This window comes from Streptomyces sp. NPDC005962 (assembly GCF_040629205.1).
Lineage (GTDB): Bacteria > Actinomycetota > Actinomycetes > Streptomycetales > Streptomycetaceae > Streptomyces.
Genome location: NZ_JBEXVE010000028.1, coordinates 1 through 57067, shown reverse-complemented (window position 1 = coordinate 57067; position 57067 = coordinate 1). Strand labels below are relative to the sequence as shown.

Annotated in this window: 51 protein-coding genes and 1 pseudogene (1 of these 52 cut by a window edge); 27 read left to right on the top strand and 25 right to left on the bottom strand. The window is 70.8% G+C overall.

What is annotated here, in order from left to right; all coding sequences use genetic code 11:
- A protein-coding gene (locus tag ABZ370_RS34265) for an amino acid permease (RefSeq protein WP_358629036.1) crosses the window boundary here: on the top strand, nt 1-369 show its 3' portion. 1122 nt of this gene lie to the left of the window's left edge; 369 of the gene's 1491 nt are visible here — the last part of the coding sequence; its start codon lies off the left edge, out of view; its stop codon occupies nt 367-369.
- 81 nt (nt 370-450) lie between these two features.
- Nucleotides 451-2067, top strand: coding sequence for a GMC oxidoreductase (locus ABZ370_RS34260; protein ID WP_358629033.1), 1617 nt, complete (start codon nt 451-453; stop codon nt 2065-2067).
- 89 nt (nt 2068-2156) lie between these two features.
- Here ABZ370_RS34260 and ABZ370_RS34255 read toward each other — a convergent pair whose 3' ends face one another.
- Together ABZ370_RS34255 and ABZ370_RS34250 are read right to left on the bottom strand one after the other, a co-directional pair.
- The gene (locus ABZ370_RS34255) at nt 2157-2384 is read right to left on the bottom strand and encodes a DUF5133 domain-containing protein (RefSeq protein ID WP_358629030.1); all 228 of its coding nucleotides are present in this window, start codon (nt 2382-2384) and stop codon (nt 2157-2159) included.
- Nucleotides 2385-2437: 53 nt separating this feature from the next.
- The gene (locus ABZ370_RS34250) at nt 2438-3910 is read right to left on the bottom strand and encodes an MFS transporter (protein ID WP_358629027.1); all 1473 of its coding nucleotides are present in this window, start codon (nt 3908-3910) and stop codon (nt 2438-2440) included.
- A 120-nt stretch (nt 3911-4030) separates the two neighbouring features.
- Here ABZ370_RS34250 and ABZ370_RS34245 point away from each other — a divergent pair, with 120 nt between their 5' ends.
- Nucleotides 4031-5224, top strand: coding sequence for a cytochrome P450 (locus ABZ370_RS34245; protein ID WP_358629024.1), 1194 nt, complete (start codon nt 4031-4033; stop codon nt 5222-5224).
- A 28-nt stretch (nt 5225-5252) separates the two neighbouring features.
- On the opposite strand, the gene alc is transcribed toward ABZ370_RS34245, so the two are convergent.
- The 5 genes from alc to ABZ370_RS34220 form a co-directional block, all read right to left on the bottom strand.
- Entirely contained in the window at nt 5253-6455 is a 1203-nt protein-coding gene (alc, locus tag ABZ370_RS34240; RefSeq protein WP_358629021.1) for an allantoicase, read from the bottom strand.
- A 113-nt stretch (nt 6456-6568) separates the two neighbouring features.
- Nucleotides 6569-8347 (bottom strand): glyoxylate carboligase, encoded by a 1779-nt coding sequence (gene gcl, locus ABZ370_RS34235; RefSeq protein ID WP_358629018.1) that lies wholly within the window; start codon nt 8345-8347, stop codon nt 6569-6571.
- 27 nt (nt 8348-8374) lie between these two features.
- Entirely contained in the window at nt 8375-9271 is an 897-nt protein-coding gene (locus tag ABZ370_RS34230) for a 2-hydroxy-3-oxopropionate reductase (RefSeq protein WP_358629015.1), read from the bottom strand.
- A 56-nt stretch (nt 9272-9327) separates the two neighbouring features.
- Complete coding sequence (locus ABZ370_RS34225) at nt 9328-10161, bottom strand: TIM barrel protein (RefSeq protein ID WP_358629012.1); 834 nt, start codon at nt 10159-10161, stop codon at nt 9328-9330.
- 45 nt (nt 10162-10206) lie between these two features.
- Entirely contained in the window at nt 10207-11595 is a 1389-nt protein-coding gene (locus ABZ370_RS34220; RefSeq protein ID WP_358629009.1) for an NAD-dependent malic enzyme, read from the bottom strand.
- A 398-nt stretch (nt 11596-11993) separates the two neighbouring features.
- Between ABZ370_RS34220 and ABZ370_RS34215 the strand changes: the two genes are divergently transcribed.
- The 5 genes from ABZ370_RS34215 to ABZ370_RS34195 all read left to right on the top strand — a co-directional run bounded on the left by ABZ370_RS34215 (nt 11994) and on the right by ABZ370_RS34195 (nt 17403).
- Entirely contained in the window at nt 11994-12194 is a 201-nt protein-coding gene (locus ABZ370_RS34215; RefSeq protein WP_358629006.1) for a DUF3311 domain-containing protein, read from the top strand.
- Nucleotides 12191-13687 (top strand): sodium:solute symporter, encoded by a 1497-nt coding sequence (locus ABZ370_RS34210; RefSeq protein ID WP_358629003.1) that lies wholly within the window; start codon nt 12191-12193, stop codon nt 13685-13687. The genes ABZ370_RS34215 and ABZ370_RS34210 overlap by 4 nt, the downstream gene beginning before the upstream one ends.
- Before the next feature lie 160 nt (nt 13688-13847).
- Complete coding sequence (gene crtI / locus ABZ370_RS34205; RefSeq protein ID WP_358629000.1) at nt 13848-15425, top strand: phytoene desaturase family protein; 1578 nt, start codon at nt 13848-13850, stop codon at nt 15423-15425.
- Nucleotides 15422-16408 (top strand): phytoene/squalene synthase family protein, encoded by a 987-nt coding sequence (locus tag ABZ370_RS34200; protein WP_358628997.1) that lies wholly within the window; start codon nt 15422-15424, stop codon nt 16406-16408. Before crtI ends, ABZ370_RS34200 begins: the two co-directional genes overlap by 4 nt.
- Entirely contained in the window at nt 16405-17403 is a 999-nt protein-coding gene (locus tag ABZ370_RS34195) for a DUF5914 domain-containing protein (RefSeq protein ID WP_358628994.1), read from the top strand. Before ABZ370_RS34200 ends, ABZ370_RS34195 begins: the two co-directional genes overlap by 4 nt.
- On the opposite strand, the gene ABZ370_RS34190 is transcribed toward ABZ370_RS34195, so the two are convergent.
- The 4 genes from ABZ370_RS34190 to ABZ370_RS34175 all read right to left on the bottom strand — a co-directional run bounded on the left by ABZ370_RS34190 (nt 17352) and on the right by ABZ370_RS34175 (nt 21489).
- Nucleotides 17352-18947, bottom strand: coding sequence for an FAD-dependent oxidoreductase (locus ABZ370_RS34190; protein WP_358628991.1), 1596 nt, complete (start codon nt 18945-18947; stop codon nt 17352-17354). The genes ABZ370_RS34195 and ABZ370_RS34190 overlap by 52 nt on opposite strands.
- On the bottom strand, nt 18944-20155 hold the full coding sequence (locus ABZ370_RS34185) for a lycopene cyclase family protein (RefSeq protein WP_358628989.1): 1212 nt from the start codon (nt 20153-20155) through the stop codon (nt 18944-18946). Before ABZ370_RS34185 ends, ABZ370_RS34190 begins: the two co-directional genes overlap by 4 nt.
- 36 nt (nt 20156-20191) lie before the next feature.
- On the bottom strand, nt 20192-20674 hold the full coding sequence (locus ABZ370_RS34180) for a sortase (protein ID WP_358628986.1): 483 nt from the start codon (nt 20672-20674) through the stop codon (nt 20192-20194).
- 245 nt (nt 20675-20919) lie between these two features.
- On the bottom strand, nt 20920-21489 hold the full coding sequence (locus tag ABZ370_RS34175) for a WHG domain-containing protein (protein ID WP_358628983.1): 570 nt from the start codon (nt 21487-21489) through the stop codon (nt 20920-20922).
- A gap of 169 nt (nt 21490-21658) precedes the next feature.
- Here ABZ370_RS34175 and ABZ370_RS34170 point away from each other — a divergent pair, with 169 nt between their 5' ends.
- Nucleotides 21659-23122: a DUF1996 domain-containing protein gene (locus ABZ370_RS34170; protein WP_358628980.1), complete on the top strand. Its 1464-nt coding sequence runs from the start codon at nt 21659-21661 to the stop codon at nt 23120-23122.
- Nucleotides 23123-23254: 132 nt separating this feature from the next.
- A complete protein-coding gene (locus tag ABZ370_RS34165; protein WP_358628977.1) occupies nt 23255-23905 on the top strand; it encodes a TetR family transcriptional regulator in 651 nt (216 codons plus the stop codon).
- A gap of 20 nt (nt 23906-23925) precedes the next feature.
- Here the strand turns inward: ABZ370_RS34165 and ABZ370_RS34160 are convergent, their stop codons facing one another.
- Nucleotides 23926-25194: an ATP-grasp domain-containing protein gene (locus ABZ370_RS34160; RefSeq protein ID WP_358628974.1), complete on the bottom strand. Its 1269-nt coding sequence runs from the start codon at nt 25192-25194 to the stop codon at nt 23926-23928.
- A 230-nt stretch (nt 25195-25424) separates the two neighbouring features.
- Between ABZ370_RS34160 and ABZ370_RS34155 the strand changes: the two genes are divergently transcribed.
- Nucleotides 25425-25982, top strand: coding sequence for a carboxymuconolactone decarboxylase family protein (locus ABZ370_RS34155; protein ID WP_358628971.1), 558 nt, complete (start codon nt 25425-25427; stop codon nt 25980-25982).
- A complete protein-coding gene (locus ABZ370_RS34150; RefSeq protein ID WP_358628968.1) occupies nt 25979-26827 on the top strand; it encodes an RNA polymerase sigma-70 factor in 849 nt (282 codons plus the stop codon). The genes ABZ370_RS34155 and ABZ370_RS34150 overlap by 4 nt, the downstream gene beginning before the upstream one ends.
- 34 nt (nt 26828-26861) lie before the next feature.
- On the opposite strand, the pseudogene ABZ370_RS34145 reads toward ABZ370_RS34150, so the two are convergent.
- Nucleotides 26862-27275 (bottom strand): annotated as a pseudogene (locus tag ABZ370_RS34145) (aminotransferase); the annotation flags it as partial.
- Between the two features lie 25 nt (nt 27276-27300).
- Between ABZ370_RS34145 and ABZ370_RS34140 the strand changes: the two are divergent.
- From ABZ370_RS34140 to ABZ370_RS34125, 4 genes are all read left to right on the top strand, one after another.
- Nucleotides 27301-27462 (top strand): acetate--CoA ligase family protein, encoded by a 162-nt coding sequence (locus tag ABZ370_RS34140; RefSeq protein WP_358628965.1) that lies wholly within the window; start codon nt 27301-27303, stop codon nt 27460-27462.
- Nucleotides 27456-27668 carry an acetate--CoA ligase family protein gene (locus ABZ370_RS34135; RefSeq protein WP_358628963.1) on the top strand — a complete coding sequence of 71 codons (213 nt, stop codon included), beginning with the start codon at nt 27456-27458 and terminating at the stop codon, nt 27666-27668. The genes ABZ370_RS34140 and ABZ370_RS34135 overlap by 7 nt, the downstream gene beginning before the upstream one ends.
- Nucleotides 27661-28446: an enoyl-CoA hydratase-related protein gene (locus ABZ370_RS34130; RefSeq protein WP_358628960.1), complete on the top strand. Its 786-nt coding sequence runs from the start codon at nt 27661-27663 to the stop codon at nt 28444-28446. The genes ABZ370_RS34135 and ABZ370_RS34130 overlap by 8 nt, the downstream gene beginning before the upstream one ends.
- A gap of 85 nt (nt 28447-28531) precedes the next feature.
- Nucleotides 28532-28717, top strand: coding sequence for a hypothetical protein (locus ABZ370_RS34125; protein WP_358628957.1), 186 nt, complete (start codon nt 28532-28534; stop codon nt 28715-28717).
- A 75-nt stretch (nt 28718-28792) separates the two neighbouring features.
- Here ABZ370_RS34125 and asnB read toward each other — a convergent pair whose 3' ends face one another.
- Complete coding sequence (asnB, locus tag ABZ370_RS34120) at nt 28793-30625, bottom strand: asparagine synthase (glutamine-hydrolyzing) (RefSeq protein ID WP_358629207.1); 1833 nt, start codon at nt 30623-30625, stop codon at nt 28793-28795.
- A 312-nt stretch (nt 30626-30937) separates the two neighbouring features.
- Between asnB and ABZ370_RS34115 the strand changes: the two genes are divergently transcribed.
- Entirely contained in the window at nt 30938-33811 is a 2874-nt protein-coding gene (locus ABZ370_RS34115; protein ID WP_358628954.1) for a tetratricopeptide repeat protein, read from the top strand.
- Nucleotides 33812-33827: 16 nt separating this feature from the next.
- On the opposite strand, the gene ABZ370_RS34110 is transcribed toward ABZ370_RS34115, so the two are convergent.
- From ABZ370_RS34110 to ABZ370_RS34100, 3 genes are all read right to left on the bottom strand, one after another.
- Nucleotides 33828-34508, bottom strand: coding sequence for a response regulator transcription factor (locus tag ABZ370_RS34110; protein ID WP_358628952.1), 681 nt, complete (start codon nt 34506-34508; stop codon nt 33828-33830).
- Nucleotides 34505-35803: a sensor histidine kinase gene (locus ABZ370_RS34105; RefSeq protein ID WP_358628949.1), complete on the bottom strand. Its 1299-nt coding sequence runs from the start codon at nt 35801-35803 to the stop codon at nt 34505-34507. The genes ABZ370_RS34110 and ABZ370_RS34105 overlap by 4 nt, the downstream gene beginning before the upstream one ends.
- Nucleotides 35804-35921: 118 nt before the next feature.
- Nucleotides 35922-38174, bottom strand: a complete 2253-nt coding sequence (locus ABZ370_RS34100) for an MMPL family transporter (protein ID WP_358628946.1) — start codon at nt 38172-38174, stop codon at nt 35922-35924.
- Nucleotides 38175-38400: 226 nt separating this feature from the next.
- On the opposite strand from ABZ370_RS34100, the gene ABZ370_RS34095 reads away from it, so the two are divergent.
- Nucleotides 38401-39069 carry a DNA alkylation repair protein gene (locus ABZ370_RS34095; RefSeq protein ID WP_358629205.1) on the top strand — a complete coding sequence of 223 codons (669 nt, stop codon included), beginning with the start codon at nt 38401-38403 and terminating at the stop codon, nt 39067-39069.
- Between the two features lie 13 nt (nt 39070-39082).
- Here the strand turns inward: ABZ370_RS34095 and ABZ370_RS34090 are convergent, their stop codons facing one another.
- Both ABZ370_RS34090 and ABZ370_RS34085 read right to left on the bottom strand, forming a co-directional pair.
- Nucleotides 39083-40339 (bottom strand): HupE/UreJ family protein, encoded by a 1257-nt coding sequence (locus ABZ370_RS34090; protein WP_358628943.1) that lies wholly within the window; start codon nt 40337-40339, stop codon nt 39083-39085.
- A 32-nt stretch (nt 40340-40371) separates the two neighbouring features.
- Nucleotides 40372-41499, bottom strand: a complete 1128-nt coding sequence (locus ABZ370_RS34085; RefSeq protein WP_358628940.1) for a DUF3500 domain-containing protein — start codon at nt 41497-41499, stop codon at nt 40372-40374.
- A gap of 156 nt (nt 41500-41655) precedes the next feature.
- On the opposite strand from ABZ370_RS34085, the gene ABZ370_RS34080 reads away from it, so the two are divergent.
- Nucleotides 41656-42357, top strand: a complete 702-nt coding sequence (locus tag ABZ370_RS34080) for a response regulator transcription factor (RefSeq protein WP_358628937.1) — start codon at nt 41656-41658, stop codon at nt 42355-42357.
- The gene (locus tag ABZ370_RS34075; RefSeq protein ID WP_358628934.1) at nt 42354-43745 is read left to right on the top strand and encodes a HAMP domain-containing sensor histidine kinase; all 1392 of its coding nucleotides are present in this window, start codon (nt 42354-42356) and stop codon (nt 43743-43745) included. The genes ABZ370_RS34080 and ABZ370_RS34075 overlap by 4 nt, the downstream gene beginning before the upstream one ends.
- Before the next feature lie 24 nt (nt 43746-43769).
- Here the strand turns inward: ABZ370_RS34075 and ABZ370_RS34070 are convergent, their stop codons facing one another.
- From ABZ370_RS34070 to ABZ370_RS34055, 4 genes are all read right to left on the bottom strand, one after another.
- The gene (locus ABZ370_RS34070) at nt 43770-44282 is read right to left on the bottom strand and encodes a flavin reductase family protein (protein WP_358628931.1); all 513 of its coding nucleotides are present in this window, start codon (nt 44280-44282) and stop codon (nt 43770-43772) included.
- Between the two features lie 36 nt (nt 44283-44318).
- Nucleotides 44319-45803 (bottom strand): LLM class flavin-dependent oxidoreductase, encoded by a 1485-nt coding sequence (locus tag ABZ370_RS34065; RefSeq protein ID WP_358628928.1) that lies wholly within the window; start codon nt 45801-45803, stop codon nt 44319-44321.
- Nucleotides 45804-46087: 284 nt separating this feature from the next.
- Nucleotides 46088-46888 carry an IclR family transcriptional regulator gene (locus tag ABZ370_RS34060; RefSeq protein ID WP_358628925.1) on the bottom strand — a complete coding sequence of 267 codons (801 nt, stop codon included), beginning with the start codon at nt 46886-46888 and terminating at the stop codon, nt 46088-46090.
- Nucleotides 46889-47012: 124 nt separating this feature from the next.
- Nucleotides 47013-48383, bottom strand: a complete 1371-nt coding sequence (locus ABZ370_RS34055) for an MFS transporter (RefSeq protein WP_358628922.1) — start codon at nt 48381-48383, stop codon at nt 47013-47015.
- Nucleotides 48384-48787: 404 nt separating this feature from the next.
- Here ABZ370_RS34055 and ABZ370_RS34050 point away from each other — a divergent pair, with 404 nt between their 5' ends.
- The 6 genes from ABZ370_RS34050 to ABZ370_RS34025 all read left to right on the top strand — a co-directional run bounded on the left by ABZ370_RS34050 (nt 48788) and on the right by ABZ370_RS34025 (nt 54259).
- Nucleotides 48788-48931, top strand: a complete 144-nt coding sequence (locus tag ABZ370_RS34050) for a hypothetical protein (RefSeq protein ID WP_358628919.1) — start codon at nt 48788-48790, stop codon at nt 48929-48931.
- A gap of 82 nt (nt 48932-49013) precedes the next feature.
- Nucleotides 49014-49802: a 2-keto-4-pentenoate hydratase gene (locus tag ABZ370_RS34045; protein WP_358628916.1), complete on the top strand. Its 789-nt coding sequence runs from the start codon at nt 49014-49016 to the stop codon at nt 49800-49802.
- Nucleotides 49803-49888: 86 nt separating this feature from the next.
- Nucleotides 49889-51208, top strand: a complete 1320-nt coding sequence (locus tag ABZ370_RS34040; RefSeq protein WP_358628913.1) for an NAD(P)/FAD-dependent oxidoreductase — start codon at nt 49889-49891, stop codon at nt 51206-51208.
- Nucleotides 51209-51219: 11 nt separating this feature from the next.
- Complete coding sequence (locus ABZ370_RS34035) at nt 51220-52722, top strand: aldehyde dehydrogenase (NADP(+)) (protein WP_358628910.1); 1503 nt, start codon at nt 51220-51222, stop codon at nt 52720-52722.
- Entirely contained in the window at nt 52719-53486 is a 768-nt protein-coding gene (locus tag ABZ370_RS34030) for an SDR family NAD(P)-dependent oxidoreductase (RefSeq protein ID WP_358628907.1), read from the top strand. Before ABZ370_RS34035 ends, ABZ370_RS34030 begins: the two co-directional genes overlap by 4 nt.
- 11 nt (nt 53487-53497) lie before the next feature.
- Nucleotides 53498-54259: a glucose 1-dehydrogenase gene (locus ABZ370_RS34025; protein ID WP_358628904.1), complete on the top strand. Its 762-nt coding sequence runs from the start codon at nt 53498-53500 to the stop codon at nt 54257-54259.
- Between the two features lie 364 nt (nt 54260-54623).
- Here ABZ370_RS34025 and ABZ370_RS34020 read toward each other — a convergent pair whose 3' ends face one another.
- The gene (locus tag ABZ370_RS34020) at nt 54624-55307 is read right to left on the bottom strand and encodes an MFS transporter (RefSeq protein WP_358629202.1); all 684 of its coding nucleotides are present in this window, start codon (nt 55305-55307) and stop codon (nt 54624-54626) included.
- A gap of 31 nt (nt 55308-55338) precedes the next feature.
- Nucleotides 55339-56100, bottom strand: coding sequence for a pirin family protein (locus ABZ370_RS34015; RefSeq protein ID WP_358629199.1), 762 nt, complete (start codon nt 56098-56100; stop codon nt 55339-55341).
- 246 nt (nt 56101-56346) lie between these two features.
- Here ABZ370_RS34015 and wrbA point away from each other — a divergent pair, with 246 nt between their 5' ends.
- Nucleotides 56347-56967, top strand: a complete 621-nt coding sequence (wrbA, locus tag ABZ370_RS34010) for an NAD(P)H:quinone oxidoreductase (protein ID WP_358628901.1) — start codon at nt 56347-56349, stop codon at nt 56965-56967.
- Nucleotides 56968-57067 lie beyond the last annotated feature (100 nt).

Genomic DNA, 57067 nt, shown 5'->3' with positions numbered 1-57067 from the left:
GCGGTCTTCTTCAACTACGCCTACCCCGACACCGTGTTCCAGTTCCTGCTGAACTCCTCGGGTGCGGTGGCGCTCTTCGTCTGGCTGGTGATCTGTTTCTCCCAGCTGCGGATGCGCAGGACTCTGGAGCGTGAGTCGCCGGAGCGGCTGACGGTGAAGATGTGGGCGTACCCGTATCTGACCTGGATCACCATCGGCATGATCGTCTTCGTGGTGGGTTACATGTTCACCGATCCGGACGGCCGTCAGCAGATGGTTCTGTCGCTGCTCGCCGCGGCGCTGGTGCTCGGTGTCGCCCTGGTGCGCGAGATCCGCCGGAAGCGGTCGCCCCAGGCGGCCGAGTCCTCCCGGACACCCGAAAAGATCTGACGCAAAAAGATCTGACGCAGCGTCAAAAGACCATGTGCGCGCAGGATGGGCGGAGTGGCTGATTCCGCCCATGATGCGCCCATGGAAGGAAAACTGACACGTCGTCACTTTCTGGGGCTGGCGGCCCTGCAGACGGCCGCCACCCTCGGACTCACCCGGATCGGGCTCACCCCGGCGGCCGCCGCCCGGAGCGCCGACTACACCCCCGCCCTCGTCATCGGGTCCGGCTACGGCGCGGCGGTCGCCGCGCTGCGCCTGGGCGAGGCGGGTATCCGCACCCTCGTCATCGAGATGGGCAGGCTGTGGGAGCCGCCGGGCTCGGGCGGGGCGGTGTTCTGCTCGATGACCGCGCCCGACCAGCGTTCCATGTGGTTCAAGCGCAGGACCGAGGCGCCGCTGTCCACGTTCCTGTGGCTGGACGTCATCAACAAGGACATCACCCCCTACCCCGGTGTCCTGGGCCGCGTACGGCACCCGAACATGTCCGTCTACGTCGGGCGCGGGGTCGGCGGCGGATCGCTGGTCAACGGCGGTATCGCGGTCACCCCGTCCCGCGCGTACTTCCAGGAGGTGCTGCCGGGCGTCGACGCGGACGCGATGTACGGCACGTACTTCCCGCGCGCCAACCGCATGCTCGGCACCGCCCCCGTCCCCTCCGACTGGTTCGAGTCCACGGAGTGGTACCAGTACGCCCGGGTCGCCCGCGCCCAGGCGAGCGCGGCGGGGCTGAAGACCGTCTTCGTGCCCAGCGTCTACGACTTCGACTACATGCGGCGCGAGGCCGCCGGGACCGCCACCAAGTCCGCGCTCGCCCAGGAGGTCATCTACGGCAACAACTACGGCAAGCGCAGCCTCGACAAGACCTACCTCGCGGCCGCCCTCGGCACCGGGAACGTCACCCTCCACACGCTCAGCCGCGCCCGCGCGGTGCGCCGGGCCGCCGACGGTACGTACGTCGTCACCGTGGACCGCATCGACACCACCGGCGCGGTCACCGCGACGGACGAGATCGGCTGCGGCTCCCTCTTCCTCGGCGCGGGCAGCCTCGGGACGAGCGAACTGCTGGTGCGCGCCCGCGAGACCGGCACGCTGCCGGGGCTGAACGCGGAGGTCGGCCGGGGCTGGGGCGGCAACGGCAACGTCATGCTGGGCCGTGCCAACCACATCTGGAACCCCACCGGGGCCCATCAGTCCACGATCCCGGTGACGGCCATCGACGACTGGTCCAACGCGGCCAACCCGGTCTTTGCCGAGATCGCCCCGCTGCCGGCCGGTACCGAGACCTGGGCCAGCCTCTACCTGGCGATCACCAAGAACCCCGAGCGCGGCACCTTCACCTACGACGCCGCCAAGGACGCCGCCGTACTGAACTGGACCGCCACCCAGAGCGCCCCGGGCATCGCCGCCGCGAAATCCCTCTTCGACCGGGTCAACGCGGCCAACGCCACCATCTACCGCTACGACCTCTTCGGCGACACCCGCGCCTTCGCCGGGGACTTCTGCTACCACCCGCTGGGCGGCGCCGTACTGGGCCGCGCCACGGACATCTACGGCCGGGTGGCCGGTTACCAGCGGCTCTATGTGACCGACGGAGCGCTCATCCCGGGCTCCATCGGCGTCAATCCCTTCGTGACGATCACGGCCCTGGCGGAACGCACCATGGCCCGCGTCCTCGCCGAGGACGATGTGGGCCGGTAGGACACACGGCCCCGGGGCGCACCGCATCGCGCCCCGGGGGCATCACGTCATGCGCCGAGCGTCATGCGCCGAGCGTCACGTGCTCGGCGTCACGTGCTCAGCACGGAGTCGTCCTGGACGCGGGCGCCGGGGAGCTGGTGGCGGGCGGCGATCAGGGCGGTGTCCACGTCCCGGGTCCCGGTGGACACGCAGAGGGTGTACGCGACATCGTCCATGCGCTGGCGCACCTCCGGGCCACCCGCATCGGCGTGCAGGGCGTGCAGCGTCTCGTACTGCTCGACGAGATTGCGCAACACGGCGGGGTGGGCCATCAGCATGGGGGCTCTCCTCGGGTGGTGGACTGCCGGACATCGGGACGGTCGGCCTCCGGCTACCCGGTATGCGCGGCTCCATGCGTGGCCGGGGAGTTCGCGGCCGCCGCGGGGGCCGCCGGACGCTGCCGGGGGAGGAAGGACGCGAGGACGAAGGCCAGGAGGGCCGCCCCGGCGCCGACGGCCATGACCACCCGGAAGCCGCTCTGGGCGGGGAGGGTGGTGGAGCCGAGCGTGATGGTCATCTCGGCGAGGACGACGCCCGCCACCGCGCTGGAGATCGAGGTGCCGATGGACCGCATCAGGGTGTTGAGGCTGTTGGCCGCGGCCGTCTCCGACACCGGCACGGCCGCCATGACGAGCGCGGGCATGGCGCCGTAGGCCAGCCCGATTCCGGCCCCGATGACGCAGGACACCAGGACGAGGTGCCAGATGGCGGACATCAGCGCGATGTTGAGGCCGTAACCCGAGGCGACCACGAGGGCGCCGATCATCAGCGTCACCTTGGGGCCCTGGTTCTTGGAGATGCGTGCGGACAGCGGCGCCATGGCCATCATCACCAGCCCCGACGGCGCCATGACCAGGCCGACGGTCAGCATCGTCTCGCCGAGGCCGTAACCGGTGGCCTTCGGCAGCTGGATGACCTGCGGCATCAGCAGGGACATCGCGAACATGGCGAAGCCGAACACCGCGGAGGCGAGGTTGGTGAGCAGCACCTGACGCCGTGCGGTGGTGCGCAGGTCCACCAGCGGCCGCGCGGAACGCAGTTCCCACCGGCCCCACAGCGCCAGGGTGAGGGCCGAGACGAGGAACAGCCCGAGGGTGAGCCCGCTGGTCCAGCCCCAGGCGGCCCCCTTGGAGATCGCCAGCAGCAGGCACACCAGCGCGATCGAGAGACCGGCCGCCCCCGCCACGTCGAACCGTCCGCCGCTGCGCACCGCGGACTCCGGTACGAGCCTGGCCACGAGCGCGGTGGCGAGGACGCCGAACCCGGCGGCGGTCCAGAACAGCATGTGCCAGTCGGCGCGTTCGGCCAGCAGCGCGGCGGCGGGCAGGCCGAGGGCGCCGCCGACCCCGAGCGAGGCGCTCATCAGGGCGGTCGCCGCGCCGAGCCGCTCCGCGGGCAGTTCGTCGCGCATGATGCTGATGCCGAGCGGTATGACCCCGGCCGCCAGGCCCTGCAGCGTCCGTCCGACGACCATGGGGGTCAGGGTGTCGCTGAGGGCGCCGACGACCGACCCGGTCACCAGCAGGGCGAGGCTGATCAGGAGCATGCGCCGCTTGCCGTACATGTCTCCCAGCCGCCCGATCACCGGTGTCGCGACGGCGGCCGCGAGCAGGGTGGCGGTGATGGCCCAGGTGGTGTCCGACGCCGAGGCGTCCAGGAGGCTCGGCAGCCTGGGGATCAGCGGGATCACCAGGGTCTGCATCAGCGAGACCACGATCCCGGCGAAGGCCAGGACCGCCACGACGGTGTTCGCGCGCGGCGGGCCGGAGGCTCCGGTGGCGGGTCTGGGCAGGGTTTCGGACATGGCGGAGCCTCCGTACGGGGCGAGCGGGCATGCGTCACGGCTAATTTAAATCAGTTGCTTGACTTAATGTAGCGGATCGGGTTGCCTGATCACCGGAGGACGCCTGAATCGGAGGAGAGCATGACGCTTGCGGAGTTTCCGATGGCCAGGGCGGCGGGCTGCCCGTTCGACCCGCCGCCCGCCCTGCGGGAGACGACGGAGGAGGGCCCGCTCGCGAGGGTCCGTCTGTGGGACGGCAGTACACCGTGGCTGGTGACCCGGCACGCCGAACAGCGGGCCCTGCTGGGCGACCCGAGAGTGAGCGCCGATATGACCCGGCCCGGATATCCGAGCCAGGCGCCGCTGCCCAAGGGCACCACCGCCATCAGCTTCATCCTGATGGACGACCCCGAACACGCCCGGCTCCGGCGGATGGTCACCGCCCCGTTCGCCATCAAGCGGGTGGCGGCGATGCGTCCGGCCGTGCAGAAGATCGTGGACGGGCTGATCGACGAGATGCTCGCCGGACCCGCGCCGGTCGACCTGGTGCGGGCGTTCGCCCTGCCGGTCCCGTCGCTGGTGATCTGCGAGCTGCTCGGAGTGCCCTACGCCGACCACGACTTCTTCCAGGAGAACAGCGGCGTCCTCATCAACCGTGAGGTGGCGCCCGAACAGCGGTCGGCCGCCCACGCGGCGCTGCTCGGCTACCTGGACGGCCTGATGGGGGAGAAGATCTCCCACCCCGTGGACGATCTGCTGTCCGGGCTGGCCGGACGGGTCGGGGCGGGCGAGCTGACCCGCGAGGAGGCGGCCCAGATGGGCGTGCTGCTCCTGCTCGCGGGCCACGAGACCACCGCGAACATGATCGCGCTGGGCACCCTCGCCCTGCTGGAGAACCCCGGCCAGCTCGCCCTGCTGCGCGAGAGCGACGATCCGAAGCTGGTCGCCTCGGCGGTGGAGGAGCTGCTGCGCTACCTCAACATCACGCACAGCGGGCGGCGCCGGGTGGCGCTGGAGGACATCGAGGTCGCGGGCCGGACCATCCGGGCCGGGGAGGGGATCATCCTGGCCAACGACATCGCCAACCGGGACCCCGAGGTCTTCCCCGACCCCGACCGGCTGGACCTCCGGCGCGACGCCCGCCGCCATGTGGCGTTCGGCTTCGGGGTGCACCAGTGCCTGGGCCAGCCGCTGGCCCGGATGGAGCTGCAGGTCGTCTACAGCACGCTCTACCGCCGTATCCCCACCCTGCGGCTGGCCACCGGACTGGAGAAGATCCCGTTCAAACACGACGGATCGGTCTACGGCGTCTACGAACTGCCCGTGACCTGGTGAATCGGTGACCTGGTGAACCTGCCCTGGTTCAGGACGGGTTCACGCCCAGGAGGCTGCGTACCCGGGCGGCGATGAGCGAGTCGGCCCCCTCCAGCGCCTTGTGCAGCCCGGCCTCGTCGGAGAAGGGCCGGGCGGCAGCGAGCTCACGGGCCCGGTCCGCCGGGGCGCCGCATTCGGCGGTGAGGATGGCCGACGCCTGGTCCGCGGGCAGCAGATCGAACCAGCGCAGTCCGAGGGCCGCGAGGCCGTCCGGGGTGGGGGAGCCGAAGAGCCGCAGGCGTGCCAGGCCGCCGTCGGGGTGGATGTCCAGCCGGATGTGGGTGACCGGCTGGGTGGTGGTGACACGGAAGCGGTGCGGGGTGTCGCGCTGCAGCCGGGTGCGCGGCAGCAGGTCGAACCACGCGTCGGGGGCGTCCAGGTCCCCGGCGCCGGCGTCGATGCCCTGCAGCCGGGCCGACCCGGGGGAGTTGCCGATGAAGTACGAGGTGTCGATCGTCGCGTGGGTGATCCGGCCGCGGGTGGCGAGCTGCGCGACGATCCAGTCGTTGCCGTCGTCGCGGCGCCTGCTGGTCTCCCAGCCGTCGCCCATGACCCGGGGCAGCCCGGGGGCGAGCACGTTGTTGGGCGGCGAGTAGAAGCGGTTGCTGGCGTCGACGACCTGGCCGCCGTTCTCCACCGCGGCCAGGTCGAAGGCCGTGGCGGTGAGGAAGCGCGGATCGGGCACCACAGTTCCGTGGACACGCAGCCGCGCCACCCCTCCGTCGGGGTGGATGTTCAGCCGGACATGGGTGAAGCGCTGCTCCACGTCCACGGCGAAGTGGTGCTCGCTGTCGCCGCGCAGGGCGCTCTTGGGGACGAGGGACACCCACTCGGCGCCCGCGATCTCCTCGGGCGTGGGGTGGCCTTCGACCGCACACGCCTCGACGGAGCAGTGTTCGGGGTAGTTGCCGGTGAAGTGGGCCGTGTCGACGACGACACCGCGGACCACCCCGGGGGTGCCGAGGCGGACGATCGCCCAGTCGTGGTCGCCGTCCTCGAACTCGGGGCGGCGGCGCCGCGTTTCCCAGCCGTCCATGATCTGGCCCTTGTGGCCGAAGGTGTGGGGCTGGAAGACCGCTGCCGCGGGGCGCAGCAGGTTCTCCTTCTCGGCGAAGAACTCGTCGTTGGCCGCGATCACGCCGCCGCCGAGCGCGCGGGCGGCGAGGTCGGGCAGAAGGGTGAAGTCCGTCATGTCTCTCCTCGGCTGGGGAGCAGTTGGCTGGGCCTCCCGGCGGCGCGGCTTCGACCGCGTGGATCACGCCGCCGGGAGGAGCTGTGGGGTGCCGGGCGGTGCCGCCCGGGGGGTCATCCGAGGGCGGTGCGCAGCGCCGTGGGGGCGTGTTCGGGGCTGGTGGCCAGCTCCTCGAACTCGTTGATGTTGTCGATCTCGGTGCCCATGGCGACGTTGGTGACGCGCTCCAGGATGACCTCGACGATGACCGGGACCCGGAACTCGGCCATGAGCTTCTTGGCCTCTTCCAGGGCGGGTGCGATGCGGTCCGGTTCGAAGACCCGGATGGCCTTGCAGCCGAGCCCTTCGGCGACCTTGACGTGGTCGACCCCGTAGCCGCCGACCTCGGGGGCGTTGACGTTGTCGAAGGAGAGCTGGACGCAGAAGTCCATGTCGAAACCGCGCTGGGCCTGGCGGATCAGCCCCAGATAGGCGTTGTTGACGACGACATGGAGGTAGGGGATCTGGAACTGGGCGCCGACGGCGAGTTCTTCGATCATGAACTGGAAGTCGTAGTCGCCGGAGAGGGCGACGACGGGGGCGTCCGGGTCGGCGGTCGCCACGCCCAGCGCGGCCGGGACGGTCCAGCCCAGCGGCCCGGCCTGACCGGCGTTGATCCAGTGCCGGGGGCGGTAGACGTGCAGCATCTGGGCGGCCTGGATCTGGGAGAGGCCGATCGTGGACACATAGCGGGTCTCCGGCCCGAACGCCCGGTTCATCTCCTCGTAGACCCGCTGCGGTTTGACCGGCACCTGGTCGAAGTGGGTCTTGCGCAGCATCGAGCCCTTGCGGCGGCGGCAGCTGTCGGCCCAGTCGGCGCGGTCCGTGAGTTCACCGGCCGCCTTGAGTTCCCGGGCGGCCTCCACGAACAGCTCCAGCGCGGCCCGGGCGTCGGAGACGATGCCGTAGTCGGGGGCGAAGACGCGGCCGATCTGGGTGGGTTCGATGTCGACGTGGACGAAGGTGCGGTCCTTCGTATAGGTGTCGACGCCGCCGGTGTGGCGGTTGGCCCAGCGGTTGCCGATGCCGAGGACGAAGTCCGACTCCAGCAGGGTGGCGTTGCCGTAGCGGTGGGCGGTCTGGAGGCCGACCATGCCCGCCGTCAGCGGGTGGTCGTCGGGGATGGTGCCCCAGCCCATCAGGGTGGGCACGACCGGCACCCCGGTCAGCTCGGCGAACTCCACCAGCAGATCGGCCGCGTCGGCGTTGATGATGCCGCCACCGGCGACCAGCAGCGGCCGCTGGGCGGCCTGGAGCAGGCCGATCGCCTTGTTGATCTGCGCCCGGGTCGCGACGGGCTTGTGGACCGGCAGCGGCTCATAGGTGTCCGGGTCGAACTCGATCTCGGCCATCTGGACGTCGATGGGCAGGTCGATCAGAACCGGTCCGGGGCGGCCGGACCGCATCAGGTGGAACGCCTGCTGGAAGGCGCCCGGCACCTGGGCGGGCTCCAGCACGGTCATGGCCATCTTGGTCAGCGGCGCCGCGATCGAGGCGATGTCGACCGCCTGGAAGTCCTCCTTGTGCAGCTTGGCCACCGCCGCCTGGCCGGTGATGCACAGGATCGGAATGGAATCGGCGCTCGCCGAGTACAGACCGGTGATCATGTCGGTGCCCGCGGGGCCGCTGGTGCCCACACAGACTCCGATGTTCCCGGCCTTGGCCCGGGTGTAGCCCTCGGCCATGTGCGAGGCGCCCTCGACATGCCGGGCCAGGACGTGGGTGAGGCCGCCGTTGCTGCGCATCGCGGCGTAGAAGGGGTTGATCGCCGCGCCGGGGAGACCGAAGACGTGGGTGGTGCCCTCACGCTTGAGGATCTCCACCGCCGCCTGGGCCGCTGTCATACGCGCCATGGGGTTACTCCTGTGGTTCCGGGGGGTTCAGTGGATGTCGCGGCCGGCGAGGCGCTCGACGCCGCGCAGCAGCGCGGAGTGGTCGAGGTCGCCGTCGCCGCAGGCACGGGCGGAGGCGACCAGCTGGGCGACGACGGAGCCGACGGGCAGCGGTGCGCCGACCGCCCGGGCGGCGTCGGTGACGATGCCCATGTCCTTGTGGTGCAGATCGATGCGGAAGCCGGGCTTGAACTCACGGCTGAGGACCGCGTTCCGCTTACGGGCCAGCACGGTGGAACCGGCCAGACCGCCGCCCAGCACCTCCAGTGCGGCCCCCAGGTCCACCCCGGCGTTCTCCAGGAACACCACGGCCTCGGCCAGGGCCTGCAGGTGGACGGCGACCATCAGCTGGTTCGCGGCCTTGACCGTCTGTCCGGCGCCGTGCGGGCCGACGTGCACGAGGGTGGTGCCCAGCGCCTCGAACACCGGCCCCGCCTCGGCGAAGTCGTCCGCCTCGCCGCCGACCATGATGGACAGGACGCCCTCGATCGCACCGGCCTCACCGCCGGAGACCGGGGCGTCCAGCGTGCGGACGCCCTTCTCCTTGGCGGCGGCCTCGACCTCCAGGGAGGTCTGCGGGGTGATGCTGCTCATGTCGATCAGCAGGGTGCCCGGCGCGGCGTGTTCCAGGACGCCGCCCTCGCCGAGGACGACCTCCTTCACCTGCGGGTCGGCCGGGACCATGGTGATGACGACCTCGGCGTCCCGCACCGCCTGCGCGATGCTGTCCGCGCCGTGGCCACCGGCAGCGGCGAGCTTGTCGACGGCGGCGCGGCTGCGGTTGTAGCCGGTGACGGTGTGCCCGGCCTTGACCAGGTTGGCGGCCATCGGGCCGCCCATGATGCCCAGGCCGATGAAGGCGATCTTGCGTGGAGTGGCGGTCATCGTGGCGCTCCTTCGTGTTTTTGAGGGCCGTGTTTTTGAGGGCTTCGCAAGTCAGATCAGGCGTGGGCGGTGCCGCCGCGCCGCTCGCGCGGGAGCCAGTCGAAGCTGTCGGCGCTCGGGCCCTGGGCCTTGTACTCCAGGCCCACCCAGCCGTCGTAGCCCGCCGCCTCGATCGCGGTGAGCCACCCGTCGAGGTCCAGCCCGCCGGTGCCCGGCGCGCCCCTGCCGGGGGCGTCCGCGATCTGGACGTGGCCGACGCGCTCGGCGTGGGCGGCGATCACCTTCGCCACGTCGTCGCCGTTCACGGCCAGGTGGTAGAAGTCGGCGAGGAAGCGGAGGTTGCGGGCGCCGGACGCGCGCTCCACCCGGTCGATGACGCCGAGCGCGTCCGCCGCGGTGAGCAGCGGATACGCGGCGGCGCCGCTGACCGGCTCCACCAGGACCGTGCCACCGACGCGCTGCGCCGCCTCGGCCGCCAGCGCCAGGTTCTCGGCGCCGAGGGCGTCCTGCTCCGCCGGGTCGGCCCCCTCGACGCGGTTGCCGTACAGGGCGTTGAACGCGCGGCAGCCCAGCTGCTCGCCGATCGCCACGGTCACGTCGATGTTGTCGCGGAACTCGGCGCTGCGGGCGGGCCAGGACACCAGGCCGCGGTCGCCGCCCGGCATGTCCCCGGCGAAGAAGTTCAGCCCGGTCAGCTGGACCCCGGCGTCCCGCACGGCGCGGACGAAGGCGTCGACGTCCTTGTCATCCGGCACCGCCACGGTGTGGGGCCACCAGAACTCGACGGCGTCGAACCCGGCGGCCTTCGCCGCGGCCGGGCGCTCCAGCAGCGGCAGCTCGGTGAAGAGGATCGACAGGTTGACGGTGTACGGCAGACGGTGGGCGCTCATTTCTCACATCCCAGGAAGTAGGTGCTTGTGCGGAGGTGCTTGTGTTCAGGCTCGGGCGTGGCTCGCGTCCCGGACGGCCGCGGCGACCGCGGGCGCCACATCCGGGTCGAAGACGCTGGGGACGATGTGTCCGGCGTGCAGATCCCCGGCCGCGACCGTGTCGGCGATGGCGCGGGCCGCCACGATGAGCATCGCGTCGGAGATCTCCCGGGCGCCCGCGTCGAGGAGGCCGCGGAAGATTCCGGGGAAGGCCAGGACGTTGTTGATCTGGTTGGGGTAGTCGCTGCGGCCGGTCGCGACGACGGTGGCGTGGCGCCGCGCCTGGACCGGATCGATCTCGGGGTCGGGGTTGGCCAGGGCGAAGACGATCGCGTCGTCCGCCATCGCCGCCACGTCATCGCCGCCCAGGATGTCGGGCGCGGACACGCCGATGAAGACGTCCGCGCCACGCAGGCCCTCCGCCACGCTGCCGGAGCGGTTCCCGGCGTTGGTGCGCTCCGCGAGCTCGCGGCGGGCGGCGTCCAGGCCGGGCCGGTCGCGGTGGATGACCCCGGACCGGTCGCAGGCCACGATGTCCCCGGCGCCCTCGGCGGTCAGCAGCCGGATGATGGCGGTTCCCGCGGCGCCCACGCCGCTCACCACGATCGTCGTATCGGCCAGTTTCTTGCCGACCACGCGCAGGGCGTTGGTGAGGGCGGCGAGGACGACGACCGCCGTACCGTGCTGGTCGTCGTGGAAGACCGGGATGTCCAGCTTCTCGCGCAGCCGCCGTTCGATCTCGAAGCAGCGCGGTGCGGAGATGTCCTCCAGGTTGACGCCCCCGTACACCGGGGCGATCAGCTCGACGGCCCGGACGATCTCGTCGGTGTCCTGGGTGTCCAGGCACACCGGCCACGCGTCCACGTCGGCGAACCGCTTGAACAGGGCGGCCTTGCCCTCCATGACGGGCAGGGCCGCCTCGGGGCCCAGATTGCCCAGGCCGAGCACGGCCGAGCCGTCGGTCACGACCGCGACCGTGTTGCCCTTCACGGTGAGGCGCCGGGCCTCGTCCGGGTCGGCGGCGATGGCCCGGCAGACGCGCGCCACCCCGGGTGTGTAGGCCCGGGAGAGGTCGTCGCGGTCGCGCAGCTCGGCCCGGGAGCCGACCTCCAGCTTGCCCCCGATGTGCATGAGGAACGTGAGGTCGTCGACGGTGCGCACGCTCACCCCGTCGAGCGCGGCGACCGCGTCGGTGATCGCCTGGATGTGGTGGCTGTCGACGGCGTCGCAGGTGAGGTCGACCACGAGGTGGCCGGCGCCGCTCTCGACGACGTCGAGCGCGGTGAGCACGCCCCCGGCGTCGCCCACCGCCGCGGCGAGCCGCCGGGTGGAGGTGGCGTCGGCGGGGGCCTCCGCACGCAGGGTGAGGGCGAATCCGGGACTCGGTGTGGACATGGGCTGACCTCGCACACTCGGGGCGCCTTGGGAACGCCGTGACTTCCACGATGCGGATAGTGGTTTTTGCTTAGTGGAATAACAACGCGTGGGACGCGTCGGCGTCAAGCCCCTGGCGGCGGTTCGTGGCGATGGGTCCGCTTCAACGAAATGTTTGATCTATCCAGTGCGTGCGAAGCGTTGACATGGGCTCTTGGGCGGACCTATACATCTCCCAAGTTGAAAAAAGTTTTCCGCGAAGTGGAATGGCCTGGATCGGGGAGAGGCGACCGCCCCCTCCCATGGGCCGAGCCGTCCCCCGGTGGCAGCACCCCGGCGGGACCGTCCCACGCTCGTGTCATCCCCAGAGGAGCCCCGCCCCATCTGTGGAGTGCGGCCCGCCCCAGGAGGTTCTAGACGTGAAACCCATCCATCTGCTCGGAGCGATCCCGTTCATCGGGATCATCGGGGGGATCTTCTTCGTGAACCGGGTGACGCCCTACGTCCTCGGCATGCCGTTCATCCTCTTCTGGCTGGTCATGTGGGTCGTCCTGATCTCGGCGACCATGGCCGTCATCTACCGGCTCGACCCCGCCAACCGTAAGGAAGGCACCTCGTGATCGCCCTCGCCGTCATCTTCATCTTCCTCGTCGCCGCGCTGCTGCTGGGGCTGCGCGCCCGCCGCGGCAGGGACATGGACCTCGAACAGTGGTCGGTCGGCGGCCGAGGCTTCGGCACGATCTTCGTCTTCCTGCTGCTGGCGGGCGAGATCTACACGACCTTCACCTTCCTCGGCGCCTCCGGCTGGGCCTATGGCAAGGGCGCCCCGGCGTACTACATCCTCTGTTACGCCTCACTCGCCTACGTGCTGTCCTACTGGCTGCTCCCGGCCGTCTGGCGCTACGCCAAACAGCACCGGCTCATCTCGCAGTCCGACTTCTTCGTCGCCAAGTTCGAGAGCCCGCTGCTCGGCGCGCTCGTGGCGCTCGTCGGTGTCATCGCGATGGTGCCGTACCTGGTCCTGCAGCTGAAGGGGCTCGGGATCATCGTGTCCGTCTCCTCCGACGGCCGCATCCCCTCCCACTGGGCCATCGTGATCGGCACCGTCGCCCTGACCGTGTACGTCACCATCTCGGGCATCCACGGCTCCGCGTGGACCGCCGTCATGAAGGACGTCACCATCCTCGCGGTCGTCCTGATCCTTGGCATCTACCTGCCGATCCACTACTTCGGCGGCTTCCAGAACATGTTCGAGGCGGTCGACAAGAGCCAGGCGCACTTCCTCACGCTGCCCTCCAGCGGCATGAGCACCTCGTGGTTCGCCTCCACCGTGCTGCTCTCGGCACTCGGCTTCTACATGTGGCCGCACACCTTCAGCGCCGCCTACAGCGCGCAGAACGAACGTGTCTTCCGCCGCAACGCCATCTTCATGCCGCTCTACCAGCTCATCCTGCTCTTCGTCTTCTTCGCCGGGTTCGCCGCCATCCTCGTCGTGCCCGGCCTCAAGGGCGCCGACGCGGACCTCTCGCTGCTGCGCATCACCACCGCCACGTTCCCCCCGTGGTTCGTGGGCATCGTCGGCGGCGCGGGACTGCTCACCGCGCTGGTCCCCGGATCGCTGCTCCTGATGACGTCCGCGACCTGCCTGGCGAAGAACGTCTACCGGCTCGCCCGCCCGCAGAGCAGCGACCGCGAGGTGACCCGCCTGGCACAGTGGCTGGTCCCCGCGCTCGCGCTGGTGTCCCTCTACTTCACCTTCAACGGCGGCGACTCGATCGTGTCCCTGCTGCTGATGGGCTACGCCCTGGTGACCCAGCTCTTCCCCGCCCTGGTCGCGAGTCTGGCCAAGCGGAATCCGGTCACCAAGCAGGGGGCGGCCGCGGGCATCGTCGTCGGAGTCGTCGCGGTCGCCGTCGTCACCCTCTCCGGTGTCACGGTCGGCAGTCTGCTGCCAGGACTTCCGCAGGCGATCAAGGATCTGAACGTGGGTGTCATCGCGCTGTTCCTCAACATCGTGGTGATGGCGGCCGTCTCCGCCGCCACGCGCCCGGCGGGGCGGCCCAGCGCCGCGCCGCCGCAGGTCCAGCCCGAAGCCGCGGCCGGCACCGGCTGACCCACCCGGCACACCCGCGCCGCCACCCCCGGAATGGCCGGGGGCGGCGGCGCGGGTGTGCCCCCCGAATGCCGCAGGGCGGCTCACTCACGGTCGAATTCGTTCGGCCGGACGGCCCCTCGCGCGGGTGCGCGGCCCGGATGTCAGAAGACTGAAGACCATGAGGACCGTCGCCGGGCCCACGGGCCATGTCGTGGTGGTCGGAGCGGGCCTGTCCGGGCTCGCCGCCACGCTGCACCTGCTCGGCGCCGGACGCCGGGTGACCCTCGTCGAACGCGCCCTCCGGCCCGGCGGCCGGGCCGGGCGGCTGGAGCGCGGCGGCTACCACTTCGACACCGGCCCCACCGTGCTCACCATGCCGGACCTGCTGGCCGAGGCCCTGGCCGCCGTGGGGGAGGAGGTGTCCGACCGGCTCGACCTGGTCGCCCTGCACCCCGCCTACCGGGCCAGGTTCGCCGACGGCAGCAGCCTCGACGTCCACACCGGCGCGGACGCCATGGAGGAGTCCGTACGCGCCTTCGCCGGGCCGCGCGAAGCGGCCGGATACCGGCGGCTGCGCGCCTGGCTGGAGGCGCTCCACCGGGCCCAGATGCCCCGCTTCATCGACGCCAACTTCGACTCGCCGCTCCAGCTGGTCCACCCCGACCTGGCCCGGCTGGCCGCGCTCGGCGGCTTCGGACGGCTCGGCCCCGGCATCGGCCGCTTCCTCCACGACGAGCGGCTGCGCCGGATCTTCTCCTTCCAGGCCCTCTACGCGGGTGTGCCACCGGCCCGCGCCCTGGCCGCGTACGCCGTCATCGCCTACATGGACACCGTCGCGGGCGTGTACTTCCCCCGCGGCGGCATGCACGCCGTGCCCCGCGCGCTGGCCGCCGCGGCCGCCGACGCCGGTGCCGACCTGCGCTACGGCCAGGAGGTCACCGGGCTGGAGCGGCGGGCCGGACGGGTCACCGCCGTCATCACCACCAGCGGCCGCGTGCCCTGCGACGCCGTCGTCCTCAGCTGCGAACTGACCGAGGCCTACCGGCTGCTGGGCCGCGCCCCGCGCCGCCCGCTGCGGACACGGCGCTCACCCTCGGCCGTCGTCCTGCACACCGGCACCGACCGCACCTGGCCCGAACTGGCCCACCACACCCTCTCCTTCGGCGCCGCCTGGCGCACCACCTTCGAGGAACTCACCGTCTCCGGGCGGCTGATGAGCGACCCCTCGCTCCTCATCACCCGGCCCACCACCCACGACCCCGCCCTCGCGCCGCCCGGCCGCCACGTCCACTACGTCCTCGCGCCCTGCCCCAACACCGACATCGGACCCGGCGCCACCGCGTGGGGCACCCTGGGCCCGCGCTACCGGGACCGTGTTCTCGCCGAGCTGGAGCGCCGGGGCCTGACCGGACTCGGCGCGGCCATCGAAGAGGAATGCCTGGTCACCCCGGCCGACTGGACCGCCCAGGGACACGCCGCGGGCACTCCGTTCTCGCTCGCCCACACCTTCGGCCAGACCGGGCCCTTCCGCCCGGCCAATCTCGTCCGCGGAACGGAGAACGTGGTGCTGGCGGGCTGCGGCACCACCCCCGGCGTGGGCGTCCCGACCGTCCTCATCTCCGGCAAGCTGGCCGCCGCCCGCATCACCGGCCACCCCCGCCCGGGTCCCCGCCACTTCCACCCCGGTCCCCGCCACTTCCGCTCCGGGTCCCGCCCCACCCGGCCGCGGGCTCTCCACCGGCAAGGACCCCCATGACCCGACACGAACTCGACGCGGCGGGCATCCACGACCCGGCGCTGCGCGCCGACTATCTGCGCTGCCGCCAGCTCAACGCCCGCCACGGCAGGACGTACTTCCTGGCCACCCGGCTCCTGCCCGCGGCCCGGCGCCCCGCCGTGCACGCCCTCTACGGCTTCGCCCGCTGGGCCGACGACATCGTGGACGACCTCCAGGACACCCCCGGCACCGCCCCGCGCGAAGCCTGCCTGGACCGGCTGGAGGACGAGCTGTCCCGGGCCCTGCGCACCGGCCGCGGCGACGAGGCCGTCGTACGGGCACTGGCGCACACCGCCGCCACCTACCGCATCGACCACCGGCACTTCACCGACTTCATGGCCTCGATGCGCGCCGACCTGACCGTCACCGACTACCCCACCTTCGCCCATCTGCGCCACTACATGCACGGTTCGGCGGCGGTGATCGGCCTTCAGATGCTGCCCGTACTCGGCCATGTCGCGCCCCGCGAGGACGCCGAGCCGCACGCGGCGGCGCTCGGCGTCGCCTTCCAGCTCACCAACTTCCTGCGGGACGTGGGCGAGGACCTGGACCGCGGCCGGATCTACCTGCCCGCCGACCTGCTGGCGGCACACGGAGTGGACCCCGAACACCTGCGGTGGAGCCGCCGCACCGGACGGCCGGACCCGCGGATCACCGCCGCACTGCGCGACTTCGCCGCGCTCACCCGCGGCTACTACCGCCGCGCGCTGCCCGGCATCCCGATGCTCGACCCGGTGGCCCGCCCCTGCATCCGTACCGCGTACGTGCTCTACGGAGGCATCGTCACCGCCGTCGAGCGCGACGGCTACACGGTGCTGCACCGGCGGTCGGCGGTGCGGCGGCGGGTACGGGCCGCCCTCGCGCTCGACGGACTGCTCCGGGTCGGCGCCGCCCGGCTGCTGGCCGCCCGTACCGCACCCGCCACCCCGCCCGGCCCGCTCCCCGCCGAGGAGGCCGCATGACGCCACCCGTACCCCGCAGCCTTCCGCTGTCCCTGCGGCGCCGCGCCCTCCCCTGGGACCGGCAGCGGCCCACCTGGCGGGAGGCCAGGCCCGCCCAGATCGCCGCGGCCCTGAAACGGGCCCGGGACCGCCCGTCGGGCAACTGGTACGTGCTCGGCGCGTCCGCCGCCGTCACCCCGGGCCGCCCCTTCGGCCGGACGATCGCCCACACCGAGGTGGTGGCCTGGCGGGACGCCATCGGCCGCCTCCTCGCCGGGCCCGGCGCGTGCCCGCACCTCGGGGCGCCGCTGAAGGACGCGACGGTCAGCCGCGGCCGCCTCGTCTGCCACTGGCACGGCCTCGCCCCGCACGAGGACACCGCCACGGGCTGGTCCCCGCTGCCCGCCCACGACGACGGCGTCCTCGCCTGGGTACGGCTCGACGCGGCCGGTGGCGAGGAGCCGCTGGAACGCCCCGTGCTGCCGCCCCGCCCGGCGGCCGGGGCCACCGTCGCCGCCGTCCACGACACCACCGGCACCTGCGAACCGGCCGACGTCGTCGCCAACCGCCTCGACCCGTGGCACGGCGCGTGGCTGCATCCGTACTCCTTCGTCGATCTCACCGTCGAGGAAACCGCCGTGCCCGGTGGCGAGGACGGCCTCGCCGTCCGGGTGTCCTTCAAGCTCGCGGGCCGCGTCGTCGTCCCCGTCCGCGCCGTCTTCTCCGCACCCGGACCCCGCACCGTCGTCATGCGCATCACCGACGGCGAGGGCCGCGGCTCCGTCGTCGAGACCCACGCCACCCCGCTGGCCCCCGACCACCGCGGCCGCCCCCGTACCGCCGTCGTCGAGGCGGTCCTCGCCACGTCCGACCGCCCCGGCTTCGCCGTCGCCCGCGCCGCCGCACCCCTGCTGCGGCCGCTGATGCGCGCCGCCTCCGGCCGCCTGTGGCGCGACGACCTCGCCTACGCCGAACGCCGCTGGGCCCTGCGGGAGTCGGGGCGCTTCCCGGGCTGACGAGTGGTCAGATCCGTCAGCCGGTGCACACCGCGCAGCACGGCCGTGCGGCCGTGGCGGGGGACCGTCCACAGCCGCTGGCCGCGCACGCCCCAGCGGGCGAGCAGGGCGTTGGCGGCCAGGAATCCGCTGGTGGCCGCGCGTTCCATCAGGGCCACCGGCAGATCGGTGCGGACCAGGTCCCCGGCCAGCATCACCGCCGGATCGGGGGTGCGCACCGTGGGCCGGTCGCGGTGGCGGCCCACGGGGAAGGCCGGGCAGTCGGCGCGCCATACGTGGCGTACGTCGACCACCTCGGCATCCCGGGTCTCGGGGTAGACCCGGGACAGCTCCTCCCGCAACCGCCGCTCCACGGCGGCCCGTTCGGCCGCCGGGTCGACGGCGTACGCGTGCAACTCCAGCACCGACCCGCCGGTGGCCGCCGCCCACCGGGCCGCTTCGCCCTCCCACCGGGACACCACACTGACGTTGTCGAGCGGGCCGTAGCCGCTCGTGCCGAGGAAGCCGGGGCGGCCGGGGTCCGTGGGGGCACCGAGCCACAGACGGGAGACCAGGAACGGCGGCGCGGTCCGCAGGGCCGCGATCCGCTCCCGCCACCCCGGGTCGCCCAGGCCGGGGGAGTGCGCGACCACCGTGCGCAGCCCCGCGGTGTCCAGGGCGAGCACCACCCCGTCGTACGCCTCCCCGTCCACCGCCACCCGCCCGCCGCCCAGCGGCCGCACCGACTCCACGGCGGCGCCCAGCCGCACCCGCGTGCCATGACCCTCCAGATAGCGCCGCAGCGGTTCCCACAGCGCGTACGGGAACGGCTCGCGCACCACGTCGAACAGCAGCCCCTCGCTCGACCCGAGGAAGTAGATGTGGAACATCACCGCCAGCTCGGCCGCGGACAACTCGCCCGGATCGACGAAGAAGCTGCGGGAGAACACCTCGAACGCCAGGTGCCGGGCCGCCGCCGGGAAGCCGACCGCGTCCAGGAACTCCGCCGCGCTCAGCGTGTCCAGCCGCTGGTGGATACGCGGCAGCCGGACGTCGAACAGCGGCAGCGCGGCCACCGGGTCCATACCCGCCAGATCCCGCCAGCCGAACGACGGACTGCGCGCGACGAAGCCGAGCGCGGACCACGGCGGGGTGCGCGGGACGCCCGCGAAACCGTCCCGCAGGCCCGAGCTGTGCCACAGCGGATAGTCCGGCAGCCCGGTGAGCACGCTCAAGGCCGGGTCGATCCGCCGCAGCAGTCCGCGCAGGTTGTAGTACTGCCGGAAGAAGGCGTGGAACCCACGGCACATCGTCGCCGCCGACCCGTCCGCGAGCGTCGTCGGCCACCCGGCCAGCCGCCCGCCGAGCATCGCCCGGCGCTCGTACAGCACCACCGCGACCCCGCGCTCGGCCAGTCCGGTCGCCGCCGCGAGTCCCGCGATCCCGCCGCCCACCACGGCGACCCGTGGCGCCCGCCCGGCCGGGACCCGGGCCCGCCCCGCCGCCACCGGCAGCACCTCGGCCCGCCGGTCCCGCCCCCGCCGGGCCGCCGCCGGGGGCGTCACCGAACCGCCTCGGTGGCGCCCGGCCGGTGGCGGTGGGCACGACGCCGGAGCCAGGGCAGTTCGGCCACCGTCCGCAGCATGGGTGCCACCGGTGTCCGCACACCGACCATGACGTCCTCCGCCAGACCGGTGCGGCCGTCGAGGAAACGCAGCAGACGGGCGGCGGGGACGTGGCGGAAGAGCCCGGTGAAGACCTCGGCACCGGCCACCCGGCCGGTGGCCAGGGCGCGCAGCATCGCCGCGTCCATCGCCAGCGCGCGGGCCGGATACGGCGCCGGCGGCACCGGGCGGCGGCCCGCGGCGAGGGCCGCCGCCACCGCGTGGGACTGCCGCCGCACGGCGGCGAACGTGTAACCGGTGGCCGGGCGGGTGGCGCCGCCCGCGGTGCCGATCCGGAAGACGCTGGCGCCCGCGTGGCGGGGGAAGCGGCCGTCCGTCATGGGGATGACGCCCTGCTCGGTGGAGAGCACCCGGAAGGGCGGCAGCCGCAGCACGGCCCCGGTGTAGTGGCGCAGGGCCGCGTCGTACGCGGCGTCGTCCAGCACCGAGGGCGAGAACTCGGTGTATTCCACCAGCGCCTCACGGTCGCTCAGCGGCAGTACGTAGCCGAAGGACAGACCGCGGTCCGGCTGCGGGGTGCGGAAGTCCATCAGCTCGGCCACCGCCGGGTCCAGGGCCGGGGTGTCGCAGCGGATGAACCAGCCCCGGAAGTGCTGGAGCAGCGTGGTGCGGGCCGGAGGCAGGGCGGCCGCCGGGCGGGAGTCGAAGGCCCACCGGGTGCGCCACACCACCGGGCGGCCCCCGGCGCGGGTGCCCCGCACGAGCGCGCCGCCCGTGTCGTCGCGCACCTCGTCCACCACCGCCTCCACCCGCCGCACCGAGGGTGCCGCGTCGAGCCGGGCGGCCACCCAGTGCTCGAAGTCGCGCGAGCGCAGCATCTTGTAGACGAACGGCGCGAGTTCGCGGTCCAGTGGGTGGCCGTCGGCGCCGCGGACCCTGACCCGGCTCCAGCGGGCCGTCAGCGCCACGTCGAGCTCACCGCCCGGCTCCTCCCACCAGCACCACGTCCGCTCCGGTGGCCGCAGCGGCCCGTCCGGCGCCCCGATCAGCAGCACGCGGGGCGCGGAGGGCAGACTGGCGAGCCGGTGGGCCAGTGTCAGACCGGCCGCGCCCGCGCCGACGACGGCCACCTCCGCGTCCCACGCCACCGCCCGTCCCCGGGATGCTCGGGATGCGCCGGGGACCTAGCGCCGGACGCTCCTGTGGCGGCGCATCATGAGCACACTTCCGGCCGTGACGGCCAGGACGGTGCCGCCGAGGAGGGTCGGCTTGTTGCCGCCGAGCGCGGCAGGCCCGAATCCGGCGTGGACCCCGCCACTGGGACGGCTGCGCTTGACCTTGACCGTGTCCGTGATCTTGGTGCTCGGCGGACACTTCACGATGACGTCGTGGCCACCGGACGCGGCTCCCTCGGGAATCCGGAAGTGGCCGGTGAGCACGCCACTGTGGTCGTCGTCGAACAGATGGAACTCGTCTCCGCCCGCGGAGCCCTTGCCGTAGGTCACGTCCGAGCCGCAGGCGGTCGTACTGACGGTGACCGTGGACCCCGGGGCGCCCTTCCTCGGGCTGATGCGGAGCTCCGAGTCATCGGCGGCAGCGGCCGGACCCTGCAGCGTCAGGGCACAGAGAACCAGGCCGATGCCGGCACCGGCGGGTACGTAACGCATGAAAATCCTCCAACGGCAGTGGTCGGCCCGATCACGCGGCACCTGTGAGGTGTTCCGCTCATGAGACAACCGACAGTCCGCCACCGCCGCAACACGAGGCGTGACCCCGCGGCGGCGTGGCCAACGCTCCGCTTGATCGTTTACGCAGGTCACCGGAGGGACGGACGATGCGCAGCGGGCGGGCCCGAAGGGGAGCGAATGGGCTATGCGCCGGTGGTGGCGGCCCGGGTGCTTCCGGGGTGTGATCAGGGCGCGGGCCAGTTGCGCAGCAGGGCGTCGAGCGAGTCCAGGACCCGGGCCCAGGATTCCTCCGCGTCGGGGGCGCTGTGGCTGAACCCGCCCGCCAACTCCAGGCTGACGAAGCCGTGGAAGACGCTGCCGAGCAGCCGGACCGCATGCGTCTGGTCCGGCTCCGTCAGGTCGTAGCCGCGCAGGATCGCCCGCGTCATCTGCGAGTGCCTGCCGCCCGCGCTGGCGGCCGCCGCCTCGGGGTCGAGCCTGAACTGGGCCGCGGTGTAGCGGCCGGGGTGCTCGTGGGCGTAGTCGCGGTAGACGTGTCCGAAGGCGGTCAGGGCGTCCTTCCCGGCCCGCCCGGCCAGCGCGTCGGCGGCCCGGTCGGCGAGTTCCTCCAGGGCGAGCAGGGCGATCCTGGTCTTGAGGTCGCGGGAGTTCTTCAGGTGCGAGTACAGGCTCGCGACCTTGACGTCGAACCGCCTGGCCAGCTCCGATACGGTCACCTGGTCGAAGCCCACCTCGTCGGCCAGCTCCGCCCCGGCCCGGGTCAGACGCTCCGCGGTCAGCCCTGCGTATGCCATGCCCTCCCTCTCCGTCGCCCCGTCGAAAGACGTCATTATTCGTTTGCCTAAGACCCTTAGGCAAACTTTGGTCGCGGATCGCTCGGTGAGGTGATCCACCCCGCCGATCCGGTCCGGTTGTGTGGCTATAGCCTTCCGTCGAACGCGTCCGACATGACAGAGGAGTTCCATGCGACGCAACACGCGTAGACGGTCGAAGACCGCGAGACGGGCGATCGTCGCCACCGCCGCACTGGCCCTGGGGGCGGGCGGACTGGTGACGGTCAACATGTACGCCTCGGCCGACGCGGGCGACTCGCGGCAGAGCGGCACCGGCGACCGGGCGTTATCCGCCCAGGCCTCGACCATCGACTGTCCCGACGTCGGCCAGCGCCTGAGCGCGGTGCCCGAGCGGGCCCGGGCCGAGGTGGACCGGGAGCTCGCCCTGCTGGACAAGCAGGTGGCCGAGGCGTACCAGCGGCTGGCCGGGTCCCAGCGGGCGATCCAGCAGGACGTCAACTTCGCGCAGAACGCGATCGTGGGTCCGCTGAAGGACAAGCGCACGGCGACCATCGACCGGATCTCGATCGCCATCGGCCGGGTGGCCACCAAGCCGCAGGGTCTCGACGGGCTCGCCTCCTGCACGCTGAAGGCCTCCGGCAACCAGGGCGGCGGTGGTGGTCAGCAAGGTGGCAACCAGGGTGGCGGGCAGGGCGGCAACCAGGGTGGAAACCAGGGCGGCAACGGCCCGGTGGCCGCGGACTTCGTGGACATCACCAGTGTCCAGCCCAACGCGCGCACACCGCGCCCCGCGCGCAACGCCTCCAAGGGCCTCTTCGCCACCAAGTGCGGCGTCAACGCCAACAAGCTCTACAACACCGACAACGTCATCGTCGCCCCGGGCGTGTCCAACGGCGCACACCACACCCACGACTACGTCGGCAACCAGGCCAACAACGCGTTCGCCGACAACAACGCCTTCGCCGCCGGGCGCACCAGCTGCCAGAACCAGGGCGACAAGTCCACCTACTACTGGCCGGTGCTGCGGCTGCAGGACGGCAGCCGGGAGTTCGACGCGGACCGGCAGGGCGGTGGCGCGGAGGGCAACACCGGCCGCATCCTGACGGCCAAGAAGGTCACCCTGGAGTACGCGGGCAACCCGCGTGGCAAGGTCGTGGCGATGCCCAGGTTCCTGCGCATCATCACCGGCGACGCGAAGGCCTTCAGCAACGGGACGGCCAACGCCAACGCCTCCTGGAGCTGCACCGGGTTCGAGAACCGGCAGCTGAAGGACAAGTACCCGATCTGCCCGCAGGGCAGCGATGTGGTGCGTACCGCGAAGTTCCAGAGCTGCTGGGACGGCAAGAACGCCGACAGCGCCAACCACCGCTCCCACGTGGCGTTCACGGACACCGAAGGCCGCTGCCCGAAGGGCTTCGTGGCGATTCCGCAGCTGGTGCAGCGCCTGGTGTACGACGTGGACGCGCCCAGCCTGAAGGACAACGGGAAGACCCGGCCGTTCTTCGCCGTGGACGGATTCCCCGAGCAGTTGCACAAGCCGGTCACCGACCACGGGGACTTCATCAACGTCTTCGACGAGCGCGTGATGAACCAGATGGTGCGGTGCATCAACACCGGACGCACCTGCCGCTGAGGTGCTGAGGTAGTGCGGCACGGCATGCCCTGCCGGTGGCGGCAGGAAGCCCACCGGCAGGGCATCTCGCGGCCGCGCGCCGCGACACGGGGTATGCTTTAAAGCATTGGTTTTAATACGGCGGTGATGATGATGGCAGCCAGAACGAAGCAGGACGAGCGGGTCAGCGCGACACGCGAGGCGCTGCTGACGGCGGCGGAGCGGCTGTTCGCCGAGCACGGGGTGCACGCGGTGGCCAACCGCCAGATCAGCGCGGCCGCCGGACAGGGCAACAACGCCGCGGTCAATTACCATTTCGGCACCAAGGCCGACCTGGTCCGGGCGATCGTCCGGCGGCACGCCGAGCAGATGGAGCGGCTCCGCGCGGAGATGCTGGCCGCCATCGGCGACTCCACCGAGCTACGGGACTGGGTGGCCTGCGCGGTCCGCCCGACCACCGAGCACCTGGCCGCCCTGGGCCACCCCAGCTGGTACGCGCGGTTCATCGACCAGGTCACGGCCGACCCCGCGCTCCAGGCCGTCACCACCGCGGAAGCCTTCGCCGCCGCCCCGTCGCTGCACCCGCTGCAGGACGGGATGAATCGCTGCCTGCCCGACCTGCCCGCCGAGGTGCACGCCGAACGGGCCGCCATGACCCGCCACCTCATCAGGCAGATGACCGCCGAACGCGAGCGCGCCCTCGCCGACGCCGCCCCCACCTCCCGCACGACCTGGCACGACACCGCCACCGGCCTCATCGACGCGATCGTCGCCGTGTGGCAGGCCCCGGTCACCCGAACCTAGCGGGCGCGTACCGGCCGGGCCTACGCCTCGGCCACCGCCTCCGGGGCGTACTCGACGCGGATGGCGGTCTCCAGCGCGCGGTGGAACTGCTCGGCCTCGGCGGTGGTGGTGTGCCGGGACAGGATGAACGCCGGATACCCGGTGAAGTGCGGGTAGGGCCGCACCACATCGCCGGGGAAGAGCATCTGCACGACGTGGTCCACCCGGGGGTCGGCGCGCACCTCGTCCAGGCCGTTGATGGCGGTGATCCGCCCCGAACCGCCGCACGGCACGATGTAGTTGGCCGCCGCCCCCGTGGCGGAGGGGGTGCGGCCGGTGCCGAAGTCGCGTGGCGGCAGCCCGGTGGCGATCCGCAGCGCGTCCGCGGCGAAGTCCCGCCCGGTGACGTTCCGGACGATGTACCCCGAGACCCCCGAACCGCCGATGCGCGCCCCCAGCTCCAGCAGATACGGCCGCCCGCCGCGCAGCCGCAGTTCGGTGTGGGTGGGGCCGTCGGCGATGCCGAGGGCGGTGTGCGCGGCGGTGACCTCGCGCCGGATGGCGTCCCGCACCGCCTCGGGCAGGACGGCCGGGGCGCGGTAGACGCTCTCCTCGAAGTAGGGGCCCTCGGGTTCGCCCTTGTAGCCGATGGCGCACACCGTCACCTGCCCACGGTGGGCGAGGGATTCCACGGCGAACTCGGGCCCGTCGAGATACTCCTCCACGATCACACCGTCGACCCGGCCCAGCGTGCCACGGCAGATCTGCCACACCTCCTCGACCACGGCCTTCAGCTCGTCCGGGCGTTCCGCCTTGGTGACACCGAGGCTGGAGAAGCCCTGCGCGGGCTTGACCACCACGGGAAAGTCCAGGTGGGCGGCCTCCTCCCAGGCGGAAGGGGACTTCAGGGCGACGAAGCGGGGCACGTTGAGCCCCGCCGCGGCCAGCCGCTCCCGCATCACCCGCTTGTCCTGCGCGCCGAGCGCCGCGTCCCGCCCGATACCGGGCAGCCCGAGGAGCCCGGCGGCCTCCGCCACGAACGGCACGGCCGGGTCGTACAGGGTGCAGATGCCCTGGAACGGAGTGGTCTCGTGCCGTCGCCGCAGCGTGGCCAGGGCCCCCGCACGGTCCCCGTCGATGTCCAGGCGTAACAAGTCGGCCACGGCCGGGGGCAGCCGATCCGGGGTCACGGTCTCATCGGGGCGGGGGACCAGGACGATACGGATGCCCGCGCGCTCGGCGCTCTCGAAGACCCAGGGCAGCGTCGTCCGTTGGTACACCAGGACGAGACAGGGCTGCTGTGTGCTCACGATGTTCCCCGTTCCAGTGGGACTCCGGCCGCGCGGCCGGAGTCGTCGGTCATGCCGGACCCGGTGGCCGGGGGCGCACCCGGCCGGAGCCCACCGTCAGCCATACCCCGGCCGAGCAGGCGACGATGCCGTCGAGGTGTCTGCGGAGCAGGCGCGGCGCCACCGGATGTCACACTTCGGCGATCTCCCTTGTCACACCTCCGGAGGCCCTCGACAAAGGAGAACCCGCCATGGCCCGTATCTCGCTCACCCCGCCCCGCACCCTGCTCAACCGCATCGGCGCCTGGTACTCCCGGCGCACCTACGGCAAGGTGCTCGACCCCGGACTGGCCGTCGGCCACAACGCGCGGGTGCTGCTCACCTACGTCCGGCAGGAGCGCGGTGCCGCCAAGTGGAACCGTTGCGACCAGAGCCTCAAGCACCTCGCCGTCATGGCCGCGGCGGCCAAGATCAACTGCTCGTGGTGCATGGACTTCGGCCACTGGGAGGCCCACACCCTCGGGCTGTCCATGGACAAGATCAGCAAGGTCCCGCAGTGGCGCGATCACCAGGAGGTCTTCACCGAGCTGGAGCTGCTCGTCCTGGACTACGCCGAGGCCATGACCGAGACCGAACCCCGGGTCACCGACGAGCTGGCCGCCGCCCTCATCGAACGGCTCGGTGAGGCCGCCTTCGTCGAACTCACCGCCATGGTCGCCCTGGAGAACTACCGCTCGCGCGTCAACAGCGCCTTCGGCCTGGTCGGCCAGGGTTTCGCGGACGACTGCGCGGTACCGTCGCGGGTGTGATCGACGCAACCACCTTTGAACACCACCGACGCATGCTGTTCGGCATCGCCTACCGCATGCTCGGCAGCGTCGCGGACGCCGAGGACATCGTGCAGGACACCTGGCTGCGCTGCAGTCAGGTGTCCACCGCCGTGGACAACCCGGCGGGCTATCTGACCCGTACGGTCACCAACCTCGCCCTCAACCGGCTCACCTCGGCGGCCGTCACCCGCGAGCAGTACGTCGGGCCCTGGCTGCCCGAGCCGCTGGTCACCCGGCCCGACGCCGCCGAGGAGGTGGAGCTGGCCGAGTCGGTGTCCCTCGCCCTGCTCGTCGTCCTCGACAACCTCTCGCCGCTGGAGCGGGCGGTCTTCGTGCTCAAGGAGGCCTTCGGCTTCTCGTTCAAGGAGATCGCCGGAGTGCTGGAGCGCAGCGAGGCGTCCGTACGGCAGGTCGGCCACCGGGCCAGGTCACACGTCCGGGACCGGCAGCCGCGCTACGACACACCGGCCGAGGTGCGGCGACAGGTCACCGATGAGTTCCTGGCCGCGTGTCTCGGCGGCGACCTCAACCGGATGATGGAGCTGCTCGCCCCCGATGTGACGGCGTGGAGCGACGGCGGCGGCAAGGTGAAGGCCGCCGTCCGCCCGCAGCGCGGCGCGGAGAAGGTGGCCCGTTTCCTCGTCGCCGTCGTCACCCAGCCGATGGACGACCCCCGCGTACACGCGGTCGACGTCAACGGCCGACCGGGACTGCTCCTCACCGTCGCGGGCCGCCCGGACACCGTCGTCTGCGTGGAGGTCGCCGACGGCCGGATCACGGAGATCCGCATCATCCGCAACCCGGACAAGCTGCGGCACCTCTAACGGGGGTAGAGAGGACGTACGCGGTGTCGCGCCATTACGGTGCGCCGTGCTGCCCGCGAGCCGCGCGGGCCCACTCACCGAGGACGGGGACGCAGGCCTCGGCGAAGTACTCGTAGTCGGCGGCGGTGTTGTGGACGTGCGCGGACACCCGCAGATAGCCGATGCCGCCGAAGCGGTGAAGGCCGGTCAGCTCGGTGAACGCGGCACCGATGACCTGCGCGGCGTAACCGGCCAGATGGTCCATATAGCGACGGGCGTGCTGCCAGCCCCAGGTGTGCTCGATGAAGCCGAGCGCCGTCGGCGCCGCCAGATAGCAGGTGGCATCCACCGTGCCCTGCTGGTCGAAGCGGTCGGGGTACGGGTCCTCGGCGCCCCATGAGTCGATCGGTGGGTAGAGCCGTTCACGCAGCGGACCACGGGCGACGAGCCCGCTCGACGAGTGGCGCGGCAAGCGGGCCCTCGCCGCGTGGGGCGTGCCCGTTCCGGAGGGTGCCGTGGCCACGGCCGGGGCTGCCGCCGAAGTGGCCCGGGACATCGGATTCCCCGTGGTGGTGAAGGCGCTGTCGGAGACGATCGCACACAAGAGCGACGTCGGTGCGCCACCCTGCGACGGCTGCGCGTCTGGCCGTTGCTGACGGGCTTCCGCGGACAGCCACCGGGTGACGTCGACGCGGTCGTCGACGCGGTGGCGGCGGTGGCCGACCACGCGCGCGGCCACGCGCACACACTCCGGGAACTCGACATCAACCCCCTGCTGGTCCTTCCCGGCCGCGGCGGCGTCGTGGCCGCCGATGTGCTGATCAGGCTGGGGTCCGACGAACGAGGAGAAGCGGATGGCTGACCCGGTACGCATGGAGGCCGACGGCGGCGTCCTGGTGGTGACCCTGGACCGTCCCAAGGCGAACGCGATCGACGTGGCCACCAGCCGTGCGCTCCACTCGGCCTTCGACCGGCTGGCCCGGGACAAGACCCTGCGTGTGGCGGTGCTGACCGGCGCCGGACAGCGGTTCTTTTCGGCGGGATGGGATCTCAAGGCCGCGGCGTCGGGGGAGGCCATCGACGCCGATCACGGCCCGGGGGGCTTCGCCGGGCTCACCGAACTCTTCGGCCTCGACAAGCCCGTCATCGCGGCGGTCGGCGGCCTCGCGCTGGGCGGCGGTTTCGAACTCGCCCTGGCCGCCGACCTGATCGTCGCCGCCGACCATGCCGAGTTCGCCCTGCCGGAGGCGCCGCTCGGCATGGTCCCCGACTCCGGGGGCGTGCTGCGGCTTCCCCGGCGCCTCCCGCAGGCGGTCGCGAGGGATCTCCTGCTGACCGGCCGCCGGATGCCCGCGCACGAGGCGGAACGGTGGGGTCTGGTCAACCGCGTCGTCGACGGCCCCGACCTGATGGAGACGGCACTGCGAGTGGCGCGCGACATCCGTGCCGCGGCGCCGCTGGCGGTGGCGGCCATCAAGGAAATCCTGCGCACCACGGCCGCCTCCACGGTCGAGGAGGGCTACGAACACCTCCGCCACGGTGACCTGCCCGCGTACCGGGCCATGCTGGCCTCCGCCGACGCGCAGGAGGGCCCGCGGGCGTTCGCCGAAAAACGCCGCCCTCGGTGGACGGGCCACTGAGCCACCTCCCCGCCGCCGTCCAGCGCTTTGCTATCAATGCTCAAATTCATCCGGAGGACGGTGCGTTGGGGGTAGCGTCCCGGACATGAGCAACCAGATCAGCATTGACCGGGCCCCGGGTTCCGAGGGCGGCATCAGCATCACCGTCAATCTCTCGGCTGCGGCCCTGAGCGCCCTCCAGACCAACGGCCAGTACACCGAGGAGCTTGCCGAGGGACAGGTTTCCGGCGCCGGACCCGTGCTGGAGAAGATTTCCTTCAGCGTGTCGTAGCGGCCAACGTGTCGTAGCGGCAATGTGTCGTAGTGGCAACGTGCCGTAGAGCCGTCCGGGGCGGCGCGGCACGGGTCAGTCCAGCGTGATGGTGGGCTTCCGCAGGTCCAGCCAGGTGGCCAGGTCGAGGGCGCGTTCGATGGCGGCGCGCTGCTGGGTGGTGATGGCCTCGCCCGGTGCGGCGATGGCCTGCTTGAGCGTCTCGACGCGGCACAGGTCGAGGGCCGGGTGGCCCGAGGTGATGAGCTCGTTCGCCTGCCGCTTGATGGCGGTCAGGTAGGCGGGGTCGAAACTGCCGGGGTAGCCGCTCTTCTTGCGGTTCGCGACCGACTCGGGCAGCACATCCCGGGTGGCCTCGCGCAGAATGCTCTTCTCCCGGCCGTCGAACGTCTTCAGCGACCACGGGGTGTTGAAGACGTAACTCACGAGCCGGTGGTCGCAGAACGGCACCCTGACCTCAAGGCCCACCGCCATGCTCATCCGGTCCTTGCGGTCGAGGAGCGTGTTGACCATGCGGGTGAGATGCAGATAGCAGACCTGCCGCATGCGCTTCTCCAGGCCGGACTCGCCCTCCTTGAGGGGGACTTCCTTCAGCGCGGCGACGTAGCGGTCGCCGAGGTAGGTGTCCAGGTCGAGCCGGGCGGCGAGGTCGTCGGAGAGCAGGGTCTTGGTGTCGCCGAGCATCTGCCCACCGGCGAGCCACGGGAAGGTGTCGGCCTCGCGCCGCTCGTCGTGGAACCACGGATAGCCGCCGAAGACCTCGTCGGCCGACTCGCCGGACAGCGCCACCGTCGACTGCTCGCGGACCGCCTTGAACAGCAGGTAGAGCGAGTTGTCCCGGTCGCCGAGCCCGGTGGGCAGGTCCCGGGCGGCGATGGCGGCCCGCCTGACGGCCGGGTCGGACAGGGCGGAGCCGTCGAGCACGATGTCCTGGTGGTCGCACTTCACATACTCGGCCACGGCGTGTACATACGGCGTGTCGACGCTGGGTGCGACGTCGATGGCGCGGAAGTTCTCCGCCTGGTCGGGGAAGTCGACGGCGAAGCTGCGGACGGTCTCGCCGTCCTCGGCGAGCCTGCGGGCGGCGATCGAGGTCATCGCGGAGGAGTCGAGCCCGCCGGAGAGCAGGGTGCAGCGGGGCACGTCCGCCACGAGCTGGCGGGCGATGATGTCGTCCAGCAGCTCCCGCACATGGGCGACGGTCGTCCGCTGGTCATCGGTGTGTTCGGAGACCTCCAGACGCCAGTACGCCCGCTCCCGCAGCCCGTTGCTGTCGACGACGGCCAGATGGCCGGGGCGCAGTTCCTTCATGCCCTTCCATATGGCCTCGCCCGGTGTCTTGGCGAACGAGAAGATCTCGCGCAGCCCGTCGACGCCGATCACGGGGGCGGCGAGCGGGTTGGCGAGGATGGCCTTGGGCTCGGAGCCGAAGAGCACGCCGTCGTCGGTCTCGTAGTAGTAGAACGGCTTGATGCCCATCCGGTCCCGGACCATCACCAGCTTCTCGGTGCGGGAGTCCCAGATGGCGAAGGCGTACATGCCGTTGAGCTTCTCGGTGAGGGCTTCGCCCCACTCCAGATAGCCGCGCAGGACGACCTCGGTGTCGGAGTCGGTGGTGAAGCCGTGGCCCCTGCGGCGCAGTTCTCCGCGCAGCTCGGTGAAGTTGTACGCCTCACCGGAGTACACCATGGTGACGGGGCCGTCGGCCGTCTCGACGGTCATGGGCTGGGCCCCGCCGGGCAGGTCGATGACGGCCAGCCTGCGATGGCCGAGCGCCGCCCGGCCGGTGACCCAGGTGCCCGACGCGTCCGGGCCGCGGCACGCCATCGTCTCCGTCATGGTGTCGAGGAGCTGTCGGTGAGAGGTCAGGTCGCGGCGGTAGGAAACCCAGCCGGTGATGCCACACACAGTGATCAACCCTTTCGATCGAAGTGCCGAAAAACGGTTGCCTGCAATAACCATCTACCTCTCCGGAGGTGGTTCGCTACCTTCCGGCGTCAACGTCGGCGGGTGTCGTTTCTCACGCGTAAATTCCTGTTAAGAACACGTTTCGTCTCGAACGCTGTCCGAAATCCATCGCCCCGGAACGGTGCCCTATGAGGGGCTCACGGCGCATATGGGGGGCGCTCAAGTATTTTTCCAGCATATGTGTACTTGTCCGGTGGTTCACTTGCGTCAGGCGTGCCCACGGGGGGCACAGGTCTGGGGGGAACACCGAATATGGCCACGCCCACGCCCGTCCTCACGGCACTGGCGATCTACGAAGCAGGCAAGAAGGCGTACGAGGCATACCAGGGCATCGTCGCCTTCGTCAGCCTCGGCAGCCACACCCCCACTCCCGAAGAGGAGATCCTGGCCCGACTGGAGGTGCTGCACCAGGATTTCGTCGCCCTCCAGGGGCGGTTCGACGAGGTGCTGGAGGCCGTGAAGCAGGCGGTCAGAGTCGAGCAGCAGGCGTACGTCCTCAATCTGCGGCGCGACCTGGACGGCCTGCGCGGGCGGGCCCGCACCGCGATGGACGAGCTCAACAGCTGGGCTGCCGACGGGCGGAAGGACCCGCTCCTGCGGTCCAACGCGGACAACAACTCACGGCTGGCGGCGAATACGCTGCTGGAGGGCGATTCCTACTTCTACCGCCCCGATCCGAACTCGCCGGAGAGTGTCTTCGACCACCGGCTGGCGTACATCGCCTATGTCTATGTGCTGACCGTCCGGTTCGGCGTGATCGCCGGGCTCAATCCCCAGTACCGCGAGGACCGGCTGGCCCGCGAGGAGCTGGCCCGGCACGCGGCCCGGCTGGACTGGGTGTTCCACCACGCCGACCAGGCCATCGAACCGCATACCGGCGGCGGTCCGGACAACCGCGGAAGCTACTTCCTGGCCCACCAGTGCGTGGACCACATCACCGGCTACGACACGGGGCACACCGAAGTCGGGTGGCGTCCGGGAGGACAGGCCGAATACGACGACGCCCGGGCCTACTATGCCGATGAGCTACGCGCCGATATGCGGGTCAGGACGGGTCTGGCCAAGCTCATGGGGCTCCACGACACCGTGGCCCACTGGGCCAAGGACCCACGCACCCCCGGATGGTCCCCCTGGACGCCGGTGGCGGTGCCGGACAGCATGGCGTCCTTGGCCGCGGCATCGGACCGGCCGGGGCACACCGTGCTGGTATGGCGGGACCCGGACAAGGCACAGCTCCGCACCACGTCCTACGACTCCACCGCGACCGCACCGGTCTGGAAACCGTCGGTGGCCATCAGCGCGGAGAACACGGTGCGGGAGGAACCCACGCCGCGCGCGCTGTCATCGGGACCGGGCCGCATCACCGTGGTGATGCTGGGCAAGGACGGCGGTGTCTACGCCACGCGCACTGATCCCACCCGGCCGACCGGCTGGCTGGACGCCCCGGTCAGGGTGAGCGGCGACACCACCGACATCTCGTACGCCGAGGCCGCCGCGACACCGGGCTTCGTCGTCGTGGTGTGGCGGGACAACGGCACCGGCACGCTGATGGCCGCGTTCCAGAACGCCGGCGGCGCGTGGGGGCCACCCCAGGCGGCGACCCCGGCAGACGCCATTTCGCTGGGCTCGGACCTCACGGTGACCTGTCCGTCGCCCGGGGTGGTGCTGGCGGTGTGGACCATGGACTACCGCACCGTACACAGCGTCACCTACGATTCCCACGCGGCCTCCCCCGCGTGGAGCGCACCCGCGCAGATCGCCGAATTTCCCGGGAACGACTTCCCCTCGACCATCCGCGCCCTGGGCACCGGCGACGGAAAGGCCGACGTGGCCTGGCAGGGCAAGTTCGGGTCCACATGGAACATCCACTACGACGGCGGCTGGAGCGCCCCGGCCGAGATCACCCCGCAGCACCTCACCAAATGGGGAGTGCCCTTCATGACCATCCCGGCGGTGACCGGGGACCGGCGGGCCAACTGGTTCTGGCAGGGCCGGGACAGCCGCGTTCAGACCATCTACCGGGATCCCCAGCAGCCGCAGTGGTCGGCGCCGCTGCGGCTCGGACAGCCCTGGTGGTCGTATACCGAGCCGGCCGTGGTGCCGATGGCGGCAGGGAGCGTATCGCTCTACCGGCTCGACTTCGGCAGCGAGATCGGTGAGGTGCCGCGGCTCCTGACGTGTTTCTACGACACGGCCACGCCGACCGCACCGGCCTGCATCGCGGATGCGCAAGCCCTGGTGGCGCGGTCCCAGGCCTTGTGGAACCTGCCCGGTCCGGTGCGCGACGAGGCCAACGCCCGGGCAGCCGACGCGATCGCGGTCGCCCGCGAGGCCGTGGCCCTCGACCCCGGCTACCGTGCGATGCTCGCGCAGTGGCTGGTCTTCCCGGCGGGCACGTACCTGTTGGCCAGTGGCCGCCATGACGAGGCCATCGCCCACATGCAAGAAGCGCTCATCCTCTACACGACACTGATCCGTGAGCAGCCCGGGTCCGGTGAACTCCCCTGGCGCAAGGCCTGGACGCTGGTCAATCTGGCGCAAGCGCTGTGGGGGAAGCCCGACCACGCCCAAGGTGTACAGCGCGCCATCGAGGCCACCGACCTGCTCCGCCAACTCGCCACCACGAAACCCTCCTACCTGCCCGGGCTCGCGCAGTGGCTGGTGTTCCCGGCGGGCACGTATCTGATGGCCAGTGGCCGCCACGACGAGGCCATCACCCGCATGCGGGAGGCGCTCGCCCTCTACGACACACTGATCCGTGAGCAGCCCGGGTCCGATGATCTCCGCTACCGGAAGGCCTGGACGCTGATCAACCTGGCACAGGCCCTGTGGGGTAAACCCGACCACGCCCAGGGCGCACAGCGCGCCGTCGAGGCCACCGATCTGCTCCGCCAACTCGCCACCCAGAACCCCGGGAGGTTTCGCGGAGGGCTGGGCGACTGGCTGATGTTTCCGACGATCCCCTATCTGCGGCAGTCCGGCGAGCGGGACCGGGCGTTCACGCGGGCGCGGGAAGCCGTGGACATCTTCACCGCGCTCAACGCCACGGACCCCGCGGTCTATGGGCCGAAGCTGGCCGCGGCGAAGAAGCTCGTCGCCGATATCGAGGCGGCCCGGCCGCGCTGACACCGGCGTCGCGCGGTCACGGTGCGGGCGGAGCCGCCTGCACCAGGCCCGTCTGGTAAGCGATGACGACCAGTTGGGCGCGGTCGCGGGCGCCCAGCTTCATCATGGCGCGGTGGATATGGGTGCGCACGGTCAGCGGGCTGAGCGTGAGGACCTCGGCGATCTCGGTGTTGGACTTGCCCTCGGCGGCCAGGCCCATCACCTCGCGTTCGCGGACGGTGAGCTCGGACAGGCGCTGCGGGGGCGCGAGATGGGTGCCGGGGGCGGGCGACATGAGGAAGTTCGTGATGAGGGTGCGGGTCGCGGCGGGGGACAGCAGCGCCTCGCCGGAGGCCACCGTGCGCAGTCCGGCCAGCAGGGTATCGGCGGTGACGTCCTTGCCGAGGAAGCCGCTGGCACCGGCGCGCAGCGCCTGGGCGACGTAGTCCTCCGTCTCGAACGTCGTCAGGATCAGGACGCGGGTGGCGGCCAGTTCGGGGTCGGCGCAGATCGCGGAGGTGGCGGCGAGACCGTCGGTGCCCGGCATCCGGATGTCCATCAGGACGATGTCGGGGTGGTGGGCGCGGGTCAGCTCCAGCGCCTCCGCGCCGTCCGAGGCCTCGCCGACCACCGTCATGTCCTCGCAGGAGTCGATCAGAATGCGGAAGGTGGCCCGCAGCAAGGCCTGGTCGTCGGCGAGCAGCACCCTGATGGTCATGACTCTTCTCCTCCTGCTGGAACATCTGCGGCGGCTGCGGCTGCGGCGGCCGTGGCCGCGTCGGGTGCCGAGGGCTGGAGCGGCAGCGCGGTGGTGACCTCGAAGCCGCCCTCCGGGCGGGGTCCCGCGCGGAGTTCGCCGCCGATGGTGTGGGCGCGTTCACGCATGCCCATGAGGCCGAATCCCCGCCTCGGCTTCGCCTCGGCGGCCTCGGCGGCCTCGGCGGCCTCGGCGGTGTCCGGACCGTCGTTGCTGACCGTGATCAGCAGGCGCGATCCGGAGTAGGCGAGGCGTACGTGTGCGGAGTCCGCGGCGGCGTGCTTGGTGACGTTGGTGAGCGCCTCCTGCACGATCCGGAACGCGGTCAGGTCCACCCCGGGGGAGAGCGGGCGGGGCTCTCCCGCCGTGGTGACCGTGACCGTGAGCCCCGCGGACGCACACGCCGAGACCAGTTCGGGCAGCCGGGCGAGGCCGGGGGACGGCTCCAGGGATGCGGAGGCGTCGTCGTCGCATCGGCGCAGCACACCCAGCGTGGCCTTCAGCTCGCGCAGCGCGGAGGACGTGGTGCCGGTCAGGTCGGTAAGGATGCTCTTCGTCTGCTGCGGATTGGTGAGCGCGAGGTGGGCGGCCGTACCGGCCTGCGCGTTGGCCAGGGCCAGGTGGTGGGCCACGACGTCGTGCAGCTCACGGGCGATGCGCATGCGCTCTTCGGTGACGCGCAGCCGTGCCTCCTCCTCCCGGGTGTGCTCGGCGTGTTCGGCGCGGGCCTGTACCGACGCCAGGTAGGCGCGCCGCAGCCGGGTCATGGTGCCCGCGGCGAGCGGCAGCAGCAGCCAGAAGAAGGGGCCGACCGTCCTGAGCACCAGGGAGAGGCTGTCCATGGAGTCGGAGACCGCCGACGCGATCGTCAGCGCCACCATGCTGGCGAAGCCGAAGGTGCGGGTGGTCCCGCGGTCGGAGAGCGTGGCCAGCCAGTAGAGCGCCGCCATGACGGGGCCCAGCAGCAGGGGCGTGAGCAGGTACCCCAGCGCGATCACGATCACCGTGCAGACCGCGGTCACGACGACGGCGGTGCGCGGGTGGGTGCGGTACTTCAGCAGGGCGAGGCAGGACACGCCCATCAGGACCATGGCGGTCCTGTCCTGGTCGGGCGGGTCGGCGCCGGGCAGGGTGAGATTGCTGCCGAGGGCCGCGCACCCCATCAGGGCCAGGACGACCGCCACGTCGACGATGCGGGGGTGGCGGTCGGCGTACTGCTCGAAACGGTCCGTGTAACGCTCATAGCTGGTGCTCATCGGGCTCTCCGGTCGGTGCTCTGGGACCATCGTGACCGTTCCCCGTACGAACCCGCCGCCGGGGCCGCCCATGGCGTGTGCCAGGGGCGGCCCCGGCGGGCCGGGCCGGGTGGTCGTATCAGGTGCGGGCCACTTCCCGCTCGGGCGTCCCGGCCGGTTCCGGTTCCGGGTCCGCCTCCGGTCGGCGGCCGAGCGCCTCGCCCTCCACGTCGACGTTGGGCAGCAGCCGGTCCAGCCACTTCGGCAGCCACCAGGCCTTGTCGCCGAGCAGGGCGAGCACGGCGGGCACGATCGCCATCCGTACGACGAAGGCGTCGAACAGGACGGCGGAGGCGAGCCCGAACCCGATCATTTTGATCATGGAGTCGCTCTCGCCGACGAACCCGGCGAACACCGCGATCATGATCAGCGCGGCGGCCGCCACCACCCGCGCGCTGTGCCGGAAGCCGGACGTGACCGCCTGGCCTGGCCGCTCGCCGTGGACGTACGCCTCCCGCATCCGCGAGACGAGGAACACCTCGTAGTCCATGGCCAGGCCGAAGACGATGCCCACCAGGAAGATCGGCATCAGGCTCATGATCGGGCCGGTCTGCTCCACGCCCAGGAGTCCGGCGCCGTGGCCCTGCTGGAAGACCAGGACGACCACGCCGAGGGAGGCCAGCACCGACAGCAGGAAGCCCAGGGCCGCCTTCAGCGGGACGAGCAGGGACCGGAAGACCACCAGCAGGAGCACGATCGCCAGGCCCACGACGACCACCAGGTAGGGGATCAGCGCGGACTGCACCTTGTCGGAGATGTCGATGTTCAGCGCGGTGGTCCCGGTGACCTCGAAGGTCGCCCCGGTCGCGGACTCGATCCCGGGCCGCTCGCCCCGGATGGTCGTGACCAGGTCCTTGGTCTTCTCGTCGGTCGGCGACGTGGACGGCACGACCTGGAAGACGGCCGTGTCACCGGCCTTGTTGAAGCGGGCCGGGGAGACGGAGACGACCCCCTCGGTGCCGCCGATCTCCTTCGCGACCGTCGCGGCGGAGCCCTTCGCGCCGGCGGCGCCCTTCGGGTGGGCGTTCCCTGCCGCGTCAGCGTCCCCCTTCGCGTCCACGACGACGGTCAGCGGCCCGTTGAAGCCCGGCCCGAAGGCCTCGGCGAGCGCGTCGTAGGCCCGGCGCTCGGTGGTGGAGGTCGACTTGGCCTCGTCCCCGGGCATGCCCAGCTGCAGGCCCGTCATCGGCACCGCGAGCGCCCCGAGGCCGACGACGCCGAGCAGCAGCACGGGCAGCGGACGGCGCAGCACGAACCGCGCCCAGCGGGTGCCGCCGTTGTTCTCGGTACTTTCCTCGATACGGCCGCTCCTGCGGGCCCGCCGCCGGAGCACGGCGTTCGGCCAGAAGCCGAGGAACGCCGGGACCAGCGTCAGCGCGATCAGTACGGCGACGACGACCGCGCCCGCCGCGGCCAGGCCCATCTTGGTGAGCATCGGAATGCCGACCACCGTGAGTCCGGCCAGCGCGATGACGACGGTGAGCCCGGCGAACACGACCGCGGAACCGGCCGTGCCGACCGCCAGGCCGACCGCCTCCTGCGGCGCCCGGCCCTTGGCGCGCTCCTCGCGGTAGCGGGAGACGACGAACAGGGCGTAGTCGATGCCGACCGCGAGGCCCAGCATCATCGCCAGGGTGCCGGTCGTCGTGGACAGGCCCAGCGCCTCGGACAGGGTCAGGATGGTGGCCATGCTCACGCCGACGCCGATGAGGGCGGTCAGCAGCGGCAGCCCGGCGGCGGCCAGCGAACCGAAGGTGACCAGCAGCACGACGGCGGCTATCGCGACACCGACCACCTCGGCCACACCGCCCGGCCCGCCACCGTCGTCCATCGCGCTGCCACCGGCCTCGACGGTCAGCCCGGAGTCCCGGGCCGTGTCGATGGCCCGCTCCAGCCGCGTCCTGCTGGCGTCGGTGAGATCGTCGGCGGCGACCTTGTAGGTGACGGACGCGTACGCCGTCGTGCCGTCCTTGCTGACGGCCTTCGCCCGGAACGGGTCGACGGCGCTCGCGACCTGTGGGCCGTCGGCCAGGTCGGCCACTGCCTTCCCGACGGCCTGCTTGTTCTCGCTGGCGGTGACCTTCTCACCGCTCGGCGCGACGAAGACGACCCGGGCGGTCGCGCCATCGGCGGTGGCCCCGGGGAAGCGCTGTTCCATGAGGTCGAACGCCTTCTGGGACTCGATGCCCGGCATGGAGAACCCCTCGTCGGAGGCTCCCGAAGCCTTGAGGGCGCCCAGCCCGACGGCGGCCAGGACGGCCGCCCAGACCAGGGCGACGTACCAGCGCCGCCGGAAGGCCAGACGGCCCACTTGGTAAAGGAATGTAGCCACGGAAGGAGGTCTCCACATCTGGTGCCGACTGTCCCGCCCAGGCTCCCCGGGAGCGGCCCGCCCTGTCGTCGTGCGGCTGCCGACAGTTCCCGCTACTGAGAACGCAGTACGACCGGGCTCAGCGGGTCCGCCGCTGGTACCACTGACCCTGAGAAGACGCCGTAGGCTGAATCCCGCACGTCATGGACGGGAGGCTGCGGTGGCCGAGACGGTGTTGACCGAGGTGATGACCGAGCTGGCCGGGCTCGACGACCCGAAGATCCGCGCGGTGAACGAGAGACACGGTGACGATCACGGTGTGAACCTCACCAAGCTGCGCGCGCTCGCGAAACGGCTGAAGACGCAGCAGGAACTGGCCTGTCGGCTCTGGGAGACGGACGACACCGCGGCCAGACTGCTGGCGCTCCTGATCTGCCGCCCGAAGGCGTTCGAGCGCGACGAGCTGGACGTCATGTTGCGCCAGGCACGCACACCCAAGGTGCACGACTGGCTCGTGAACTACGTGGTGAAGAAGAACCCGCACAAGGAAGAGCTGCGCGTGGCCTGGTCCGCCGACCCCGATCCCGTGGTCGCGAGTGCGGGCTGGGCGCTGACCACCGAACGCGTGGCGAAGAAGCCCGACGGCCTCGACCTCGCGGGGCTGCTCGACGTCATCGAGGCGGAGATGAAGGACGCCCCGGACCGCCTGCAGTGGGCCATGAACCACTGCCTCGCCCAGATCGGCATCGAGCACGCCGGACACCGCACCCGTGCGCTCGGCATGGGTGAGCGCCTGGAGGTGCTCAAGGACTACCCGACGTCCCCGGGCTGCACCTCTCCGTTCGCGCCCATCTGGATCACCGAGATGGTGCGCCGACAGCACGCCACGCAGGAAGGCCCGCGCTCCCGCCCATGACGCCGCGTCGACGTCAGGGAGCCCGTGGCACGGTGCGTCGGGCGACGACGGCCAGCGCCGCGACCGTCATGGCGACGAGCAGCGGGTGCCCGACCAGCCACGTCTGGATGCCCGCGAAGGGGTCGGACGACGTCAGCGTGGCGCGTTCGAGTATCCAGGAGATCGAGAACACGAGGCCGATCACGGCCACGCCGGTGCGGAACGCGGGGTAGACGGCGGTGCGGGAGAGGAGGAGCAGCGACGGCATCATCAGCGCGACCACCAGCAGTTGAGTCAGTTCGATGCCCAGGTTGAACCCCAGCAGCGATGTCACGAGCGATCCGCGGTCGAGGCCGAGATCGCCGATGAGCGAGGCGAACGCCAACCCGTGCACCAGCCCGAAACCGCCGGCGATGAGCACCTCGCCATGGGCCACCAGCGGCCGGATGGCATGGATGGCCGAGACCGCGATCGAGACCGCGATCAGTGTCTCGACCGGCCGGGACGGCAGATCGATCACCCCGGCGGCCGCCAGCGCGAGGGTGAGCGAGTGGCCGGCGGCGAACGCCGTCACGACGTGCACGACGCGGCCGACGGCGCGCCGGGCCGACGCGGCGGTGCGCCATCGGCCCCCGGCGGCCACCAACGGGGCCGGAATGAGCAGCATGAGCAGGAACAGCAGATGATCGGTGCCCTCGCCGATGTGTTCGATGCCCAGGCCCGCCGTGGTGGCGAAGCCCCGCAGCCATGAGCCCTCGCCCGCCGGGACCCGGAGGCTCTTCGTCGTGTAGTCGAAGATCCCGAGGGTTTCGGCGTCGTTGGTCCTGAGGATGCCGCGGTCGAAGTCGTAGCGGACGGTCGCGATGACCCTGTGCGTCAGCAACTCCTCGACGATGACGTCGTACCGCAGGGCGAAGGTGGTGACCCGGCCGCCGGACGGACGGATCTCGAACGGGTAGACGAGATGCGGCGTCCCGTCGATCGTGCGGACCGATCCCGTGCCGAGGGTGACGGGCCAGGGCCGGTCGTCGTCGCCGACGGCACTGATGTGCCCGGCCGTGTACTTCCTGAGGAACGCCCGGTCGGCGCCGAGAACGCTGCCGCGGGTGAGATCGCGGTCAACGGCCACGGCCAGCCGGTCGATGGGCAGCTGCACCTCGCCCTCGACCCGGTCGTCGCCGATGTCGAGAAGGACGGCCGAGGTGCTCATCGGATGGGCACCGGCCGGCGGCGCGAGGCCGCCGACCAGCAGGAGCGCCGCGATCAGGAACGCGGACAGGAGACGCTTCACGTCGCAGACCCTTCCCGGACCTTTCCGCCCGGTCACTCCCAGCCGTAGTCGGCCGTCTCGTCCCGGAAGATGGTGTGCTGGTGGACGCCGTCGGTCTCGGCACCGGGCTGGTTGGAGAACTCGATCCACGCGGACGGACCGTCGAGACGGACGTACGTCTGCGGGTTGTCGAGCGTCGTGCCACCGCTCCAGCCGATGTACGTCTTCCCGTACTCGGAGACGTACTTGGCCAGCAGCCGCGCCGCGGCCTTCTCGTCCAGGTCGTCGACCCACGCCTTGAGCATCGCGGTGACCTTGGCCTGCTGCTTCTTGGTGAGGTCGGAGACGAGGACGCCCTCGGGCCGCTCCGGGAAGGGGCCGTCGTGGCCGGGGCCGAGCAGCAGATCGTCGAAGCTTCCGTCGATCTCGGCCGAGGCCAGCTCGGTTGCGGTCAGCGCCTGGACCGCTCCGATGGTGGCGGTCCGCTTGTCCTTCAGGGGGGCGTAGAACTTCTCCTCCCAGTCGAACGCCATCGGCTCCACGGCGGTCAGCGTGGGGGAGATGCTGACATGGCTTCCGGCGTAGGTGATGTTGTACGCCGCGTGGTGGCCGCCGTACTGGACGGTGAACTGCCCGGTCCTGCTGGGTGCGCCGAAGAAGGAGATGTAGTACCACTCCGAGCCGAAGTTGACGCGCCCGTTTCCGGCGCCCGGCAGCGAGGCGAGGTAGTCGTCGGCCTTGCGGATCTCGACGAGTTCCTCGTACCCCTGCTTGCTGAGCGCGGCCCCCATGACCTTCAGCGCCGCGGTCTGCTGCGAGTCGGTGAGGTCACCCAGCTTGAGGCCGTTGCGCTGCACGACGGGGGTCGGGAAGTTCGACCAGCCGGTCTTCTTTGTCGCGTCGTCGAAGTCGTGGAGGACGGTGTCCTTCTGCTCGTCGGACAGCGTCGCGAGGAACGCGTCGGCGGCGGCCACGACCTTGGCGGTGTTCGCGCCGCCGGCACCCGAGGCCACCTTCGCGGGCGGAGCCTTTCTCGTCGTCATGGCCGCCGCGGCGGAAGAGCCCGTGGAGGCCACGGCGGCACAGCCGGTGACACCGAGGCCGGTACACACGGCGAGGGCGACAACGGCTCGGCGTACGCGTGCCTGCCGGGATCTGCGAGCAGAGGTGACGGGGGACATGGGACTCCTCTTGGGGCTGCGCTGTCAGGGGAGATTCCATGCTGGACGAGTGACATCAGATCTCTGCGGGAGCCGTTCCGGAATTGGGCAAAGCCTCAATCGCTTCGGCTTCGGCACTCGCCGAACGCGGCCGGGTGAGTGGGTCATCATGAGGGGGTGCCGAACCGTGTCCTCATAGCCGACGACGATCGCGCGATCCGCGAATCCCTCGCGCGAGCCCTGGAGTTGGAGGGGTACTCGGTCGTCACCGCCGCCGACGGCGTGGAGGCCCTGACCCGGCTCCGCCGGGACTCCTTCGACGCCCTGGTCGTCGACGTGATGATGCCCCACATCGACGGACTGGCGGTCTGCCGCGTGCTGCGTGCCGACGGCGACCGCACCCCGATGCTGCTGCTCACGGCCCGCGGCGGGACCCCGGACCGGGTCGCCGGACTGGACGCCGGCGCCGACGACTATCTGGCGAAACCCTTCTCGGTGCGTGAACTGCTGGCCCGATTACGGGCGTTGTTGCGCCGGGCCGAGCTGACTCCGGGCGCGGGGGAGCGGAACGAGGCCGGTGCGCCGCTGAGGATCGCGTCGTTGCGCGTCGACCCCGCCGCCCGGCGCGCCTGGTGGGCCGACGAGGAACTGCGGCTTTCGAAGACGGAGTTCGACCTGCTGGAACTCCTGGTCCGCAACGAGGGCATCGTGCTGGACCACGCGACCGTGTACCGGCGGATCTGGGGCCAGGAACTCGGCACGGACGCCAAGAACGTGGCCGGTTACGTCGGCTACCTGCGGCGCAAACTGTCCGACGCGGGCGCGCCCGACCTGATCCGCACCGTGCGTGGCGTGGGCTACGCGGCACGGCGGCCATGAGTCTGCGCGCGCGGCTCGCCCTCGCCTTCGCCGTCGTCGGCGCCGTGGTGGCGGCCCTGGTCGGCCTGGCGAGCTACCGTGCCGCCTCCGACCGCATCTTCGCGGAGATAGACCGGTCCCTGCGGTCGGCCACGGTGACCGCGGCACAGACCCCGGACCAGGCTCCCGCGGTCTCCGGGGCGGTCACACCGGGGCCGGACCTCTTCCCCGGCCCGGACCGGCCGGGCCCGGGCGACGAGGAGGAGTGGCGGCCGGTCGTGCGGGCCGTGGACCGTGACGGCACGTCCAGCCGTCTGGGCGGTCCGCACGTCCCGCTGCCGGTGTCCGACACACATCGTGCCCTCGCCGCCTCCGGCGTGTACGGGCAGTCGCAGACCACCGAGGTCGTCGTCGACGGTCTTACGTACCGGCAGCTGACCACCGCGCTCGGCGGGGGCCGCGGGGCCCTGCAGGTGGCCGTACAGGTCGACCAGACCCACTATGTGCTGGGCGGCATGGCGCGGGAGATCACCGGGGTCGGCCTCGCGGTCCTGGTCGTGGTGGCGGGTGTCGGCCGACTGCTGGCGCGGCGCATCACCCGGCGCCTGGTACGGCTGGCCACCGTCGCCGAGGAGGTCAGCGTCGAGGGCCACGCCGACGGCTCCGGCCTGGAGGACGGACGGGACGAGGTCGGCCGCCTCTCGGCGTCGTTCAGCAGGATGCTGGCCCGGCTCGCCGTCGCCCGCGAGGCCCAGGAGAGGCTGGTGCAGGACGCCGCCCATGAGCTGCGGACCCCGCTGACCAGCCTGCGCGCCAACGCGGAGGTGTTGCGCCGCGTCACCGAGCTGTCCCCGGACGCGCGCGACCGGCTCCTCGACGACGTCGAGGGCGAGACGCGCGAACTGGGCCATCTGGTCGACGAACTCGTCGAGCTCGCCCTGTCCCGCGGCCGCGACGAAGCCGAGGAACCCGTCGAACTGGCCGCGGTGGCCCGGCGCGCCGCGCAGCGCGTGTACCGGCGTACCGGCCGACTGGTCCTGTGCGACGCGGACGACTGCGTGGTGCGCGGCCGCCGTCAGGGGCTCGAACGCGCGATGGGCAACCTGCTGGAGAACGCGGCGAAGTTCGACGCCGCCACCGACAGCGACGAGCCGATCGAGGTGCGGCTGCGCCGGGGAGTGATCACCGTCCGCGACCGTGGTCCCGGCATCCGCCACAGTGACGCGGAGCGCGTCTTCGACCGTTTCTACCGCGCCGAGACCGCCCGCGGTCTCCCCGGCTCCGGGCTCGGCCTGGCCATCGTCCGTGACGTGGCCGAGGCGCACGGCGGCACCGTCTTCGCGGGAACCCGACCCGGCGGCGGGGCCGCGGTCGGGTTCACCGTGGACACCTCCCGGCTTCTGCGCTGAGCCTGTCTTGAGGCCTTCAGGGCTTCAAGCGGCGACCGCTTCCCGGTAGCTGCTGAGCCGTCCCTTGTGGAAGACCAGCGGCTGCCCGGGCCCGGTGGCCATGCGCAGCACCCGGGCGACGACGATGACGTGGTCGCCGCCGTCGAGCTCCTGCGCCACCTCGCAGTCGATCCAGGCGACCGCGCCGCTGATGCGCGGAGCACCGTCGGGGGAGGGGTACCACTCCACATCGGCGAACTTGTCACCGCTCCTGCGGGACAGGGACTGGCAGACCGCGTCCTGCCCGCCCGCGAGAACGCTGGCGCTGAAGCGGCCGCCGCTGCGGACCTTGGGCCAGCTGCTGGAGGTGCGGGCGACGCTGAAGGCGACCAGCGGCGGGTCGAGGGAGAGCGAGGCGAAAGTGCCGACGATCATGCCTGCGGGCCGGGCGGTGGACGGCTCGACGCCCGTCACCGCCACCACGCCGGTGGGCAGGTGGGACATGACGTGGCGGAAGTCCATCTGATCGGTGTGCTGCTCGGTGGCGTGGGTGGTCATGGTGACGCTCCCTTCCGGGTAGTTGGGTGCGGGCCTTCAGCCCTGTGCTCCACTGACGGCGCTCTGCAACGGGCCGTCCTGCGGTGGGCCGGCCTGCGACGGGCCACCGTGCGGCTGGCCGCTCTGCTGCGGGCCGTCCTCGCGCGGGGCGGATCGGATCGCCGAGGCCGGGTGGTCGGGCAGCGTGCGGCGCTGCCCCGCTCCGTAGAAGCTCTCGCGGAGCGTGGTGGCCCTCTCGTCGTAGGACTCGCGCGCCAGGCCCTGTCGGCGCAGCTCCGGAAGGGCCAGCTCGATGAAGTCCTCCCAGCCACCGGGCTTGGTGGCGTAGCTGACGTTGAACCCGTCGATGTCGGCCACGTCCCGCCACTTCCGCAGCTCGGCCGCCACCGTCCGCGGCGAGCCGACGATGACCGCGCCCGTACCGCCGATGCCGATGAACTCGGCGATCTGCCGGGTGGTCCAGGTCCGTGTGGGGTCCGCCTTGGAGAACATCTCCACCATCGAGCGGGAGCCGTCCACCTCCGCGTACTCCAGCGGCATGTCCGGGTCCAGGCCGCTCAGGTCGATCCCGGTCCAGCCCGCGAACCGGGCCAGCGCGCCCTCGTAGCTGACGTTGCGCAGATGGCGTTCGTACTTCTCCTGCGCCTGTGCGTCGGTGGGCGCGACGACCACGGTGATCAGCGCGAGGACCTTGACGCTCCGCGGGTCGCGGCCTGCCTCGGCCACCGCGGAGCGGATCTTGTGGACGCTGCGCCGCGTCAGCTCGGGAGTCATCGTGTTCACGAAGACCGCCTCGGCGTTCTGCGCGGCGAAGAGCATCCCCCGGGAGGAGGCACCGGCCTGGAAGAGCATCGGGGTGCGCTGCGGGGACGGCTCGCACAGGTGCAGGCCCGGCACATCGAAGTAGGCGCCCTTGTGGCGGATGGAGTGGACGCGCCGCGGGTCGAGATAGGACCCGGCCCGCGCGTCGCGGATGACCGCGTCGTCCTGCCAGGAGGCCTCCCAGAGCTTGTAGCAGACCTGCAGGTACTCATCGGCCATGTCGTAGCGCTTGTCGTGCGGGATCTGCGTACCGAGCCCGAGGTTGCGCGCGGCCGATTCGTTGTAGGAGGTGACGATGTTCCAGCCGACCCGGCCGGCCGTCAGGTGGTCCAGCGTGCTGAACTTGCGGGCCAGGGCGTAGGGCTGCTCGTACGTCAGGGACGAGGTGACGCCGAAGCCCAGGTGGCGCGTGGCCGACGCCATGGCCGAGACGATCAGGGCGGGGTCGTTGATCGGGAACTGGGCGGCGTCGCGCAGGGCGGCGTCGGGGGACCCGCCGTGGACATCGTGGTAGCCGACGGTGTCGGCGAAGAAGATGCCGTCGAAGCAGGCCTCTTCCAGCATGCGAGCCGTGTCGGTCCAGTAGCTCAGGTCGGTGTAGCGCCGGCCCTCGTCATCCGGGTCACGCCAGGAACCCGCGGTCAAATGCGCGGGAGCGGACACATCGAAGGCGAAGAACTTCAGCGGCTGATTACTCATGCTGCGCTCCAGGGCGAGAGGCGGGGGCCTTCCTGCGGTGTAGAGACCCGCAGAGCACACCTGCAGTGACTGAAGACGTTCACTAACCGAACGCCGCGTTCATGTTGCGACCTTTCGAAGGCGCGTGTCAACCGGTCACCAGACACCGAAATCCGCCGCGAAGTCGTCCGTGGTATGGATCGAGCCCGCCTCCACACCGGGAGACGGGCCTGAATAATGAACGCTACGTTCAGATTGGGGCTATGGGCGGTGGGTCATGCGGCGGTCGGTCATGCAGTGGCCGGTCAGGCGGATGCCGAGTCCTGCCAGAACACCTCGACGAGCCGGTCCACGATGGACCGCATCTGCTGCAGGCCCTCGGGGATCTGGGCCCGGCCGAACCGGTACCGGGGCCCGTTGACGGTCAGGATCGCCACCAGAGTGCCGGACGAGTCCCGGATGGGGCGCGACAGCGACAGGAGCTCCTCCTCCAGTTCGTTGTCGATGACGGCGAAACCCTGCTCGCGGATCTCATCGAGCTCCCTGAGCAGGGTCGCCCGGTCGGTGATGGTCCGCGAGGCGAAGGACTCCAGCGTCTCGGGCAGAAGCGCGACCACCTTCTCCACGGGCATCTCCGCGAGCAGCACCTTGCCGGTGGAACTGGCGTGCAGAGGGTAGTACTGGCCGACCATGTTGTGCGGCACGATGCCCACCACATGCGATCCAGTGGCCTCGGCGACCAGTTCGAGCCCGTCCTGAAGGTTCGGCACCGAGAGCGTCACCTGCTCGTTGAACTTCTCCGACAACTCCTCCAGCAGTGGCTGCGCTCGCGCCACGAGGCCCGCGTGCGGGTCCGCGTAACGGCCGAGCCGGGCCAGCTCCCAGCCCAGGATGTAGTTGTTGCCGACGCGGTCGACGAAACCGCTCACCTCGAAGCTGTGCAGCAGCCGGAACGCGGTGGGCCGGGAGATCCCCGTCGCTTTCGCGAGGGTCGTCACGGTGGCCCCGGACCGGGGCTGGGCCGCCAGCTCGCGAAGCAGCCGCACACCCTTGGTCACCGACTTGTTCGTCATCTCCACCGGTGTGGACGCGTCGCTCACGCTCATGTGGCCCCTTCGTGGTGCGGAACGCCGCGCGTAGACGCAGCTCAAACCATTCTCGCTCCCACTGTAACGCCTACATGTTCAGATAGTGAACGTCATGATCGGCGTCCCTTCGCCGGTGTTCCCGCTAGGCCAGGGGCTTCGTCCGGCGAGGCCTGCCGCGGTGCGGGGCGGAGGTTTCGCTCAGCGGGCGGCCGGTGGTCTCCGGAGCGAGGACCTGCGAGACCACGGCGCCGACGACGCACACCCCGGCGGCGATGAGCATGCTCGGCCCGGCGCCGAGGTTCTGCATCGACCATGGCAGCAGGAAGGTGCCCAGACCGGCGCCCACGCGGCTGAAGGCGCAGCCGAATCCGGTCCCGATGCCGCGGATCTCCGTGGGGAAGACCTCGCCGGGGTAGACGCCGGTGATGGCGGTGGGGATGGCGTTGGTGAAGGCGAAGACGAGGAAGCAGGCCAGCACCAGAGCAGGGGGCGCGGACGTCCACAGCCCGATGATCAGGAGGACGGCCGCGCATACCCACTGCGTGGGAATGATCAGCTTGCGGCGGCCGACGCGCTCGATGAGGACCAGGGAGATCAGCACCCCGACCAGGGCGAGCCCGTTGAGGCCCAGGGCCGCGCCGAAGCCGTCGCCGAGACCGTAGTCGGACAGCACGCTGGCCGCGAAGGTGGCGATGGCGAAGTACGGGGTGACGGCGCAGAACCAGAACACCGAGACGAAGGTCGTGGTCCGCCAGTAGTCGCGGGAGAACAGCATCCCGAAGGTGCCCTGCCGGGTGGACTCGCCGGCGAGGTCGAGGATGTCGGAGGGGGATTCGAGATAGTCGTGGGCGATCCGGTTCGCTTCCTCGGTACGGCCCTGGTTCATCAGCCAGCGCGGGGACTCGGGGAGACCCAGCCGGGCCAGGAACAAGATCACTGCCGGTACCGTGCTGGACCCGAGGATGATCCGCCAGTCCGCCGAGAACACCGCGCTCATTCCGTAGCCGACACAGAAGGCGACCATGAAGCCGACGTACCAGGCGACCTCCGAGAAGGACATCAGCCGTCCGCGCAGCCGCGCCGGGGCGAATTCGGCCAGCAGCGGCCAGCTCACCGAGTAGTCGGCCCCGATCGCGATGCCCATCAGCAGGCGCACGGCGAACAGTTGCCAGGTCGAGTCGACGAAGAACTGCAGGACCGAACCGATCAGGAACATCGCCAGGTCGAGTGTGAACGTCGGCTTGCGGCCGAGTTTGTCGGCCAGCCAGCCACCGAGCGGTCCGCCGATGAAGATGCCGACCAGGGCGGACGCCCCGGTCAGCCCTTCCCAGAACAGGGACATGTGCAGCTCGGCGGTGGCGGCGGCGATGGCGGTCCCGATGATGCCGAGGATGTAGCCGTCGATGAACATGCCGCCGACGGTCAAACCGGTCAGCTTGATCAGGAAGCGCCGTTTGTCGACCGGACCGGCTTGGCTCGTCGCTACGGGATCGGGATTGCTGAGGGTGGTCACACTTCAGTCCTTCCTGAGGTGAACGATCGCGGCCCGAGCTCGCCTGGAGGACGCCGACGGGTGTACCGGCGTCGAGAACACGTCGCGGAAGAGATGCGCGCGGGGGCGGGGACCGCCTTGGTCGAGGGGGCACCGGCGGATGAGGTCTGATCCAGCAGGAGAGTGTTCGTATATTGAGCGCCTCGACCAGAATTTTCGGAAGCGTGACATGAACCCTGGGGCTCGTCAAGGCTTCCGGACGCACCGCGACCGCGTCTGATGCCTTCGCGTGCATCGCTCTTTGCGTGCCGGCCGAGGGGTGCTCGCCGCTCTTGACAGCAGGACCTGTGCGGCCCACCATCACACACACCCAGATGAACACACAGTTCACTATGTGAACGCCCGGGCATGGCAAGGAGCCCGCAGTGCACACCGCGATCGAGCAGGCACACCTGGCCGCCGGGCAGGACACCGTCTGCCGCGCGCTGTCCGGCAAGCAGCCCGACAAGTTCGCCGACATCGACTGGACGGGACGGCTGGGCGGCTTCGGCGAACCCAGCCCGGCCTGAGACCCGCCACAGCCCGGTCCGAGACCAGCCGTAGCCAGGCCCGAGACCCGCTGCGCACGGTGCCCGCAAAGGAGCAGATTCCATGCAGACCTCCGAACTCCACGACATCGCCACGACACTGCGCGCGGCACGAGCCAACGCGGAGCCCGTCGCCGCGCCGACCAGGACATGGCCCGGCCTCGACGTGGACAGCGCTTTCGCGGTCCAGCGGATCACCACGGAAGAGGCCGTCGCCGACGGCGACCGCCTGGTCGGTTACAAGCTGGGGAACATCGCCAAGGTGATGCAGGACGCCTTCGGCCTCGACCAGCCCGACTACGGCTACCTGCTCGGATCGACGTTCGCCTACGAAGGCGTCCCGCAGGAGCGGCAGCGCTACATCGAGCCGTTCGTCGAGCTCGAACCGGCCTTCCTCCTCAAGCACGCCCTTCGCGGCCCCCACGTCACCACCGCCGACGTCATCAACGCCGTCGAGTACGCCGTGCCCGCCATCGAGATCATCGACTCGCGCGTGGAGAACTGGGCGATCGGCCTGCCGGACACCCTCGCGGACAACGGCTCGACCGGCGCCGTCATCCTCGGTGGAACGCCGCGGCGCATCGCCGACCTCTCGCTGAACGACACGCGGGGGACCCTGCACTTCAACGGCCGCCACGTCGTCGAAGGAAACACCAGGAACATCCTCGGCAACCCCTTCGCCGCCACCGCGTGGCTGTGCAACCGGCTCGCCGCCTATGACATCGCGTTCGAACCAGGTCAGGTCATCCTCCCCGGCAGCTGTCTGCGGGCCGTGCCCATGAACGAGCCCGGCCGCTGGACAGGCACCTTCGAGGGCTGGGGAACGGTCGAGTTCGACGTGACCACGGCGTAGTCGGCACGTGGTTCATGGAGCGGGTTCACGGGGCGGGTTCACGAGGCGGATTCACAAGGCTGCCGGACACACAGGAAGGGGCAGACATGCAGGAGCGGGCAGACGTCGTCGTCATCGGAGCGGGAGTCGCCGGGCTGATCACCGCGCGCGAACTGGGCCGTCAGGGAGTGCGGAGCGTCGTCCTCGAAGCGCGCGACCGGATCGGCGGCCGGACCTGGACCGATCACCGTCTCGGCCGGGATCTGGAGATCGGCGGTACCTGGCTGCACTGGGTTCAGCCACATGTCTGGGCTGAGGTCACCCGCTACGGGCTGGCCGTCACCCGCGGGCCACGCTCGCAGGAGACCTACTGGCTCGCCGGTGACCATGTGCGCCGCGGGACGCTGGACGACTTCATGAAGCTGATCAACCCGGGCATGACCCGGCTGCTGGAAGACACCATGAAGTGGATTCCCCGCCCCGACGCACCCCTGACCGTGCGGCGATTGGCCGACGCCGACCAGTTCAACCTCCAGGAGATGCTCGACGAACTCGATCTGTCCGTCGACGAGCGAAACGCCAACGAAGCCGCCTGGGTCGGACACTTCAACGGCCCGCTTACCGAGTGCGCCTACCTCAGCGCCCTGCGCTGGACTGCCGCGGCCGCCGGCTCCTGGCATCTGATGCACGAAGCCTCGGCCATCTTCCGCCTCGTGGACGGCACACGGAGCCTGGTGGAGGCCATCGCGGCCGATTCGGGCGCCGACATCCGCCTGGCGGCCCCGGTCCACTCCATCAGCCACGACGAGGAGGGCGCGGACATCACCTACGGCGACGGCCGGACCCTCCGTGCCCGGCGCGTGGTGATCACCCTGCCGCAGAACATGCTGCACCAGCTCGATGTCAGCCCCGCACTTCCGGAAGACAAGATCCGCCCCAGCCTGGAGAAGACCGCCTCCCGGGGTGCCAAGGCATGGATTCGCGTGCGCGGCCCCATCACGCCGTTCTTCGCCTACTCCACACAGCACCACCCGCTCTCCGTGGTGCGCACCGAGTTCATCGGCGAGGACGACGCGGTGCTGGTGGCCTTCGGCGCCGACTCCACCCGGATCGACGTCAACGACCCGAAGGCCATCGACGCGGCGCTGCGGGTGTGGCGCGACGACCTCGACGTGCTCGAAGTCGGCGGGCACGACTGGATGGCGGACCCGCACTCCCAGGAGACCTGGCTGATCCAGCAGCCGGGCCAACTCACCCAGTACCACGAGGCGTTGCAAGCCGACACCGGCGTCCTGCACTTCGCGAGCAGCGACTACGCGAACATCTGGGCCGGTTTCATCGACGGCGCCGTCGAAAGCGGCACCCGCGTGGCCCGCCACGTCCACACCAGCCTGACCAGCCCCGACCAGCGACACCGTCACCGATGAGGGAACACAGCATGACCACCACCGCGGACGTACTGCCCACGACCTCCACCGAACAGCTCGATGAGCGGGTCCGGGCAGCCCGGACAGGATACGAGCAGGCAAGGGAGGTGGCGCCTCGCCGACGGGCGGAGTGGCTGGAGGCCATCGCCTCGGCGCTGGAAGAGCATGCCGAAGAGCTGGTGCCGCTGGCCCGGGAGGAATCACACCTTGCCACCGGACGTCTCCAGGGCGAGCTGAAGCGCACCGTCTTCCAGCTGCGGCTCTTCGCCGATGAGATCGTCGGTGGCGAACACTTCGCTGCCACGATCGACCACGAAGACCCTTCCTGGGGCATGGGGCCACGTCCGGACATCCGGCGCGTCAACGTGCCGCTCGGCGTCGTCGGCGTCTTCGGCGCCTCCAATTTCCCCTTCGCCTTCAGCGTGATCGGCGGAGACTCCGCCTCCGCCCTCGCCGCCGGATGCGCGGTGGTGCACAAGATCCACGAAGGCCACCAGGGTCTCGGCGCCCGCACCGGGCAGATCGTGACCGAAGCGCTTGAGGCCGCGGGCGCCCCGGCAGGCCTGTTCTCCACGGTGACCGGACGTACTGCCGGGCAGGCCCTGGTGGACCATCCGCTCGTACGGGCCATCGGTTTCACCGGCTCCCCCGCCGGGGGACGCGCGCTCTTCGACCGCGCCTGCCGCCGTCCCGTTCCCATCCCCTTCTACGGAGAGCTGGGCAGCGTCAACCCGGTCTTCGTCACCGAGCGGGCCTGGGCCGCCCGTCGTGACGAGATCCTGGCCGGTTACGCCAACGCCGCCACCATGGGCATGGGGCAGTTCTGCACCAAGCCCGGAGTCATCGTCGTTCCGGCTTTCGACGTCGACGAGGTCACCGACGTCCTCCGCCGGGAACTCGGCACGAAACCACTTACGGCGCTGCTGACCCCGGGGCTGCGCGAAGGGTTCGACACGGCACTCGCCGCCGTACGTGCCCTGCCGGCGGTGGACGACCTCATCGTGGGCGACGACGCAGAGGCCCCCCGTCCCACAGTGCTGATCACCACCTCGGAGGACGTCCGGGACGACGCCACCGTGCTGGAACGGGAAATCTTCGGACCGGCCACAGTGATCATCCAGTACCGCTCCGAAGATGAGCTGGAGGAACTGGCGTCCCTGCTGGGCGGACAGCTCACCGCCACCATCCAGGCCGAGCCCGACGAGCGGCTCACCGGCCTGGTGAGCGCCTTGCACGCCAAGAGCGGCCGGGTGCTGTGGAACAGCTGGCCGACCGGAGTCACCGTCTCCTACGCCCAGCACCACGGCGGGCCGTACCCGGCCACCACGGCCCCCGCCACCACCTCCGTGGGCACCGCCTCGATCGGCCGGTTCATGCGGCCGGTGGCCTACCAGTCCTTCCCGGAGGCTCAGCTTCCGTCGGCTCTGCGAGAGGCCAACCCCTGGGCCATCGCCCGCCGCGTGGACGGACACCGGACGCGGAAGAGCAACACCCCTGAAGGAGAAGCACGTTGAGGTTTTCGGGAAAGGTCGCCATCGTCACGGGCGGCGCGGGAGGCGTGGGCAAGGCCCTGGTGCGCAAACTGACGCGGGAAGGGGCCGCCGTGATGGTGGCCGACGTCTCGGCGGAGGGATGCCGGTCCCTGGGAGAAGAAATCGAAACGGCCGGTGGCGCGATGCGGTTCAGCGTCGGCGACCTGCGCGAAAAGACCTACTGCGAGCAAGTGGTCGCGGACACCCTGGAACACTTCGGCGGGGTGGACATCCTGATCAACAACGCCGGGATCATCCCCCGAGGAACGATTCTGGAGACCTCCGACGAGATGTGGCACACCGCCCTCGACGTCAATCTCACGGCGATGTTCTACCTGTGCCGAGCGGCCATTCCTCCCATGAAGGAACGTGGGGGAGGCGCCATCGTCAACACCTCTTCCGTATGGGGCGTGTACCCGGGCCCGCAGCACGTGGCCTACTGCACCAGCAAGGGAGCGGTGGCCTCCTTCACCAAGAGCCTGGGACGCGATCACGCACCCGATGGCATCCGCGTGAACGCCGTCTGCCCGCACGAAATCAATACCCCCATGCTGCGCTCCGGGTTCGAACGCCGGGGCCTGGACTCGGACCGGGCCGTCGCGGAATTGAACAAGACCGTACCGCTGGGCCACATCGCGGAGCCCGAAGAGATCGCCGACGTCATCGCGTTCCTCGCCTCCGGCGATTCCCGCTACATCGCCGGAGAGACCGTCGAGGTCACCGGTGCCAAGCCGGTGGCGAACTGAGGAGCGGCGCAGTGCAACTTCAAGGGAAAATCGCCCTGGTGACCGGCGGCGGGCGCGGAATCGGCCGAGGCATCGTCGACCGCTTCCTCGAAGAGGGAGCGCAGGTGGCGGTCGTGCAACGCCAAGCCCTGGACACCGCGCTTCAGAACCACCCGCAGGTCGCTCATATCCACGCCGACCTGAGCATCCCGTCCTCGATCACGGCGGCCGTCGAGGGCGTCGTCGAGCGGTTCGGCGGCATCGACATCCTGGTCAACAACGCCGGAATCATGTTCGAGCGCAGCGTCTCCCGCCTTCTGGTGGAAGAGTGGGACCTCATGGTCGCCGTCAACATGCGCGCCCCGTTGTTCCTGGCCCAGGCGGCCCTGCCGCACATGCGAGAACGCGGCGGGGGAAGCGTCATCAACATCGGCTCCATCGAAGGGCTCGGGGCGAACCCCGACCATGCGGCCTATTGCGCGTCCAAGGCGGGTATTCATGGCATGACCCGCGCGCTGGCGGTCGATCTCGGCGAACACAATATCCGCTGCAATGCGATCGCCCCCGGGTGGATCACTTCCGAACTCAGCGAGAAATACCTCGCCTCTCACCCCGACCCGCCCACGGCCCGCGACGCCCTCAACCGCATGCACCCGCTGGGCCGCGTAGGACAACCCACGGACGTCGGCGACCTCGCGGTATACCTCGCCAGTGACAAGTCGAGCTTTCTCACCGGAGAGACCGTGGTACTCGACGGCGGAAGGACCGCGAAACTCCCCACGCCGTCCGCATAGCCGCCTTTCGGCCTGACGGCCTGACGCCCCTCCCCACGAGGACCGGCGAACCGAACACGTACGCGTTCGGCCAGCCGGTCCTCGTACGCTGTTCCGGGCCAACTCCCCGGAGCCCCCTCCAAGGCCATTGGTGACGCCTGACAAAGCTCGTCGTTCACATAGCACATGACTGGCGCCCAGGAATGAGCTGAACAGGGGAGTGGTTCGAGGTGGAGGGTGATGAATGGCCCAAGCCCCCGTGGCGTGACCCTGCGTGGTGGCTGGTAGCGATCGCGGCGCTCGGATTGATCCACCAGATGATGGTGAACATGTTCCGGTAGCGGCAGCTATCCGTGCTTGCTGTCTCAGCTCTCAGGCATGTGCGTCAGCGCGATGACAAGGCCGGCGCGTCGTCAGCACGCTCGCGAAGGGCGCCGATCTCGTACAGTTCGCGGCCTCGGTGGTCGGGGGCGAACGCGATCGCCGCCATCGCGATCAGTGTCGTCACGATCACGAAACCGATCACCATCCACAGGCTGCCGTCGGCCCATAGGACCATCGCGCTTGCCAGCGCCGGGGTGAAGCTTGCCAACAGGACCGAGGCCATCTGGTACCCGATCGAGATGCCGGAGTACCGCACCGCGGTGGGGAACATCTCGCAGTACAGTGCGGGCAGCGGGGCATAGACCATGGCGTGCCCGAGGGCGAGGAACAGCACCACCCCACCCACGATCGCCCACAGGCGTCCCGTGTGGACCAGCGCGAAGACGGGCCACGTGGTGGCCACGATCAGCGCGCCGCCGATGAGGAAGGTCCGTACGCGTCCGATGCGGTCGGACACCGCCCCGAACAGGGGGATCATCACGATGTTCACCGCCGCACCGATCATCGACGCGGCAAGACCGTAGCTCTTCGGCGCATCGAGGGTGGTGGTGACGTAGGACAGGACGAAGGTGGTGAACAGGTAGTAGTTCCCGGCCTCGGCGAACCGGCCGAAGATGGTGATCAGCAGCGGCTTGCGGTGATCGCGGAAGAGGATCGCCGCGGGCGCCTTGCGGCGTTCGAGCAGGCCGCGTACGTACTCCTCATGGGGACCGAGGTCAGGTCATGGAGATGGCGGCGTTCATCTCCCACATGAGTACCTCGGCGCCGTCGGGGCCGCCGGTGACGCGCTGGCCCTCCGCACCGGTGATCCGGACCGCGTCGCCGGTGGCCAGTGCTCCCGCGCCCTCCAGTTCGGCGCTGCCGCGCGCAACGAAGAGGTGGACGAAGGGGGCGCCGGCGATCTCCAGGGTCTCGGCGGGGCGGATGCGAGCGACGTGCAGGGCGGCGTGCTTCTGCCGGATGCCGATCGCACGCTGATCGGTGTGCCCGGGCATGCCGGAGGCGAGCGTGGTCCAGCCGCCGAGGGCGAGTTCGTCGTTGATGTCGAGCTGCTCGTAGCCGGGACGGATACCGGACTCGTCGGGGATGGTCCACATCTGGATGAAGTGGACGGGGTCGTGGTGCTCGGGCTGGCCGGTGAGGGTCCAGGAGTCGTTCTTCTCACTGTGAAGGATGCCGGTGCCGGCGCTCATCCGCTGGGCGAGGCCGGGGTAGATCACCCCGTTGTGGCCCTCGGAGTCCTGGTGGACGAGGTTGCCGTCGAGGACCCAGGTGATGATCTCCATGTCCCGGTGGGGGTGGGTCTCGAAGCCGGTGCCGGGGGCGACGACGTCGTCGTTGGAGACCAGCAGGAGCCCGAAATGGGTGTTCGCGGGGTCCCGGTGGCGCGAGAAGGAGAAGGAGTGGTGGGAGTCGAGCCAGCCGGCGCGGGTGTGGAAGCGCTCGTTGGCGCGCCGGATGTCGAGGGGGAGGGGCATGGCGATGTCCTTGCCGTCCTTGCTGGTCGTGTGGCCGGGAGCCCCGGCGCGGTCATCTAGTTGAACGTTATACAACATGGCGGGCAGGATTATTTCCGCCACCCCGTGGGGGGCAGTCGCCGCTCATATGGTTTACGGTTCAACTAGTGCCCCGGTCGGCGGGCACGGACCCCAGGGATGAAATCTGTCATGGGCATCTTCAGTCGCAATCGAACGAACGACACGAACGGAACGGAGACCGCAACCGTGAGCACCCCGATCAAGGTAGCTGTCGTCTACTACTCCTCCACCGGCACGATCGCCGAGATCAGCAAGCAGATTGCCCACTACGCGGAGAAGGCCGGTGCCGAGGTCCGCGTGTTCAAGGCGGCCGAACTGGCCCCGCAGGACGCGATCGACGCCAACGCCGCCTGGGCTGCCAACGCCGCCGCCACCGTCGACGTCCCCGAGGCCACCCCGGCCGACATCGAATGGGCCGACGCCGTGATCTTCGGTTCCCCCACCCGCTTCGGCAACATCGCCTCGCAGCTGAAGCAGTTCATCGACACTCTCGGTGGCCTGTGGGCCCAGGGCAAGCTCGCCGACAAGGTCTACAGCGGCTTCGCCTCCTCCTCCACGACCCATGGCGGCCAGGAGTCCACCCTGCTCGCCCTGTACAACTCCTTCCATCACTTCGGCGGCATCGTCGTCGCCCCCGGCTACACCGACCCCGCCAAGTTCGCCGACGGCAACCCCTACGGCACCTCCCACGTCGACGCCCAGGGCAACAACCCCGTCGACCAGACCACCCGCGAGGCCGCCCGCGTCCAGGCCGAGCGCATTGTGCGCATCACCACCGCCCTCAAGGCCGGCCTCGCCGCCGCCTGAGCCCGCCAACCGGCACCCCCCCGCCCGGCGGGGGGGTGTCGGCGGCCGGCAGCCCGCCGGGAGCCACCAGAGACCGAGCACACCCAAGTGCCATGGAGGA

Bases quoted from the DNA above. Each gene is read 5' to 3' on its own strand.
- ABZ370_RS34035 (WP_358628910.1), top strand. From the start codon at position 51,220: ATGACCACCACCGCGGACGTACTGCCCACGACCTCCACCGAACAGCTC.
- ABZ370_RS34250 (WP_358629027.1), bottom strand. From the start codon at position 3,910: ATGTCCGAAACCCTGCCCAGACCCGCCACCGGAGCCTCCGGCCCGCCG.
- ABZ370_RS34170 (WP_358628980.1), top strand. From the start codon at position 21,659: ATGCGACGCAACACGCGTAGACGGTCGAAGACCGCGAGACGGGCGATC.
- ABZ370_RS34070 (WP_358628931.1), bottom strand. From the start codon at position 44,282: ATGACCACCCACGCCACCGAGCAGCACACCGATCAGATGGACTTCCGC.
- ABZ370_RS34060 (WP_358628925.1), bottom strand. From the start codon at position 46,888: ATGAGCGTGAGCGACGCGTCCACACCGGTGGAGATGACGAACAAGTCG.
- ABZ370_RS34045 (WP_358628916.1), top strand. From the start codon at position 49,014: ATGCAGACCTCCGAACTCCACGACATCGCCACGACACTGCGCGCGGCA.
- ABZ370_RS34075 (WP_358628934.1), top strand. From the start codon at position 42,354: ATGAGTCTGCGCGCGCGGCTCGCCCTCGCCTTCGCCGTCGTCGGCGCC.
- ABZ370_RS34260 (WP_358629033.1), top strand. From the start codon at position 451: ATGGAAGGAAAACTGACACGTCGTCACTTTCTGGGGCTGGCGGCCCTG.
- ABZ370_RS34175 (WP_358628983.1), bottom strand. From the start codon at position 21,489: ATGGCATACGCAGGGCTGACCGCGGAGCGTCTGACCCGGGCCGGGGCG.
- ABZ370_RS34165 (WP_358628977.1), top strand. From the start codon at position 23,255: ATGGCAGCCAGAACGAAGCAGGACGAGCGGGTCAGCGCGACACGCGAG.
- ABZ370_RS34125 (WP_358628957.1), top strand. From the start codon at position 28,532: ATGAGCAACCAGATCAGCATTGACCGGGCCCCGGGTTCCGAGGGCGGC.
- ABZ370_RS34130 (WP_358628960.1), top strand. From the start codon at position 27,661: ATGGCTGACCCGGTACGCATGGAGGCCGACGGCGGCGTCCTGGTGGTG.
- ABZ370_RS34085 (WP_358628940.1), bottom strand. From the start codon at position 41,499: ATGTCCCCCGTCACCTCTGCTCGCAGATCCCGGCAGGCACGCGTACGC.
- ABZ370_RS34110 (WP_358628952.1), bottom strand. From the start codon at position 34,508: ATGACCATCAGGGTGCTGCTCGCCGACGACCAGGCCTTGCTGCGGGCC.
- ABZ370_RS34225 (WP_358629012.1), bottom strand. From the start codon at position 10,161: ATGAGCGCCCACCGTCTGCCGTACACCGTCAACCTGTCGATCCTCTTC.
- ABZ370_RS34095 (WP_358629205.1), top strand. From the start codon at position 38,401: ATGACCGAGCTGGCCGGGCTCGACGACCCGAAGATCCGCGCGGTGAAC.
- gcl (WP_358629018.1), bottom strand. From the start codon at position 8,347: ATGGCGCGTATGACAGCGGCCCAGGCGGCGGTGGAGATCCTCAAGCGT.
- ABZ370_RS34200 (WP_358628997.1), top strand. From the start codon at position 15,422: ATGACCCGACACGAACTCGACGCGGCGGGCATCCACGACCCGGCGCTG.
- ABZ370_RS34230 (WP_358629015.1), bottom strand. From the start codon at position 9,271: ATGACCGCCACTCCACGCAAGATCGCCTTCATCGGCCTGGGCATCATG.
- ABZ370_RS34040 (WP_358628913.1), top strand. From the start codon at position 49,889: ATGCAGGAGCGGGCAGACGTCGTCGTCATCGGAGCGGGAGTCGCCGGG.
- ABZ370_RS34015 (WP_358629199.1), bottom strand. From the start codon at position 56,100: ATGCCCCTCCCCCTCGACATCCGGCGCGCCAACGAGCGCTTCCACACC.
- alc (WP_358629021.1), bottom strand. From the start codon at position 6,455: ATGACGGACTTCACCCTTCTGCCCGACCTCGCCGCCCGCGCGCTCGGC.
- ABZ370_RS34105 (WP_358628949.1), bottom strand. From the start codon at position 35,803: ATGAGCACCAGCTATGAGCGTTACACGGACCGTTTCGAGCAGTACGCC.
- ABZ370_RS34220 (WP_358629009.1), bottom strand. From the start codon at position 11,595: ATGTCCACACCGAGTCCCGGATTCGCCCTCACCCTGCGTGCGGAGGCC.
- ABZ370_RS34115 (WP_358628954.1), top strand. From the start codon at position 30,938: ATGGCCACGCCCACGCCCGTCCTCACGGCACTGGCGATCTACGAAGCA.
- ABZ370_RS34155 (WP_358628971.1), top strand. From the start codon at position 25,425: ATGGCCCGTATCTCGCTCACCCCGCCCCGCACCCTGCTCAACCGCATC.
- ABZ370_RS34255 (WP_358629030.1), bottom strand. From the start codon at position 2,384: ATGCTGATGGCCCACCCCGCCGTGTTGCGCAATCTCGTCGAGCAGTAC.
- ABZ370_RS34180 (WP_358628986.1), bottom strand. From the start codon at position 20,674: ATGCGTTACGTACCCGCCGGTGCCGGCATCGGCCTGGTTCTCTGTGCC.
- ABZ370_RS34245 (WP_358629024.1), top strand. From the start codon at position 4,031: ATGACGCTTGCGGAGTTTCCGATGGCCAGGGCGGCGGGCTGCCCGTTC.
- crtI (WP_358629000.1), top strand. From the start codon at position 13,848: ATGAGGACCGTCGCCGGGCCCACGGGCCATGTCGTGGTGGTCGGAGCG.
- ABZ370_RS34195 (WP_358628994.1), top strand. From the start codon at position 16,405: ATGACGCCACCCGTACCCCGCAGCCTTCCGCTGTCCCTGCGGCGCCGC.
- ABZ370_RS34065 (WP_358628928.1), bottom strand. From the start codon at position 45,803: ATGAGTAATCAGCCGCTGAAGTTCTTCGCCTTCGATGTGTCCGCTCCC.